The sequence below is a fragment of the Pseudoalteromonas sp. SWN29 genome (assembly GCF_015864465.1).
Lineage (GTDB): Bacteria > Pseudomonadota > Gammaproteobacteria > Enterobacterales > Alteromonadaceae > Pseudoalteromonas.
Genome location: NZ_JADYXE010000018.1, coordinates 1 through 56,147 on the forward strand (window position 1 = coordinate 1; position 56,147 = coordinate 56,147).

Annotated in this window: 57 protein-coding genes (1 of these 57 running past the window's edge); 35 read left to right on the forward strand and 22 right to left on the reverse strand. The window is 39.6% G+C overall.

Annotation, left to right across the window (positions count from 1 at the left end):
• Positions 1-443: 443 nt before the first annotated feature.
• Positions 444-1,476, reverse strand: a protein-coding gene (locus I6F53_RS08630; protein ID WP_197239174.1) for an IS630 family transposase whose coding sequence is annotated in 2 segments (ribosomal slippage) — positions 444-1,016 and positions 1,018-1,476 — 1,032 coding nt in all. Because the reading frame shifts where the segments join, the coding sequence is not laid out codon by codon here.
• A 345-nt stretch (positions 1,477-1,821) separates the two neighbouring features.
• On the opposite strand from I6F53_RS08630, the gene I6F53_RS08635 reads away from it, so the two are divergent.
• The gene (locus I6F53_RS08635; RefSeq protein ID WP_197239176.1) at positions 1,822-2,415 is read left to right on the forward strand and encodes a hypothetical protein; all 594 of its coding nucleotides are present in this window, start codon (positions 1,822-1,824) and stop codon (positions 2,413-2,415) included.
• Positions 2,416-2,417: 2 nt separating this feature from the next.
• Here I6F53_RS08635 and I6F53_RS08640 read toward each other — a convergent pair whose 3' ends face one another.
• Positions 2,418-2,792, reverse strand: a complete 375-nt coding sequence (locus tag I6F53_RS08640) for a hypothetical protein (RefSeq protein WP_197239177.1) — start codon at positions 2,790-2,792, stop codon at positions 2,418-2,420.
• A gap of 99 nt (positions 2,793-2,891) precedes the next feature.
• Between I6F53_RS08640 and I6F53_RS08645 the strand changes: the two genes are divergently transcribed.
• Positions 2,892-3,332 (forward strand): tellurite resistance TerB family protein, encoded by a 441-nt coding sequence (locus I6F53_RS08645; RefSeq protein ID WP_165741123.1) that lies wholly within the window; start codon positions 2,892-2,894, stop codon positions 3,330-3,332.
• Positions 3,333-3,358: 26 nt separating this feature from the next.
• Here I6F53_RS08645 and I6F53_RS08650 read toward each other — a convergent pair whose 3' ends face one another.
• Positions 3,359-3,925: an NADPH-dependent FMN reductase gene (locus I6F53_RS08650; RefSeq protein ID WP_197239178.1), complete on the reverse strand. Its 567-nt coding sequence runs from the start codon at positions 3,923-3,925 to the stop codon at positions 3,359-3,361.
• Positions 3,926-4,044: 119 nt separating this feature from the next.
• Between I6F53_RS08650 and I6F53_RS08655 the strand changes: the two genes are divergently transcribed.
• A complete protein-coding gene (locus I6F53_RS08655; protein WP_197239180.1) occupies positions 4,045-4,944 on the forward strand; it encodes a LysR family transcriptional regulator in 900 nt (299 codons plus the stop codon).
• Between the two features lie 33 nt (positions 4,945-4,977).
• Here the strand turns inward: I6F53_RS08655 and norR are convergent, their stop codons facing one another.
• The gene (gene norR / locus I6F53_RS08660) at positions 4,978-6,534 is read right to left on the reverse strand and encodes a nitric oxide reductase transcriptional regulator NorR (RefSeq protein ID WP_197239181.1); all 1,557 of its coding nucleotides are present in this window, start codon (positions 6,532-6,534) and stop codon (positions 4,978-4,980) included.
• 160 nt (positions 6,535-6,694) lie between these two features.
• Here norR and I6F53_RS08665 point away from each other — a divergent pair, with 160 nt between their 5' ends.
• Genes I6F53_RS08665 through hmpA form a run of 3 tightly spaced genes read left to right on the forward strand, consistent with a single transcriptional unit; the run spans position 6,695 to position 9,399 of the window.
• Positions 6,695-6,964, forward strand: a complete 270-nt coding sequence (locus I6F53_RS08665) for a hypothetical protein (RefSeq protein WP_197239182.1) — start codon at positions 6,695-6,697, stop codon at positions 6,962-6,964.
• Complete coding sequence (locus tag I6F53_RS08670; protein WP_166420573.1) at positions 6,964-8,196, forward strand: NnrS family protein; 1,233 nt, start codon at positions 6,964-6,966, stop codon at positions 8,194-8,196. Before I6F53_RS08665 ends, I6F53_RS08670 begins: the two co-directional genes overlap by 1 nt.
• A gap of 21 nt (positions 8,197-8,217) precedes the next feature.
• Positions 8,218-9,399 (forward strand): NO-inducible flavohemoprotein, encoded by a 1,182-nt coding sequence (gene hmpA / locus I6F53_RS08675; protein WP_197239183.1) that lies wholly within the window; start codon positions 8,218-8,220, stop codon positions 9,397-9,399.
• 69 nt (positions 9,400-9,468) lie between these two features.
• Here the strand turns inward: hmpA and I6F53_RS08680 are convergent, their stop codons facing one another.
• From I6F53_RS08680 to I6F53_RS08690, 3 genes are all read right to left on the reverse strand, one after another.
• On the reverse strand, positions 9,469-9,855 hold the full coding sequence (locus I6F53_RS08680; protein WP_166420575.1) for a hypothetical protein: 387 nt from the start codon (positions 9,853-9,855) through the stop codon (positions 9,469-9,471).
• The gene (locus I6F53_RS08685) at positions 9,855-11,462 is read right to left on the reverse strand and encodes a S41 family peptidase (RefSeq protein ID WP_197239184.1); all 1,608 of its coding nucleotides are present in this window, start codon (positions 11,460-11,462) and stop codon (positions 9,855-9,857) included. Before I6F53_RS08685 ends, I6F53_RS08680 begins: the two co-directional genes overlap by 1 nt.
• 92 nt (positions 11,463-11,554) lie before the next feature.
• Positions 11,555-12,208 (reverse strand): endonuclease, encoded by a 654-nt coding sequence (locus tag I6F53_RS08690; RefSeq protein ID WP_149594727.1) that lies wholly within the window; start codon positions 12,206-12,208, stop codon positions 11,555-11,557.
• 230 nt (positions 12,209-12,438) lie between these two features.
• On the opposite strand from I6F53_RS08690, the gene I6F53_RS08695 reads away from it, so the two are divergent.
• Positions 12,439-13,407: a DnaJ C-terminal domain-containing protein gene (locus I6F53_RS08695; RefSeq protein WP_197239185.1), complete on the forward strand. Its 969-nt coding sequence runs from the start codon at positions 12,439-12,441 to the stop codon at positions 13,405-13,407.
• Positions 13,407-13,727: a chaperone modulator CbpM gene (locus I6F53_RS08700; protein ID WP_197239186.1), complete on the forward strand. Its 321-nt coding sequence runs from the start codon at positions 13,407-13,409 to the stop codon at positions 13,725-13,727. Before I6F53_RS08695 ends, I6F53_RS08700 begins: the two co-directional genes overlap by 1 nt.
• A gap of 75 nt (positions 13,728-13,802) precedes the next feature.
• On the opposite strand, the gene I6F53_RS08705 is transcribed toward I6F53_RS08700, so the two are convergent.
• The gene (locus I6F53_RS08705; RefSeq protein WP_197239187.1) at positions 13,803-14,528 is read right to left on the reverse strand and encodes a hypothetical protein; all 726 of its coding nucleotides are present in this window, start codon (positions 14,526-14,528) and stop codon (positions 13,803-13,805) included.
• Between the two features lie 313 nt (positions 14,529-14,841).
• On the opposite strand from I6F53_RS08705, the gene I6F53_RS08710 reads away from it, so the two are divergent.
• Complete coding sequence (locus I6F53_RS08710; protein ID WP_197180941.1) at positions 14,842-15,222, forward strand: hypothetical protein; 381 nt, start codon at positions 14,842-14,844, stop codon at positions 15,220-15,222.
• Here the strand turns inward: I6F53_RS08710 and I6F53_RS08715 are convergent, their stop codons facing one another.
• The gene (locus I6F53_RS08715) at positions 15,223-15,663 is read right to left on the reverse strand and encodes a PaaI family thioesterase (RefSeq protein ID WP_024599638.1); all 441 of its coding nucleotides are present in this window, start codon (positions 15,661-15,663) and stop codon (positions 15,223-15,225) included. It abuts the gene before it with no gap.
• 167 nt (positions 15,664-15,830) lie between these two features.
• On the opposite strand from I6F53_RS08715, the gene lexA reads away from it, so the two are divergent.
• From lexA to I6F53_RS08740, 5 genes are all read left to right on the forward strand, one after another.
• A complete protein-coding gene (gene lexA / locus I6F53_RS08720) occupies positions 15,831-16,448 on the forward strand; it encodes a transcriptional repressor LexA (RefSeq protein ID WP_007584941.1) in 618 nt (205 codons plus the stop codon).
• A gap of 471 nt (positions 16,449-16,919) precedes the next feature.
• Positions 16,920-18,062 (forward strand): cytochrome c oxidase subunit II, encoded by a 1,143-nt coding sequence (coxB, locus tag I6F53_RS08725; RefSeq protein ID WP_197239188.1) that lies wholly within the window; start codon positions 16,920-16,922, stop codon positions 18,060-18,062.
• Positions 18,062-19,654, forward strand: a complete 1,593-nt coding sequence (ctaD, locus tag I6F53_RS08730; RefSeq protein WP_197239189.1) for a cytochrome c oxidase subunit I — start codon at positions 18,062-18,064, stop codon at positions 19,652-19,654. Before coxB ends, ctaD begins: the two co-directional genes overlap by 1 nt.
• Positions 19,654-20,184 (forward strand): cytochrome c oxidase assembly protein, encoded by a 531-nt coding sequence (locus tag I6F53_RS08735; RefSeq protein WP_197180909.1) that lies wholly within the window; start codon positions 19,654-19,656, stop codon positions 20,182-20,184. The genes ctaD and I6F53_RS08735 overlap by 1 nt, the downstream gene beginning before the upstream one ends.
• A gap of 35 nt (positions 20,185-20,219) precedes the next feature.
• Entirely contained in the window at positions 20,220-21,095 is an 876-nt protein-coding gene (locus I6F53_RS08740) for a cytochrome c oxidase subunit 3 (RefSeq protein WP_197239190.1), read from the forward strand.
• On the opposite strand, the gene I6F53_RS08745 is transcribed toward I6F53_RS08740, so the two are convergent.
• Positions 21,073-21,366 (reverse strand): DUF2909 family protein, encoded by a 294-nt coding sequence (locus tag I6F53_RS08745; protein WP_331460769.1) that lies wholly within the window; start codon positions 21,364-21,366, stop codon positions 21,073-21,075. The two genes, I6F53_RS08740 and I6F53_RS08745, sit on opposite strands and share 23 nt — an antisense overlap.
• On the opposite strand from I6F53_RS08745, the gene I6F53_RS08750 reads away from it, so the two are divergent.
• Genes I6F53_RS08750 through I6F53_RS08770 form a run of 5 tightly spaced genes read left to right on the forward strand, consistent with a single transcriptional unit; the run spans position 21,320 to position 25,120 of the window.
• The gene (locus I6F53_RS08750; RefSeq protein ID WP_166420587.1) at positions 21,320-22,060 is read left to right on the forward strand and encodes an SURF1 family protein; all 741 of its coding nucleotides are present in this window, start codon (positions 21,320-21,322) and stop codon (positions 22,058-22,060) included. The two genes, I6F53_RS08745 and I6F53_RS08750, sit on opposite strands and share 47 nt — an antisense overlap.
• Positions 22,050-22,544, forward strand: a complete 495-nt coding sequence (locus I6F53_RS08755) for a transmembrane cytochrome oxidase associated protein (RefSeq protein WP_166420588.1) — start codon at positions 22,050-22,052, stop codon at positions 22,542-22,544. Before I6F53_RS08750 ends, I6F53_RS08755 begins: the two co-directional genes overlap by 11 nt.
• A 30-nt stretch (positions 22,545-22,574) precedes the next feature.
• Entirely contained in the window at positions 22,575-23,564 is a 990-nt protein-coding gene (locus tag I6F53_RS08760; RefSeq protein WP_197239193.1) for a COX15/CtaA family protein, read from the forward strand.
• A gap of 12 nt (positions 23,565-23,576) precedes the next feature.
• A complete protein-coding gene (gene cyoE, locus I6F53_RS08765) occupies positions 23,577-24,506 on the forward strand; it encodes a heme o synthase (RefSeq protein WP_197239194.1) in 930 nt (309 codons plus the stop codon).
• Entirely contained in the window at positions 24,503-25,120 is a 618-nt protein-coding gene (locus I6F53_RS08770) for an SCO family protein (RefSeq protein ID WP_197239195.1), read from the forward strand. Before cyoE ends, I6F53_RS08770 begins: the two co-directional genes overlap by 4 nt.
• 99 nt (positions 25,121-25,219) lie before the next feature.
• On the opposite strand, the gene I6F53_RS08775 is transcribed toward I6F53_RS08770, so the two are convergent.
• Positions 25,220-26,257, reverse strand: a complete 1,038-nt coding sequence (locus tag I6F53_RS08775) for a polysaccharide deacetylase family protein (RefSeq protein WP_197239196.1) — start codon at positions 26,255-26,257, stop codon at positions 25,220-25,222.
• Between I6F53_RS08775 and I6F53_RS08780 the strand changes: the two genes are divergently transcribed.
• Positions 26,237-27,571 carry an MATE family efflux transporter gene (locus I6F53_RS08780; protein WP_442960584.1) on the forward strand — a complete coding sequence of 445 codons (1,335 nt, stop codon included), beginning with the start codon at positions 26,237-26,239 and terminating at the stop codon, positions 27,569-27,571. The two genes, I6F53_RS08775 and I6F53_RS08780, sit on opposite strands and share 21 nt — an antisense overlap.
• Positions 27,572-27,747: 176 nt before the next feature.
• Here the strand turns inward: I6F53_RS08780 and I6F53_RS08785 are convergent, their stop codons facing one another.
• Both I6F53_RS08785 and nfuA read right to left on the reverse strand, forming a co-directional pair.
• Positions 27,748-28,017 carry a hypothetical protein gene (locus tag I6F53_RS08785; RefSeq protein WP_166420594.1) on the reverse strand — a complete coding sequence of 90 codons (270 nt, stop codon included), beginning with the start codon at positions 28,015-28,017 and terminating at the stop codon, positions 27,748-27,750.
• A 9-nt stretch (positions 28,018-28,026) separates the two neighbouring features.
• Positions 28,027-28,602: a Fe-S biogenesis protein NfuA gene (nfuA, locus tag I6F53_RS08790; protein ID WP_002959571.1), complete on the reverse strand. Its 576-nt coding sequence runs from the start codon at positions 28,600-28,602 to the stop codon at positions 28,027-28,029.
• A gap of 146 nt (positions 28,603-28,748) precedes the next feature.
• On the opposite strand from nfuA, the gene I6F53_RS08795 reads away from it, so the two are divergent.
• Positions 28,749-31,307 (forward strand): M14 family zinc carboxypeptidase, encoded by a 2,559-nt coding sequence (locus tag I6F53_RS08795; RefSeq protein WP_197180889.1) that lies wholly within the window; start codon positions 28,749-28,751, stop codon positions 31,305-31,307.
• 223 nt (positions 31,308-31,530) lie between these two features.
• On the opposite strand, the gene I6F53_RS08800 is transcribed toward I6F53_RS08795, so the two are convergent.
• Positions 31,531-32,208: a ComF family protein gene (locus I6F53_RS08800; protein WP_197239197.1), complete on the reverse strand. Its 678-nt coding sequence runs from the start codon at positions 32,206-32,208 to the stop codon at positions 31,531-31,533.
• A gap of 74 nt (positions 32,209-32,282) precedes the next feature.
• Here I6F53_RS08800 and bioH point away from each other — a divergent pair, with 74 nt between their 5' ends.
• The 3 genes from bioH to I6F53_RS08815 all read left to right on the forward strand — a co-directional run bounded on the left by bioH (position 32,283) and on the right by I6F53_RS08815 (position 34,273).
• The gene (gene bioH / locus I6F53_RS08805) at positions 32,283-33,020 is read left to right on the forward strand and encodes a pimeloyl-ACP methyl ester esterase BioH (protein ID WP_197239198.1); all 738 of its coding nucleotides are present in this window, start codon (positions 32,283-32,285) and stop codon (positions 33,018-33,020) included.
• 90 nt (positions 33,021-33,110) lie between these two features.
• Positions 33,111-33,419 (forward strand): hypothetical protein, encoded by a 309-nt coding sequence (locus I6F53_RS08810; protein WP_149594701.1) that lies wholly within the window; start codon positions 33,111-33,113, stop codon positions 33,417-33,419.
• A gap of 5 nt (positions 33,420-33,424) precedes the next feature.
• Complete coding sequence (locus tag I6F53_RS08815; RefSeq protein ID WP_197239199.1) at positions 33,425-34,273, forward strand: putative metalloprotease CJM1_0395 family protein; 849 nt, start codon at positions 33,425-33,427, stop codon at positions 34,271-34,273.
• A gap of 61 nt (positions 34,274-34,334) precedes the next feature.
• Here I6F53_RS08815 and I6F53_RS08820 read toward each other — a convergent pair whose 3' ends face one another.
• From I6F53_RS08820 to greB, 4 genes are all read right to left on the reverse strand, one after another.
• On the reverse strand, positions 34,335-36,662 hold the full coding sequence (locus I6F53_RS08820; protein ID WP_197239200.1) for a Tex family protein: 2,328 nt from the start codon (positions 36,660-36,662) through the stop codon (positions 34,335-34,337).
• 168 nt (positions 36,663-36,830) lie between these two features.
• Positions 36,831-37,412: a CBS domain-containing protein gene (locus I6F53_RS08825; protein WP_197176671.1), complete on the reverse strand. Its 582-nt coding sequence runs from the start codon at positions 37,410-37,412 to the stop codon at positions 36,831-36,833.
• Positions 37,413-37,462: 50 nt separating this feature from the next.
• A complete protein-coding gene (locus I6F53_RS08830) occupies positions 37,463-37,774 on the reverse strand; it encodes a hypothetical protein (RefSeq protein ID WP_197239201.1) in 312 nt (103 codons plus the stop codon).
• 132 nt (positions 37,775-37,906) lie between these two features.
• Positions 37,907-38,380: a transcription elongation factor GreB gene (greB, locus tag I6F53_RS08835; protein WP_166420603.1), complete on the reverse strand. Its 474-nt coding sequence runs from the start codon at positions 38,378-38,380 to the stop codon at positions 37,907-37,909.
• A gap of 194 nt (positions 38,381-38,574) precedes the next feature.
• Between greB and ompR the strand changes: the two genes are divergently transcribed.
• Positions 38,575-39,294 (forward strand): osmolarity response regulator transcription factor OmpR, encoded by a 720-nt coding sequence (gene ompR / locus I6F53_RS08840; protein ID WP_002959552.1) that lies wholly within the window; start codon positions 38,575-38,577, stop codon positions 39,292-39,294.
• Between the two features lie 5 nt (positions 39,295-39,299).
• Positions 39,300-40,613, forward strand: a complete 1,314-nt coding sequence (gene envZ, locus I6F53_RS08845) for a two-component system sensor histidine kinase EnvZ (protein WP_197239207.1) — start codon at positions 39,300-39,302, stop codon at positions 40,611-40,613.
• 22 nt (positions 40,614-40,635) lie between these two features.
• Here envZ and I6F53_RS08850 read toward each other — a convergent pair whose 3' ends face one another.
• A complete protein-coding gene (locus I6F53_RS08850) occupies positions 40,636-42,678 on the reverse strand; it encodes a glycoside hydrolase family 97 protein (RefSeq protein WP_197239210.1) in 2,043 nt (680 codons plus the stop codon).
• Between the two features lie 159 nt (positions 42,679-42,837).
• On the opposite strand from I6F53_RS08850, the gene I6F53_RS08855 reads away from it, so the two are divergent.
• Together I6F53_RS08855 and I6F53_RS08860 are read left to right on the forward strand one after the other, a co-directional pair.
• Positions 42,838-43,461 (forward strand): methylamine utilization protein, encoded by a 624-nt coding sequence (locus I6F53_RS08855; RefSeq protein WP_197239212.1) that lies wholly within the window; start codon positions 42,838-42,840, stop codon positions 43,459-43,461.
• Positions 43,451-44,683 (forward strand): hypothetical protein, encoded by a 1,233-nt coding sequence (locus I6F53_RS08860; RefSeq protein ID WP_197239214.1) that lies wholly within the window; start codon positions 43,451-43,453, stop codon positions 44,681-44,683. Before I6F53_RS08855 ends, I6F53_RS08860 begins: the two co-directional genes overlap by 11 nt.
• A gap of 221 nt (positions 44,684-44,904) precedes the next feature.
• On the opposite strand, the gene speE is transcribed toward I6F53_RS08860, so the two are convergent.
• Positions 44,905-45,768: a polyamine aminopropyltransferase gene (gene speE, locus I6F53_RS08865; RefSeq protein ID WP_197142456.1), complete on the reverse strand. Its 864-nt coding sequence runs from the start codon at positions 45,766-45,768 to the stop codon at positions 44,905-44,907.
• Between the two features lie 198 nt (positions 45,769-45,966).
• Here speE and speA point away from each other — a divergent pair, with 198 nt between their 5' ends.
• The 4 genes from speA (at position 45,967) to I6F53_RS08885 (ending at position 51,171) form a co-directional block, all read left to right on the forward strand.
• A complete protein-coding gene (gene speA, locus I6F53_RS08870) occupies positions 45,967-47,847 on the forward strand; it encodes a biosynthetic arginine decarboxylase (RefSeq protein ID WP_197161207.1) in 1,881 nt (626 codons plus the stop codon).
• 242 nt (positions 47,848-48,089) lie between these two features.
• The gene (locus I6F53_RS08875) at positions 48,090-48,968 is read left to right on the forward strand and encodes an acyltransferase (RefSeq protein ID WP_197239254.1); all 879 of its coding nucleotides are present in this window, start codon (positions 48,090-48,092) and stop codon (positions 48,966-48,968) included.
• Between the two features lie 26 nt (positions 48,969-48,994).
• On the forward strand, positions 48,995-49,915 hold the full coding sequence (locus tag I6F53_RS08880) for an acetyltransferase (RefSeq protein ID WP_197239216.1): 921 nt from the start codon (positions 48,995-48,997) through the stop codon (positions 49,913-49,915).
• Positions 49,912-51,171 (forward strand): mechanosensitive ion channel family protein, encoded by a 1,260-nt coding sequence (locus I6F53_RS08885; protein WP_024594278.1) that lies wholly within the window; start codon positions 49,912-49,914, stop codon positions 51,169-51,171. Before I6F53_RS08880 ends, I6F53_RS08885 begins: the two co-directional genes overlap by 4 nt.
• On the opposite strand, the gene chrA is transcribed toward I6F53_RS08885, so the two are convergent.
• Positions 51,128-52,282, reverse strand: a complete 1,155-nt coding sequence (chrA, locus tag I6F53_RS08890; protein WP_010554934.1) for a chromate efflux transporter — start codon at positions 52,280-52,282, stop codon at positions 51,128-51,130. The genes I6F53_RS08885 and chrA overlap by 44 nt on opposite strands.
• 190 nt (positions 52,283-52,472) lie before the next feature.
• Between chrA and I6F53_RS08895 the strand changes: the two genes are divergently transcribed.
• Positions 52,473-53,105: an OmpA family protein gene (locus I6F53_RS08895; protein ID WP_197239218.1), complete on the forward strand. Its 633-nt coding sequence runs from the start codon at positions 52,473-52,475 to the stop codon at positions 53,103-53,105.
• Here the strand turns inward: I6F53_RS08895 and I6F53_RS08900 are convergent.
• Positions 53,102-54,880 (reverse strand): ABC transporter transmembrane domain-containing protein, encoded by a 1,779-nt coding sequence (locus I6F53_RS08900; protein WP_197239219.1) that lies wholly within the window; start codon positions 54,878-54,880, stop codon positions 53,102-53,104. The genes I6F53_RS08895 and I6F53_RS08900 overlap by 4 nt on opposite strands.
• 88 nt (positions 54,881-54,968) lie before the next feature.
• On the opposite strand from I6F53_RS08900, the gene I6F53_RS08905 reads away from it, so the two are divergent.
• The gene (locus tag I6F53_RS08905; RefSeq protein WP_197239221.1) at positions 54,969-55,367 is read left to right on the forward strand and encodes a DUF3224 domain-containing protein; all 399 of its coding nucleotides are present in this window, start codon (positions 54,969-54,971) and stop codon (positions 55,365-55,367) included.
• A gap of 181 nt (positions 55,368-55,548) precedes the next feature.
• Positions 55,549-56,147 carry the 5' portion of a LysE family translocator gene (locus I6F53_RS08910; RefSeq protein WP_197239224.1) on the forward strand. The gene runs 19 nt beyond the window's last position, so 599 of the gene's 618 nt are visible here — the first part of the coding sequence; its start codon is at positions 55,549-55,551; its stop codon lies off the right edge, out of view.

Consider the following 56,147-nt stretch of genomic DNA (forward strand, 5'->3'; position numbering starts at 1 on the left):
ATTCCATGCCGAACTCAGTAGTGAAACGAAACAGCGCCGATGATAGTGTAGCATTTGCTATGTGAAAGTAGGACATTACCAGGCTTCAAATTGTAGAAAGCCCGAATTTAACGATTCGGGCTTTTTTACGTCTGCAGAAAAGTAAAAATAGCACAATTAATCTACACTCATCTACTCCCATCATGTAGGTCGGGCGAGCGTAGCGACTCCCGATGCTTAAAATCACACCAAAATCACAATAAAATTTCTCAATATCTCAGTCGGCCAATTCAGTAGTATTTGCTAAGTGACTCTCTACCGCTGTGGGCACTACGACATCCTACTGCGTAGCGCACCTACTTCACATTGTAGAGAGCCCGAATCTAAAGATTCGGGCTTTTTTATATCTGCAGGAGAGTAATGTGTGAGTTATTATGATCTATTTATACCAATCTGCATAAAGATTAAGTCAATTTGATCCAGTCTCTAGAGCATATGCTTTTAACCGTATCTGGAACAGAAATGAATTTGTTCCACGCTTGCGAAACCTGTTCAACTATTTCTTCATAGCAACTAAACACACGATTAGATAGACAGTGTTGCCGTATCCAACTCCATACTTGCTCTATTGGATTTAACTCCGGGGAGTAAGGCGGAAGTTTTATTAGCGTGACATTATTGAATGGTTGTACAGTATCAATAGTATGCCAACCAGCGCCATCAACGATCACGACCGCATGACGTCCTGCCTCCGTGGCTTTTGATATTAATTCCATGTGTTGCGTCATGACGCCTTTATTGACGATAGGGCTGATCAGCGCTTCTGTTTTACCATTACTTGGGCACACTGCGCCAAATAAGTATCCATACTCAAACTGCTGTTGTTTTGTTGCACGAGGCCTCGAGCCTGTTTCAGCCCATAAGCGTGTTGTTTGATTTTGTTGTCCAAACCGTGCTTCATCTTGAAACCAAACATCAATGCGATCTAAAGGGAGATGCCCTGGGGTGTGAAGGATCGTTTCCACTTGGAACTTTTTTAAAAGCCTCTTGGCTTTCATTTGACTGCTTTGGGTGCTTAGAACGGCTTGTGACCCAACTAAACCCACGCTTCTTGAGCAGTTTGTAAATATGATCGGTGTGATATCTAATGTTGAACTGGTCATAAATATACTGAGCAATATCTTTCCCCATTAGTCTGCCTCCTTCTGAAGAACTTGCTGACTGTTTTACATAATCTGACAGTGTATTTAGTTGTTGTGAGGTTAATTTAGCTGGACGACCTTTAATCGGTTTGTTGTTCAAGCCAGTAACGCCATTGTTAAGGTAGCTTGAAACCCATTTATTGACACTGGCGCGCGCTGTATTTAGGCGCTTAGCAATATTCGTTCTGTTTTCACCCTCAAAGAATAATGAAACAGCAAGCAGGCGTATGCGTTTTCTTGCATTAGGCTCTTTACGTGATATAGCTAAAAGTTGCTTGGATTTTTCTAAGTTCAATTTAGTAAAAGTAGATAAGTATCAGTATGCTAATTAGATCACATAATTTGGCAGATTGGTATTAGTTATCAATTAAGCATTCTATGCAATTACATCCTTAATTGAGTAGAGATACCTCTAATAAAGTACTTAATACCAATTCCAATAAATAGCTGATCTATTTTACTTGCCAAAACAACCCATTTCTTTGTTGTCAATTTAGTAAAGGGAACAACCATTTACATCAATTTACGCCTAGAACTGAATTGTTTTTTCGGCGTAAAATTCAGATCACATACTTAATGGAATTGGTATAAGAAAGCTGTACTATTACAGGTGTTTTAAAATAACTATAACGAGAAACATATGAAATTATTAACTGCAGTAACTCTAATACTTGCTTCATCGACAGCTTTTGCACGCCCTGCACCGTTAGTGTCTATTCCTACTCATGATGCCTTTTTTAATAGTATTGCAGCGCATTGCGGAAAAGCGTTTGAAGGTAAAGTAATGGTAGATAATACGAAGGGGCCAAGTTCATTTGCAGATAAAAAACTGGTTATGCATGTACGTAAATGTACCGACACTGAGTTACAAGTGCCGTTTCATGTAGGGGATGATGCATCACGTACGTGGATCATAACTAAAACAGGGAGTGGCTTGAGCTTAAAGCATGATCATCGCCATGAGGATGGTACTGATGATGCATCCACTATGTATGGTGGCCACACATTGGATGCAGGCTTTGCACAAATGCAGTCGTTTCCTGCCGATCAATACTCTAAAGAGTTATTTGTTGCACAAGGGATCGCTCAATCTGTAGGTAATACATGGCAAATGTATATTTACCCAGAAGTATTTACTTATCGATTAATTCGCCAAGGACGTGAGTTTAAGGTGGATTTTGATTTAACTAAACCAATTACTCCACCGGTAGCGCCATGGGGTTATGAAAAATAAGTTTACTTTTCTTTTTTCTCAGGTGCTTCACATTGCAGTAAAACATTTAAGGCTGGTTGGTAGGCTCGTGGTTTAGTTGGAAAACGTTCGTATTCTTGTACGCCTTCTAGGACCTTTAACATAAAGGTTCTGCCACGACATAACTTATCTGCATGGCGCAGTAAAAACATACTTTGATTAGCGAAGTGTTTGTAATCGTCTGACTGTATTTCTATTTTATAGTTGTCTTCGCCAATTTTAGTTTGGTAGTAATGTACTTTATTATCAAAGTCGTATGATTTTTCTTTTTCGACAGTTTCGGCAAATATAGTGCCGACGCTCGAAAGGGCCACCAATACGCTGCCAATAACTAAGCGTGGTGTATTTAATCCTTTCATAAAAATGTATCCTTTAATTTGCGAACTTAATACCCATTAACTACTCATACAAGTTCGATTTCTTTATCTTTAGTCTAACACCCAAAAAGGGATAATGTGATGTTCAAACAAATAAAGCAGCTTTTTGCTGTATTCGATGATCAGGAACCTAGTATAAAGCAGCATGATTTAAAAACAGCAGTTGCGGCATTGCTTATAGAGGTTATGCGTGCTGATACTAAGCTTGACCATAATGAACAACAAACCCTGACTGTAACCTTAAAAAAATACTTTAATTTAACAGATTCAGAAGTTGAAGAGCTAACCACTAACGCAGCAAGTAGTTTAGAAGGCGCTATTGACTACTTTCAGTTTTCAAAACAAATTAATGAGCATTGTAGTGCAGTTCAGCGCATTGAAATAATAGAGCTACTATGGCGCTTGGCCTATGCTGATGGCGAAATAGATCCGCAAGAAGACTATGTAATACGTAAAGTAGCTGGGCTTTTATATGTAACGCATACAGACTTTATCGCCGCAAAAATAGCGGCGACAAAGTAATTAGTTATTTGGTAAGGCGTACTAAATTATTTTAATTTACTTGCAACGCTTACTAACTGATGAGCAAGTGCTGATACTTTTTCAGCTGTAACAGGTTCATTAATTTGGCCATTTTCATCAAGTAATGTGTGTACAGCGGGTATTGCAAGTTGATCTGCAAGTACTAACGACCCAATACCACTTAGTATATCGCGCACGTGATTTAAACCGCGTAACCCGCCAAGCCCGCCTGGGGATGCTGAAAATAAAGCGACTACTTTATTGCGAAAAGCTGGAACCGCACCTTGCTCTGTACGTGAGGTCCAATCAATAGCATTTTTAAGTGCAGCGGTAATGGAACCGTTGTACTCAGGACTTGCTAGTAAAATACCATCAGCTGCACGTAGTTTATCTTTTAAAAGTTGTACATCGCTTGGTGTACCTTGCGCTTCAATATCTTCGTTAAATAGTGGGATGTTTAATTCGTTTAGTTTTATTACTTCTACTTCAGCACCTGTTTGTAGAGCAAAACGTGCTGCCTCATTAATAATTTTTTGATTAAAGCTTTCTTGTCGAAGACTTCCTGCTAGGGCGATAATTTTTGGTGCTGACATGCTAGTGACCTTTTAGTGTTTAAACTTACAACGCTAATGTAGCAAAATTTTGCTTGTAGAAAACCCCAATAAACGCAACACTTGTGTGCGTAAATGCACATAAGTATAAGGTAAGCAGAATGGCGATTAAATTTGAAGATTGGCAAGACGTTAAAGTGGCGTTTGAAGTGGCGCGTTTAGGTACGTTAACGGCGGCCGCAGAAGAGCTTAATGTGCACCACAGCACAGTGCTTAGACGAATTAATAATCTTGAAAAAAACTTAAATGCACGGCTTTTTCATCGCCATGCCCGTGGTTACAAGGTTACTGAAATTGGTACCAAGTTATTTGCAACGGCGCAAACTATTCATAGCTCCTTAGAGCAGTTACATAACGATATAGCAGCAGCCGATAGCACCCTTAGAGGGAGTTTATTACTAACGACGGTAAGTGGTTTTATGGATGTACTTGGTGATGTATGTGAGCAATTTCAGGCGCTACACCCACAAGTGCAGCTTGAGGTTATTTTAGAACAAAAAAGGTTAAGGCTCGATCACGGACAAGCACATATTGCAGTGCGTGCAGGCCCAAGACCTGATGAGGGCGATTATATTGCTCAGCATTTAGCGCAGCTTTCGTCTGGCTTGTATGCTAATAAACGTTACATTAATAAGTACGGCATGCCTAAATTATTAAGTGATTTACAACAACATAATTTTGTATCGGGTGTGGCGGGTTTTAATGCCCGCGTGCCTTATTTTGCATGGGCTGATGAACATATTCCTGCATCGCAAATTAAGCTGCGAGTATCTGAAACCGCAGAAGCGACTCGTGCAATAATTAAAGGGCTAGGCATTGGCGGATTACAGCATGACGTAGCGGCGCAATATTCTGATTTAGTACCTATATTACACAGTGAGTTAAGCTGGCCTACCGATATATGGCTAGTGACACACCACCTAGTACATCGCACCGCTAAAGTACAAGCTTTTGCAGGATTGTTAAAAACACATTTTAGTAAGTTAGCCGTTAATCAATAATTTTGGCTGCGTTTTAGCCTGTACTTTAGATAGTTATAGTGTTTTTTTAATTTCAATCCCTAAGCGTTTAGCCAAGCGTACTAGGTTAGCTCTATCTAATTCAAGTACTCTTGCTGCTGCTGCCCAATTATAATTATGCTGTTTTAATTGCTCGGTAATTACGTTGTATTGCAGCGATTCTACAGCTTGCTTTAAAGGTTGGTTGATTAAGGTGTTGGTTGTACTTTGGCTTGCTACTAAAGAGTTTTGCGGCGCACTAGGTGTTAAATCACAGTGCTCGCTTGTAATGGTTATTATTGGATTTTGCCATTGGCTTTGTTTTGCTTTTAGGGCGCTGCGGCTAATGACATGTTCAAGCTCGCGAACGTTACCTGGCCAGTTGTACTGATTAAGCAATACTTGCGCTTCAGGGCTTAATTTTAATTGTTTTATCCCTAATTTACGGGCTGTTTGCTCAATAAAATAACCAGCTAAGAGTGTTATGTCGTGCTCGCGTTTACTAAGTGGTGGCACAGTAATAGGGTAGACACTGAGGCGATGGTATAAATCGGCTCTAAAGCGGCCTTTGGCTACTTCTTCTTTTAAATCTCTATTGGTTGCGGCAACGACGCGCACATCTACGTATTTTGACGTATCTTCACCTACCGTTTGTATTTCGCCACTTTGCAGCACTCGTAATAGTTTGCTTTGCATGGCAAGAGGCAGTTCGCCTATTTCATCTAAAAATAACGTGCCACCATCAGCTAACTGAAATTTACCTTGGCGTGCATTTTGTGCGCCAGTAAAAGCGCCTTTTGCATGACCAAAAAACTCACTTTCGGCAAGGTTCTCAGGAAGTGAAGCACAATTTAAGTGAATAAGCGGTTGATCTTTTCGAGCTGAATTTAAGTGAATATTACGCGCTACCAGCTCTTTCCCTACTCCTGTTTCTCCTAAAATAAGTACGCTAAAGTTAGATGCTGCAACAAGTTTAATTTCGTTTTTGAGCGTTTGCATTAGCGGACTTTGACCAATAATTTCGCCACCGTCCCGTGTTAATGCTTCGCGATTTAGCTCTTGCATTAATGCACTTGATTGCTGTGCATGCTGTTTGTAATGGGCAAGCTCTAAGGCCGTTTTAAAGTGCGCACTACACAGGGTTTGTAATGTGTTGAGTGTATCAGCGCTAATATTATTAAATGCATTAGCATTTAGGCTATCAAATGTGAGTACGCCCAGTAGCACGTTTTTATCATAAAGAGGTAACCCTAAACACGCATGCACCGGAATATCGCCGGTTTTGGCCAATAGCAGTCCATCATAGGGATCGGGGAGCGGGCAGTCGTGTGCAAATTGTAGCGCGAGTGTGCTTTTGCAAATAGCTTCTAGGCGGGGGTGCTCTACTATTTTAAATCGCCTGCCAAGACTGTCGGGCATTAACCCTTTAATTGCCAGTGGTTTTAATTGTTCACCCTGAAGTACTAATAACGCACTTGCATCACTTGGAATAACCCGTTCAACCGTTGCCAATAATTGCTCAAAGCTATGCTCGTGTAATGTACTTTGTGCGAGCTCTAAAGCGACTTGCGTGAGGTTGAATTGCTGATTCATGTCAAAATGACCCATACGTGTTTTTATGAATTGATTTATAGTAGGTCATAAAGACTCATGTTGTAAAGTGATTTCTCTTAAGTCATTGAACTAAATCGATTAAATTTGTTGGCACAGTATGTGTAATAGCTAAGTAACGTAGTTAGTTACAGAGATCGCCATGAACACACTAATGCTGAATAATTTAAATAGTCAAATACAGTTTAGTTCACTATACGAAACAGTATTAATTGCTGCCAATACTGCATTGGCTCTGAGTTTAGTGTGTATTACGGCAAGTATTTTAATTAGTTACACGTTTGCTGAATACTTTTCTATGGCGGTGCAAGTATCAGCTTATATTGGCACTATTGTTATTGCTGCTATTTTAAAAGTAAGTTACGTACTGCGCTGTATTGCACAACATGGCTTAGGGCAGGAGGTACGATAATGCGCCCTATAAACTTAACTGAACCAATGGCAGCACGCGTTGCTATTCATCAAGTATCTCAATGGCCGTTATGGATGCTAGCTTTTAGACCTTTCTTTTTAGGCGGTGGCTTATTGGCATTTTTGTCAGTGGGGTATTGGCTACTTATTTTAACAGGCTATGCCAGTTGGCATTTATCAATGCCGGCTACGTTATGGCATGCACACGAAATGCTGTTTGGCTTTGCAGGAGTTGTAGCTGTTGGCTTTTTGCTTACCGCAGCACAAACTTGGACTGGCGTACCGAGCATAAGTGGCAAAGCCCTTATGTGGCTTACGTTTATATGGCTTGCAGCGCGCTTAGCCTTTTTTGTGATATTGCCCGATATTGCTCATTTTAATTTATATGGCGTACTTACGTTACAAGTTATTTGGTGGCTAGGCGCTATAGCAGTGCTGGCGAATATGTTATTAAAAGCGAGTAGTAAAAGTAACTATCCATTTTTAGCTATTTTAGCTGTGCTATGTACGCTCAATGCACTGTATTTAATACTCGTTATAAAGCAAAACATGCAGCTTGCACTTGCTGTAGTTGATACTGCAGTGCTGGTAATTACTTTACTAGTTGGCATTGTTGCGGGCCGTGTTTTACCATTTTTTACCGCTAAAGGTCTTGGTTTAAACAAGCAAGTACGTACTCCTAAAATAGATAAAGCGGTGATGTATTTATCTATTGTGGCTATCACTGTATTTTTTATTAATAAGTTATTTTTGAACATTATTAATCCTGCGTTAGTTATTGCAATTGTTGCTGCACTTCACTTAATTAGGGCTGGTTTTTGGTGGGACAGCAAGGTATTGAGAGTACCTTTGTTATGGTCTTTGCATTTTTCGTACCTTACGTTAGGTGTGGGTTTAATGATGGTTGCATTTAGCTTTTATAGTAGTGCAATACAGTTTAAAGATGCGCTGCACCTTATCACTATTGGCACAATAGGTATGATGATTTTAGCAATGATGACGCGTGTATCGCATGGTCATACAGGGCGTACACTTACCATTCCTCATTACATGGCCGTTGCTTTTGCGTTTTTGCTTGTGGCCGCTATTACCCGTTCATTACTCCCATTTATTATTGGGCCTCACCTTGCTTGGCAAATAAGTGCTTTGCTGTGGTTAGTGGCTTTTTTATTATTTTTAATTCACTGCACACCTATATTAACGCGGCGTCGTGTTGATGGGCGTCGTGGTTAGTTCATCCATAGGAAAAAACATATGTTATCTGACAAAACCATTGAGATTGTTAAAAGTACCGTTCCGTTATTAGCAGAGGCGGGTACGGTTGTTACCGATCATTTTTATAAGCGTTTATTTAGCCATAATCCTGAGCTTAAAAATATTTTTAATATGGCGAATCAAGATACAGGTCGTCAGCAATTTGCACTTTTTAATGCATTAGCTGCGTATGCACAAAATATTGATAATTTAGCCGTATTAAAAGAAGCGCTAACACGTATTAATCATAAGCATACCAGCTTGAATATTTTACCTGAGCATTACCCTATTGTAGGTGCGCATTTAATTGGTACTTTAAAAGAGCTTATTCCTGAGCAATTTACTCCCGATGTTGAGTACGCATGGCGCGAAGCTTACGGCGTACTTGCCGATATTTGTATTACCGAAGAAGCTGCTTTGTATGAGCACAGTAAAAATAAACACGGTGGCTGGGTGGGCACTCGCCAGTTTGAAATAACCAACAAGCAAGTTGAATCAGAATTAGTAACAAGCTTTACACTTACGCCGGTTGATGGAGAAGCTGTTATTACACATAAGCCAGGGCAGTATTTAGGTATTAAAGTTAAGCCAGAGGGCGCTGAATATGAAGAAATTCGCCAGTATTCTATTTCGCAAAAAAGTAACGGTAAAAACTACCGTATTAGTGTTAAAAAAGAGCTACAACCAAAGCCTGGCATGGTGTCTAATCATTTACACTCATTAGAGCAAGGCACTATTGTTGAGTTATACCCACCGGCAGGGGATTTCTTTTTACGTAATAATACAAACCCAGCGGTACTCATTTCAGCTGGTGTTGGGCAAACACCCATGCTGGCTATGCTTGAAACGCTATTAAGTGATAATTCTAATCAAGAGGTTATGTATTTACATGCCTGCGAAAATACTCAGCAGCATTCGTTTTCAAAATATTTAAATGAGTTAAGTACAGTTTATAACCGTTTACAAACAATGACGTGGTTTAACCAAGCGACAGAAGGCGCTGACTTTACTGGATTAATGAACCTAAATGCAGTACAAGCACAGCTACCATTGAGTAATGGCGACTTTTACTTATGTGGTCCTGCTGGTTTTATGGCATTTATAAAAAACCAGTTACTTGAGCTAGGTGTTAAAAACGAGCAGATTCATTATGAAGTGTTTGGTCCGCATCAAGACTTGTAATAACGCTTTAAAATAGAAGAAAGCGTGCAGCGATATGCTGCGCGCCTTTTTTATAAACTTTAAAGTGCCTTATAATTCTTTACAGGTAACACCTTCAAGTACTGTAGTAAGCTCTTTTTTAGGATAGTAAAGTTCGCATTGGTTATTACGTAGTTGCAAAATAAACTTCTCAGATTTTATATTATGCGCGCCCATAATTACTCTGCCATCAGACCCTTTACTCATTGCATGATCAATTAGCAGTTCGCTACGTTTAGTAAATACCGAATCGGCAAGCGTTACTAGTGCGCCTCCCTTAGCTTGTTGAATTGCCTGTTGTAGTGTTGCAACAACGCTAGGGTTAACACTCGTTAATATAGCGGGTTTAGCTGGCTCACTATTTATACTGGTATCTTTTACACCTTGGCATCCGCCTAAAGCGAATAAGGTAGCTAATGGGAGTAATAATTTAGCCATTACCTTTCCTTACTCAATGTTGGCCACGTTAAGTCCATATTGCGCTGTGTAAATTGCGAAGGTACGTTTAAAGGAGCGAGTGATTCACGAGAGCTTGAAAAGTTTGCTGGCTCTGTTTTTGCTACAGTAGCCGTTCTAATTGGACAACTGCCATTTTCGACATGAAATAATGCAGTGGCTAAAACAGCTTCGTTACTATCGCCTAGTTGATGATCAAAGTCGTCCTCAATCTCACAGCCTTGCACATCGGCATCAAACTGTGGCGTAGAGGTTGGTGTAAAACCTGCAGCGTATTCACCAAATCCTTTACTATTTACACCACTAAATTGAATAGTGTAATAGGTTGTTGCGCAGTTATGAGTTGGGGTAAAGCCATACGGCTTACCGCAGGTTGTGTCGCCAATTAAAATAACTTCTGCGTCTATACCTTTTAAACCATTGATAAAAGCTTCTGATGCCGAACAGGTACCTGATGTGCTTAATACATAAACCTTCGATAGGTTCAAATCGGGTAGGCTTTCTCCAGTACTAAAAAAAGTAGAGTAATCTATTTCTTCATCAATAAATGGGAAAGGCGAATCAACGGGCTGTTTATCGTTTTGTTGAGTTTGATAATAAAAGCGGTTGTTAACGTTGGCATTACCGGCAACCATATAAGCTAATTGTGCCGACAGTGCTAATAAACCACCACCGTTATACCTAAAGTCTATTACAAGCTCATCAATACCATCGGTTTTAAACTTATTTACCGCAGCAATAAGGCCTTCTTGGGCAATACTTATATGGCTATTAAATTGCATGTAACCCACGCTTGAGCCATTTGCGGTTGTAATTGTTTTAACGTTTTGAACAGGTGTTTGCTCAATATTGCCAGCGGTTACATTAAATGTTTTTTCGGCGCCATCGTTACTGCGTACAACAATAGTATGTGAGTCGCCGTTAGTAGGACTAAATAAACCTTCGTTAAGTGTGTCTACACCCGACTCTGTATTGGTATTAATGCTAACGCCGTCAACTGAAAGTACGGTATCGCCGCGCTGAAAGCCTTTATTGCTAGCTGGAGAATCATCTTCAAGATAAGCAACGCGTAAAATACGATCGGCTGTATCGCCAATAAACGCCCAATTTATACCGTAACCAGAAGTAACGCCCGATTGTGCTTCTTGAAAGTAATCCTCAGAAGGCTCTGAAAAATGAAAGTTATCTTTTTTTGCACCTGAGTCGGTAAGCTGCTCTGTTTTTAATTGAGCGAAGTAGTCGGCGACTGTTGTAAAGCTTTCAGGGTCGTTATCGGCAATCTCATCATACCAAAGGTAGGTTTCATCGCTCCAAGAGCGAAGCCAAATTTTTTCGTAAAGGGCTGAACCTACTTTATCTGGGTAAGGGTCGTTGTTGTTAAAGGGATCGTTACCTGTGCGGGGTGTTTCGCAAAAGTTTTTTAAATCGTTAGAGGGTTCAAATACGCCTGCAGTCCATGTTGAAGTGTTACTTATGGGTGTTGTAACTACAGGAGCAGCGTCGATACCGCTACCGCCGCCACAACCTGTTAGAGCAAAGCCCGAAAGTGCTGCAAAAATGGCAAGCGAGGTTTTATTATTTTTAAACATAATTAAGGACTTTCTGTAAATAAGTTGTTTCAAATATTACAACACTCGCTCATTTATTCAACATTTATAACTTTGATTTATGTAAATGAGTGTTAAAGCTTGCTCGCACTACTTGTATCGGCAAATGCTTGCTTCTTCCATGCATTAAATAATTTTTGTTGTTTGTCTGATATTTTTAAACCGTATGTTTTTTGCATATAAGCGTAGGTGTCAGCTATACGTTTTCGTGCGTAAACAGGCGGTTCTACTACACGTTGCTTAAAGTTTACTTTTACTTCGCAGCGGCCATATTGTGTTGCGTTTTCGCTAAGCATGCCAAAGCGATAATTAGAGCGATCGGCATTAATTTCGCCGATAGCTGGCGCCAAGTTATTTATATCAGCTTCCATTTTTCTAAATTTAGCACTTACTTTTCGGCAGTTTTTACGCCCACCATCTTGCCAGCATTGTAGCTGGTGACCAAATTCCCACGCCGGAACAATGTGTTCCCATTCAATACGTAGAGCTCGCACATTTACTTTGCCTGAGCGGGTAAGGGTGTTTCGAGGAATGTAACCACAGTTAGTCGGATCGGGGGTTAGTTTTTTACCTTCTTTTTTAATATCACAGCCGCAGTAAATGCTTTTAGCGTTATCAGGTAGGGTTTTAATTAGATGTCTTTTAGCGGTTGAAAAGCGGGTAAATTGTTCGGCTGATACCGAAACACACACACAACAAGCCAATAAGGCCAGAATAAATCGAGTCATATCCATCACATATGTGAACTACAGGAATGCTTAGTTTAAAGCCTTGAAGATAAAAGATAAAGTTAACTTAAGGCCTGTACTTATATTACTAAAAAGTGTCTAATTAATTTTTTCTTCAAAGTTATTTTACTATTCATTTATTTCTTACTATTTATTGTATTTTAGCTACACAAGATTATAAGTTAAGGAGTATGCTTAAAGCTTACTCAATATGGGGATTTGGATTGCAAATGAAATTTGTTGATTATTATTCAGTTCTTGGGATATCGCCTGATGCAGACGATAAAGCGGTTAAGGTAGCTTATAAAAAGTTAGCCAGAAAATACCACCCAGATGTAAGCAAAGAGCCTCAAGCAGAAGATAAATTTAAAGAAATAGCAGAAGCTTACGAAGTCATCCATAACAAAGAAGAGCGTAAAAAATACGACGAGTTACGTCGCCATCAACAAAATCGCGCTCGTCAGCAGCAAACAAATTATCGCGGTAGCGCTGGTTCTACACAAGGTAATTACCAGCAAAGTGATCCTCAAACTGATGAGGAATTTTCTGACTTTATTAATTCAATGTTTGGCGGAGGCGGTGGGTTTGATCGTTCAGGGCAGAGCAGAAGTAACGCTGCTCGCGCGCAAAAAGGACAAGATGTGGAAATAGAGTTCCCAATTTTTCTTGAAGAAACTTTAGTTGATACCGTTAAGCCTGTTGAGTTTATGTTACCGCAGCGAGATAGCAGTGGTCGTGTCTCTGAAATTAAAAAATCACTTAAAGTGAAAATTCCAGCAGGTTCAGTAAATGGCGAGCGAATTCGACTAAAAGGGCAAGGTGGATTAGGGTCTGCGAATGGACAAAATGGCGATTTGTACTTACAAATTAGTTTAGTGCCTCACCCACTATTTGATGTTGAAGGTCATAATTTAAATATAGTCGTCCCTCTTGCAGCATGGGAAGCGGCTCTTGGCACAAAAATAAATTTGCCGACATTAACAGGAAAAATTCAACTAACGATTCCGCCTAATAGCCAGTCTGGTCAACGTTTGCGTATTAAAGGTAAGGGATTAATTAGTAAAAAAGCCAAAGGTGACTTATTTGCTGTACTTAAAATTGTTAATCCAACATCTATTAATGAAACCAGTAAAAAGCTTTGGGAAGAATTAGCCGAAAAAGCTCACTTTGATCCCCGCAGCGACTGGAGTAAACCATAATGCAAATTATTGTGACACAAAAAGAAGATTTACTTACCAGTACCGAGCTATGTTTGAGTAGTGATATTAACGAAGCAATTTTATATGAATTAGTTGAACATAGTATTGCTGTTCCTATTGAAGGAAAGCATGTTGCAGAATGGAAATTTACGGTATCTGCAGTGACCTTAGTCAAAAAAGCGGCCCGTATTCAGCATGACTTTTCGTTAGATTGGTCGGCAATAGCGTTAATTTTACAATTGCTGAATGAGCGTGATGAGTTGATTTTAGAAAACGAAATGTTAAAACGACATTTGAGTCGATTTAACCACTTGGAATAAAATCATTCTAATATCAGTGTTTAGCGATTGCACACTCTTTAATGAGAGTGCGCTAGCTCCTAAAAATTAATATGACTATTTTGATTTGTTCTTACTTTTAATTGAGATTAATCGCTTTAGTCGTATATTTTTTATAAGTAGTAATATCCCGCTTAGACAAAAAAGTACACTGGTTGCTGCAAAACTAATAAGCAGTGGATTATTAAAATCCTCTCGCTCATCGTAATCCATAATATGTAACATCCAAAAAAAGTCGAATATTCGCCATAGTGTGCTGCGAATAGTCACTACTTTGCCGTTACTTTCAGCTAAGTAAAGTGTTGTACTTAACATGTCGTCAAATTGTACCTGCCAAACATTGGTTTTATATCCTACTTCTCTGGTGCCCTTTTTTAGTAAGGTTGTACTTATTACTTGAGCGTCAATAAGCAAGTGGGCTTTAGCATTAGCAGTAATTTGTACTTTTGTAGGTGGCTCAAAAGGCCTTCCTGTAAGGGCATTAAAGCTTTGCTGCTCGGTATTACTAATAACGGTAATAAGAGGTGTAGTTAAAAAACCTTCAAATAATATTTGTGTTGGGTTAGCGACTTGCGACGTAATATTATCAAGTGATGTTGGGTAGTCGGCTTGTGTAAATGATTTACTAAGTACTTTTGTTGCTAGATGTTTGCCGTGTACTTTATCAAGTGGAATTGCGCTCATAACTAAGCCACCTAGCAACCATGCTAAAATTTGTAGTGCTAATAAATAACCTAACCATTTATGTAACTTGCGCGCATGTTTAAATATTTTTTTATTCATGTTTTAGTCTTATTATTTTTAGAAGTTAGTTTATTACATTAATGGGATTAGTTACTGCGACATTTTGTCGCAGTTTAAACTATAGCTTACTGTAATCATTTAAAAATAAAAAAGATTACACTTAAATTCCTAACATGACTTATTTGTCTAATTGAGCTGGATGTTTGATATCCAGCTAGCTTTAAATGCTAAAAAATACTTAAAAGCTGCGAAATATCCATATAAAGTGGTTAATAGGGCATAGTTGATTTGGTATAACGGTAAAACTGCGTTAAAGTTTGCAATGAAATTATTAGAGGATAAATACGAAACGATGTCGGAAATTCAATTTTTAAATGTAGATCTTGAGCTTGAATCAAAGCAAGATATTAGTTTGCTAGTGGCAGATTTGAAGAAAGTCGCGACGATTTTACATTATGACAAAGACGAATACCGTCAATTAGCGCGTATTGAAGCTACAGGTGAAGTTAGCACGCCTGATAAAGCAATAAACCATATATGTGAACTTATTGAATCGTGTTCGCGTAACGCGCTAAAGCAATGGTTAGGTTGTTCACGTAGAACGTTTGATATTGGCTTTGAATCAGGCACATCTCCTAAGTGCTTTAACCAAGCCTTAGATGCAGATACATTATTACGTATATCTGCGATTGGTGCGGGTATGGAAATTACAATTTACCCAATCGAAAAGTAACTATCTTCGCTCTACGACTGCTGCGGTCATTTTTGATACGCAGCACAGCTCATTGCGGCTATTTGTAATTTTTATTTCCCATACTGAACTACGTTTGCCAATATGAAATGCTCTTGCCGTGGCAGTTAAAGTACCATTGCGAGATGCTTTTAAATGGCTTGCGCTAATTTCCTGCCCTACACAGTAAAATTTTGTGAAATCGACAACAAAGTTAGCAGCATAACTCGCTACTGTTTCGGCAAGTACAACATTAGCACCACCGTGAACCATTCCCATTGGGTTATGATGCTCAGGTATGGCAGGCATAGTTGCAACTAAGTAATCATCACCAATTTCTGTGATTTCTATCCCCATAGTTTTCATCAGCGTACCTTGACCATTAATACCTTCATCTAGCTGTTTGCAAAACTCTAAAGTAATAGGTTGATACCAAATACTCATAACGACTCCTTTGCCTTTTTAATCATTTTTAAACTTAGCTTTAGTTATATCCCTAAAATGTACACAAGTGAAATTACTTTGGCTATTTTAAGACATAATTTAAATTTGCGATTTTTATTTAACTGTATATACTCACAGTTAAATGTACTGTATGGAAAACCAGTTGTATGCGACCATTAACGAACCGCCAAGCTCAAATACTCGAACTAATTAAAGTTTTTATTAAAGACACTGGTATGCCTCCTACACGTGCTGAAATAGCGCAAACACTAGGTTTTAAAAGTGCCAATGCTGCAGAAGAACATTTAAAAGCACTTGCTAAAAAAGGCGCAATTAAAATGAAACCAGGTGCAAGCCGTGGTATTCAATTAATTGAAGAAGAAGAGCCTGAACAATTAGGTTTACCACTTATAGGGCGTGTTGCTGCTGGTTCACCTATTTTGGCGCAAGAGCACGTTGAAAGTCACTGTAAAATCGATCCATTAATGTTTAAACCCGCCGCCGATTTTTTACTACGCGTTAATGGTATGAGCATGAAGGATATTGGTATTATGGATGGCGATTTACTTGCTGTACATCGTACTCAAACCGCTGAAAACGGACAAGTTGTTGTTGCGCGCCTAGACGAAGACGTAACTGTAAAACGTCTTGAGAAAGCGGGTCGTAAAGTGTTACTTCATGCTGAAAACGACGATTTTGAATCTATTGAAGTAGACCTTGAGAATGAGTCTTTTAACATTGAAGGCCTAGCTGTTGGCGTAATAAGAAATGCCGATTGGATGTAGTTTTTAGATTGCTTTAAACAATCAATTTATTAATGCGCACTTTTTAGTGCGCATTTTTGTTTTAAAATTCGTACTAAAAATATAGCTTAAACAGCGAACTAATTATTTAAGCTGTAAACTTTTTTGAACTCATACTCCCCCCCTCCCTAAAGCGTTAAACCCCTTTGTTTTGCTCGTTTTTTGAACTTTTAGTTGTCTAGTTGATTGCTGGTTTTTTATTAATTACTTAATATCACCTGGTTGTTTTTTATACTAAAGCTTGCTTGTTGCTCATTTTTTAGCTAATTATTAGTGTGCTGAACTAACAATAACTCACAGCTTTTCAGTTTTGAGAACACACAATATACAAACTCTTTGTTGGGGCAGCGATACCAGTCAAAAAAACAAGATTGGTTAAATAATAAAAATAACGAATTGGCGTTTAAGCCGTATGCCTCTTCGCACTCGCAATAGCATCAAAGGAGCCGTCACATGGGTAAACTGACCTCTACCTTGTGGCTTGTATTGATTGTTTTTCCGCAGCATGTTTTGGCTAACAGCCAGTACAATATGCGCAAAGGCGTAACCGATATAAGCAATAATGTATATCAGCTGCACATGACCATATTTATAATATGTTGTGTGATTGGGGTGATAGTGTTCGCAATTATGTTTTGGGCACTGATTCATCACCGTAAATCTAAAGGGGCTGTACCTGCCCAATTTCACGAAAGCACTAAAGTAGAAATACTTTGGACAGCTATTCCATTCGTTATTTTAATTGCTATGGCAGTACCAGCCACTAAAACCCTAATTGCAATGGAAGATGCCAGCAAAGCTGATCTCACTATTAAAATTACAGGTTCGCAATGGAAATGGCACTATGAATATATGGGCGAAGACGTCGCATTTTATTCTATTTTATCCACCCCTCAAGACGAAATAGCGAATCTTGCAGATAAAAATCCTAATTATTTACTTGAAGTAGATAAACCGCTTGTACTGCCAATAAACCAAAAAGTACGTTTTTTAATGACCTCTGATGATGTTATTCACTCTTGGTGGGTACCTGATTTTGCTGTGAAAAAAGACGCTAACCCGGGATTTATAAACGAAACATGGACCAATATTAACGAGGAAGGTATTTACCGAGGTCAATGTGCCGAGCTTTGCGGTAAAGATCATGGTTTTATGCCCGTAGTGGTTGAAGCTAAATCTGAAGCTGACTTTAAAGTATGGCTAGCCGATGCAAAGCAAGCAAAACAAAAAGCAGCACTGGCCGACGCTGCTCTGCTTGATAAAACACTTCCTAAAGAAGAGTTAATGACTTTAGGTGAGCAAGTGTATATGGCCAGCTGCGCGGCGTGTCATCAGCCTACTGGCATGGGATTGCCGGGTGTTTTTCCTGCGCTTAAAGGAAGCCCAATAGTGCTTGGCGATATAAAAGATCACATTGATGTAGTTATTCATGGACGACCAGGTACGGCAATGCAAGCGTTTGCCAAGCAGTTATCTATAAAGCAATTAGCAGCTGTTATTACTTATAAACGTAATGCGTGGGGTAACGATACGGGTGATGTTATTCAGCCGAGTCAAATACAGGCGGCAATTGATGCCAAAGTGGAGGCGAACTAATGAGTAGCATAGTAGAACAACCTAACGCCAATGAAGCTGACCATGCTCATCATCCAGCTAAAGGTTTTAAACGCTGGCTTTATACAACTAACCATAAAGATATTGGTAGCTTATATTTAATTTTTTCGCTGACCATGTTTTTAATTGGCGGCGGAATGGCCATGGTGATCAGGGCTGAATTATTTCAACCTGGTTTACAGCTGGTCGATCCTCACTTTTTTAATCAAATGACCACAGTACACGGTTTAATTATGGTGTTTGGTGCGGTTATGCCGGCCTTTACAGGCCTTGCTAATTGGATGATCCCTTTAATGATTGGCGCGCCAGATATGGCATTACCAAGAATGAATAACTGGAGCTTTTGGATTTTACCGTTTGCATTTTTAATCTTACTTGCATCGTTATTTATGCCTGGTGGGGGACCTGCATTTGGTTGGACTTTTTACGCACCGCTCTCTACAACCTATAGTAACGATAACACTGCAATGTTTGTATTTGCCGTACATATTATGGGAATTAGCTCAATTATGGGTGCAATTAATGTGATTGTAACCATAGTGAATTTACGTGCACCCGGTATGTCGTGGATGAAGTTACCGCTATTTGTGTGGACATGGTTAATTACCGCTTTTTTATTAATAGCAGTAATGCCAGTGCTTGCGGGAGCGGTAACTATGGTGCTTACCGATAAGTACTTTGCTACCAGCTTTTTTGATGCTGCAGGCGGTGGCGATCCGGTGATGTTTCAGCATATTTTTTGGTTTTTTGGTCACCCTGAAGTGTACATAATGATTCTTCCTGCCTTTGGCATTATATCGACCATAGTGCCCACTTTTTCTCGTAAAAAACTATTTGGTTATGCCTCAATGGTGTACGCCACATCCTCAATTGCGCTACTTAGCTTTATTGTATGGGCGCACCATATGTTTACCACTGGAATGCCGGTTGCTGGCGAGTTGTTTTTTATGTACGCGACCATGCTTATATCGGTGCCCACAGGGGTAAAAGTATTTAACTGGGTTGCCACAATGTGGAAAGGATCAATTACCTTTGAAGTGCCGATGCTTTTTAGTATTGCGTTTATTGTGTTGTTTACCATAGGTGGTTTTTCAGGGTTGATGCTAGCAATTACACCTGCTGATTTTCAGTACCACGATACTTACTTTGTGGTGGCACATTTTCATTATGTTTTAGTTACAGGGGCTGTATTTTCGATAATGGCGGGTGCTTATTATTGGCTGCCCAAGTGGACGGGCAACATGTTTAATATCACGCTAGCTAAATGGCATTTTTGGCTATCGCTGGTGAGCGTAAACGTTCTGTTTTTTCCTATGCATTTTGTAGGACTTGCTGGTATGCCACGTCGAATTCCCGATTATGCACTGCAATTTGCCGACTTTAACGCAATTATAAGTATAGGCGGTTTTGCCTTTGGTTTATCGCAACTACTGTTTGTTGCTGTAGTAATTAAATGTGCACGTGGTGGCGATAAAGTGCCTGCAAAAGTATGGGATGGCGCAGAAGGGCTTGAGTGGGAAGTTGACTCTCCTGCGCCTTATCATACCTTCTCTATACCGCCGGTAATCAAGTAATGACACACGCACCGTTACTTAAACGCTTGGTTCTTATTTGTATAGGTATGTTTGCCTTTGCGTTTGCCTTAGTGCCCTTGTACGACGTGTTTTGCGACGTAACAGGGCTTAATGGTAAACCGTCACTTGAGCAAGCAGAGCGAAGTACGCAAATAGTGCAAGACCGCGAAATAGGCGTGAGTTTTACAACTCATGCGCAAGCTGGTGCGCCGTTTGTAGTTAAATCAAAAGAGTACAGCGTTACTGTTAAACCCGGTGCCATGCGTGAGGTGATGTTTAGTGCTAAAAATAGTAGTGACCTCGACAAAGTAATGCAAGCGGTGCCGTCTGTATCTCCAGGTAAAGCGGCTAAGTATTTACATAAAATTGCCTGTTTTTGTTTTGATCAGCAACCTCTAAAAGCAGGAGAAGAGCTTGAATTTAAATTACTGTTTTATGTTGATACCGCATTACCAAGCGATATTGAAGAGTTGACGCTGTCGTACACCGTATTTGATATTAGTGAGCAGCTAGTTGCGAGTAATAACTAGCCTGCATGTCTAGTGTAAAACTAGGAGTAAATAACATGAATCAAAAATATGAAAATTATTACGTACCAGAGCAAAGTCCTTGGCCTATTGTAGGGGCTATAGCATTATTTTTTATTGCTGTAGGCGCTGCATTAACTGTTATGAACGTAGGAAAAGAAGGCGGCAGTGGCGTTTATTTACTGTACGTTGGCATAGCTGTACTTTTGTATATGCTTTATAGCTGGTTTAAAAATGTTATCAGCGAGTCTGATCAAGGGTTGTACTCAGCACAAATGGATCGATCGTTTAGGCAAGGGATGAGCTGGTTTATTTTTTCTGAAGTGATGTTTTTTATGGCCTTTTTTGGCGCATTATTTTATGCGCGAGTCCTATCGGTCCCTTGGTTAGGTGGCGCGGGTAATAATGCAATGACCAACGAAGTACTTTGGCCTACGTTTGAAGCTGTTTGGCCTCTCGTATCTACCCCTAGCGGTGATACAACCCAAGCAATGGGTTGGCAAGGTCTGCCGCTTATAAATACCTTAATACTGCTTACCTCCTCAGTTACCTTACATTTTGCTCATGTAGTAATGGAAAATAATAAGCGCACGCCACTTAAAGTGTTTTTGGGCGCCACTATTTTATTAGGTGTTTGCTTTTTAGGGCTGCAAGTTGAGGAATACATACATGCATATAATGACCTCAACCTAACGCTTGATGCAGGTGTTTACGGTAATACGTTCTTTTTATTGACTGGTTTTCATGGCATGCATGTAACGCTAGGGACCGTACTTTTATTTGTAATATTTTTACGGATATTAAAAGGGCACTTTACTAAAGATAAGCATTTTGCTTTTCAAGCAGCTGCTTGGTATTGGCATTTTGTTGATGTTGTTTGGTTGTGTTTATTTATATTTGTATATGTGCTGTAGCGTTTATTAGCGAGCTATTCGCTGTAATAAAACCAAGTTTAAGCGCTGCAATAACAAAAATTAAAACAACGACCGAAAACAATACGCGACGACCTAAAAAGTGAGACATAGGTCGTCCCCCAGTTTTCCCTGACACCATAATAAACAATGCTCTAAATAAGTTAAAAAGTATAAATAGTAATAACAGTACGATAATAATTTTAATAATCACTGGGTTGAACCTTATGCAGTTAGTTTTATGGCACAAACAAAAGCTTAGCTCAATAATCACACTTTGTATGGTTGTGGTTGTTGTACTTGTGTGTGTGCGATTAGGATTTTGGCAGCTGGAGCGGGGTGAGCAAAAGCAGCAGCAACTAAACGCTATTGCTAAGCAACAGACTCGTGGTGTGATGAGCTGGTCTCAATTACTTAACCTTCCTGATAGCTGGAACAAAACAGGTGTATTGGTTGAGTTAAAAGGGCGGTTTGTACAAAACCAATATTGGCTTTTAGATAATCAAGTTTATAACGGACAAGTAGGTTACGACTTACTTGCTTTACTAAAGCCTGACAGCGAAGAAAAAGTGATTTTAGTTAATTTAGGATGGGTAAAAGCGCCTATATCTAGAGATACACTGCCAAAGGTTACTCTGCCTAAAGATATTTTTATTCTTAAAGCGCAAATAAAAGAAAATAACTTAAGTAGCTTTACGCTTGAAGATAAAACGACAAATAACGACTTACCTACAAGAATCCAATCTATCGATTTGAATATGCTGAGCATTCAAAGCCAGCAATCGTTAATTAATTTTATGGCTTACAGACAAGGTACTGGTGATGAGATTGCAACACCTCATTATGAGGCTGTTGTTATGAGCCCTCAAAAGCATAGTGCCTACGCTGTGCAATGGTTTTTAATTGCTGTTGCATGTGCTGTTGTGGCTATTTTTGCGAGTAAAAAAAGGACACCTAATGAAAAATAATCCTCTTTTTTTGTTTGTGGCTTGCTGCGCTATCCCATTAGTTTTGGCATATGGCGCATTAAAGTTCGATTGGTTACCTACTGCAATTACTAATAATGGCGAGTTTTTAAGCCAAGAAATAAAATTTGAAAATTGGCCGCAAAATAATCCAAAACAATGGACTATCGCACTTAATTATTCAAACGAATGTAACACCCCATGCAGCGAACAGCTCAATGCGCTTAATAACTTATATGTGGCACTCGGTAAAAACCAAGGAAAAGTGGATATGGCTGTAATGGGAAGCCCCAACAATAAAAATCTACCATGGAAAATTATTACCGAGCAACAGAGTTTAAATCCTGCAAGTTTGTATTTAATTGATCATATGGGGTTAGTGGTACTTGAATATCCCTTTAAAGTCGAGCCACAAGAAAATCGTTTAGTGCAAAAAGGGTTATTAAAAGATCTAAAAAAACTACTCAATTATTCTCGTTCTAGCTAATTGATCAGCTTATTTAAGTTGGAGTGTTTAATGTATAAAAATTATAAAAACTTAGTATTAATAACAGGATTACTCGCTTTAATTGTTGTGGCTTTAGGTGCTTACACCCGCTTAAGTGACGCAGGTTTAGGATGCCCCGATTGGCCAGGCTGTTATGGCTTTTTAACGGTTCCTAAGCATGAGGCCGACATAGCCTTAGCAACTCAAAGTTATCCCGATATGATGTTCGAAACCGCAAAAGCGTGGAAAGAAATGATCCATCGCTATTTTGCAGGTGCTTTAGGGTTACTTATTTTAGGTTTATTTGTGTTGGCTTTTTTAAAACGCCAATATCCAACTACACCAGTTAAATTGCCTTTAGCTTTGCTCTTACTTGTGGTGTTTCAGGCAGCGCTTGGTATGTGGACTGTCACTATGAACCTGCAGCCGCTTATTGTAATGGGCCACTTATTAGGTGGTTTTAGTATTTTATCGCTAATTACGCTTTTATATTTGCGACTAACTGCCAAGCCAATAATGGGTGGAGATAGCGGCGCAAAGCGTTATTTTGGTTTGAGTTTAATTGCGCTTAGTGTGTTGGTTATCCAAATTGCACTTGGTGGTTGGCTTGCTGCAAATTACGCAGCTCCGCATTGTAGTGGTTTACCATTGTGTGATTACGCACAACCGTTTTCATTAAGTAGCGTATTTCAATTACCGCTTGAGCACAGTAATTATGAGTATGGTGTGTTATCGCAGCAAGCACGCATGTCTATTCATTTATTACATCGTATTTGGGCACTGGTTACTTGCATTGTTCTGGCATTAATTATGTGGAAAATATACAGCAAAGCTTACTCTCAAAAAATTAAAAACTGCGTTGTGAGCGTATTACTAGTCTTACTTTGCCAAATTAGCTTGGGAGTTATTTTAGTACATTGGCACATTCCGTTGGGAGTTGCACTGGCACATAACTTGATGGCTGCCATACTGTTATTAAGCATGGTTAGGTTGTGTTATTACTTAAAATCACGCACATAAAGGGGAAATATTATGGCACTTATAATCGATAAAAAAACAATGCTACCTGTTAATACTCAACCGCTAACTTCGCGCGCGTATAATTTACTACAAGACTACTTAGCAATTAGTAAATTTAAAGTAGTCGCTATGCTGGTACTAACTGCTTGGGTTGGGTTAGCACTTGCTCCCGATGTAGGGCGTGGCATGACTGTACAGTTTATTAGCTTGTTAGGTATAGGCCTACTTTCTGCAGCAGCAGCGGTTATTAATCATGTGGTTGATAGCGAGATAGACTCAAAAATGGCACGAACTCGTCATCGCCCTGTAGCTAAAGGGCGTTTAAGTAAAACACATGCGCTTAGTTTTGCAGCTGTTATTGGGGTTGCTGGTTTTATTATGCTGATGGTGTGGGCTAATACCTTAACCGCTATATTAACGTTATTTGCATTGGTAGGTTATGCATTCGTTTATACATCATTTTTAAAGCGTGCAACGCCGCAAAATATTGTTATTGGTGGATTGGCTGGCGCAATGCCTCCATTATTAGGTTGGGTGTCAGAAACAAACCAAATGGCTGCGGCTCCCTGGCTACTCGTAATGATTATATTTACATGGACGCCTCCTCATTTTTGGGCGCTGGCTATAGCGCGAAAAAGTGATTATGAACGCGCTAAAATCCCTATGTTACCAGTAACCCATGGTATCGATTTTTGTAAAACCTGCGTTGTTGCTTACTCTGTTTTACTCGCTGTTGTTTGTGTATTACCTTATTTAATCGGTATGTCTGGATTAATCTATTTGATAGGTGCATGTGTATTAAATGCCGTGTTTATATATAAGGCGGTCAATTTAAAAATTGCTGGAAATGATGAGACTGCAATGAACTTATTTCGTTTTTCGATTATTCATTTAATGGTACTCTTTGTAATCTTATTTATAGATAAATGGCTCCCTTTATGAAGCAGTTATGGCTTGGATTAATTGTTGTTTTAGTTTTGTTTTTATCAGCATGCTCAAATGAAAATAGCCCGCCAGATGTAGATGCATTGGTTTACGAAAATGCAAAACCACTGTCTGATTTTACGCTAAATGATCAGCGCGGCGAATTAGTGACTAAGCAACAATTTTTAGGACAGTGGAATTTAGTATTTTTAGGCTATACAAGCTGCCCTGATATTTGCCCGTTAACGTTGGCTAAGCTTAATGCCGTTTATAAAAACTTACAGGCAGATTATCCGTTGCAAGTTTGGTTTTTATCGGTTGATCCAAAACGCGATACGCCAGCTAAGCGAAAGCAATATATAGATTATTTTAACCCTGACTTTTTAGCTGTATCGGGAGAGCATAAACACCTTTTTCCTGTTGTTAGGGAGCTTGGTTTAATTTATGCGATTAGTGACTCTGAAGAATCAGAGTATGCGGTTGATCATAGTGCATCCGTTGCATTAGTTGATAAAAATGGAGCCGTAAGAGCTATTTTTAAACCTGAATTTAAACAAGGTAGTGTGCCATTAATTAATGCGACTACTTTAACTGAAGAGTTTAAAAAAATAGCCGATTACTACAAAAACTAGTTTTTTACTTTTTACCAATTTTAAAGGAGCTTTAGGCTCCTTTTTTTATGGTCTTTAGAGTAGTTAATAGAATAACCTAGTGGCTTTTACGTTAGGTCGTTAAGCTTTAGGCGATTGGATCACCCAAGGCTGCGAAAACCAAAAATAATCACCAGGGCTTGAAATAGAAGGGGCTGTACAATTAAAACGAGAACGCCCTTTATTAAGCACTTTTGGCGAGGTTATTTCGACTGTATTTTTATTTATCCATTTTAATTTTGCTTGGCCTACGCTTGATACGTAACAAGCAAATTGGCTTTTATGGAAATCACTCATATTAAATTCAATTGTGAGCGTTGGTGGATTTTGCTGTGTAACGCTATCTTGATAAGTTAAATTGGTGATATTAAACGCGCGTGAGTTAAGCTTAGTAATAAGAGTCTCTAGTTTGCTGTAAAAGCCTGATGCAGGAAAACGCGGTAAGCGACTAAAATTAGAATCTTTATTTACAGCCCCTGAGTGCTGACCAATTCCCACAAAACCAAGCTCTGTTACAAGTGCTTGCAACTCATTATTAAACTCACCATACGGGTATGCTAAGTATTTATAGTCTTGGCCTATTTCTTCTTTTATGCGTTTTTGAGAGCTAAGAATATCTTGCTTAATACGTGATTGCCATTGTGCATCGGTTTCGTTTTCAAGCTTAAGGTGTAAGTAATCATGTTGTCCGCTATGATTGGCTATTAATGCCCCTTTTTTAGATAATTCTTTGAGCTTATCCCACCCCATTACGTAACTCATGCCTTCGTCTATTAATTTAGGATTTACAAAAATAGTGTATGGGTAGCCAAACTTTTCTAAAATAGGTGCAGCTTGTTCATAGTTATTGTTATAACCATCATCAAAGGTGATGGCGACTGTTTTATCAGGTAAGGTTTCACCTTGCTGAAGGGCGCTTATTAACTCATTAAGAGGAATAACGTTAAAGTTGTGCTCTTTTAAATAGCTTAAATGTTTAGTAAATGTATTTGCGCTAACGCTAGTTACAGCGGGTAGGGTTTCACTAACATGATGATACTGTAAAATAACGGCTGCTTGAGCGCGCATAGATATACTAAAGAGGAAAAATAATACTAAATGAAACAATTTTTTATACATAATAAGGCACACCATAAAAGCTTGCTGTTGTTAGCGGGTCCGATGATACTATCAAATATCACAGTGCCGTTGTTAGGAATTGTTGATACTGCTGTAATTGGGCACTTAGGAAGCGCTCATTACTTGGCGGGTATTGCCCTTGGCTCTGCAGTTATCTCTATTTTATTTTGGCTTGCTGGTTTTTTAAGAATGAGCACCACGGGACTCGTGGCACAAGCATACGGAAAAAACGATTTAACCCAACTTGCCGCTTTACTTAAACGAAGCCTATTGCTGGCAAGCGCAGTGGCTGTGCTATTAATTGTACTATCCCCATTAATAAAACACGCTATTGCTTACCTATCCGCTGCTAACAGCGACGTACTTACCCAAGCGTATCAGTATTTTAGCATTCGTATTTTTAGTGCTCCAGCAGCATTGTGTAATTTAGTGTTATTGGGTTGGATGCTTGGTGTGCATTATGGTCGAGGTCCATTTTATTTATTACTAGTCACTAATATCGTTAATATAGTGCTCGATATTTATTTTGTTGTTTATTTAGATTGGGCCGTTGCAGGCGCTGCGTGGGCTTCACTGATTGCTGATTATACGGCGTTAGTATTTGCACTTTTTTTAGTGGTTAAACTAGCTAAAAAACAAGGCATTGAGCTAAATGCACCGAATTGGTTGAGTATTAGCAAAATGACTGAATTATTGAGTTTGAATAGAGATATATTTATTCGCTCTTTAATACTGCAATTATGCTTTAGCTTTATGACATTTTACGCAGCGCGAATTGGCGAAACTACGCTCGCCGCTAATGCTGTTTTACTTAACTTTTTAATGTTGGTGAGCTTTGCTCTTGATGGCGTTGCTTATGCGTCTGAGGCAAAAGTAGGGCAAGCTAAAGGCCAAGGAAGCGTTAAAAATATAGAGCTTTGGGTTAAAATAAGCGTATTTTGGGGTATGCTTTTTGGCGTGTTATATAGCGCTTTTTTTGCATTGTTTGGCAGCGGTATAATCAAGCTTTTAACTAATGTGCCAGAGGTTATTCAAGAGGCAACACACTATTTACCGTGGCTAATAGCATTGCCAATTTTAGCCATGAGCTGCTTTTTGTTTGACGGTATTTTTGTTGGACTCACACGAGCAAAGGACATGCGCAACAGTATGATACTTTCAGCTGGAGTGGGGTTTTTTGGTGTGTTTTGGGTGTTTATAGACTGGCAAAATAACGGGTTATGGTTGGCTATGAGCTGTTTTATGTTAATGCGCGGTGTTACGTTAATAATTAAATATCACCACTTAAAAGTAAATAATCAGCTACTGGATTAAACTAATACTAATCTGCTTATATATGGGGTCTATTTAACGATAAGAAAATTGCGCTAGAACTAGGCAAAAATTTTTGTATCTAGTTGTTCTAAATAAAAAATTTTTAACAACGTTATAGAGTGATTTAATTCGATAAATTGCCCAAATATATATGGAGGTTGGTATAAATAAATGATTTATTTCCAGAGGTCGGGGTCGTGATGTTTAGGGCCCATATCTTTTAAAACTTGTGAAAAACGATTAGCAAAAATACCGCAGTAGCCCCATCCGGCAAAAAATAATGCGGGGACTAAAATTATAACGCCAATTATTTGTAAACTGTAGTGGGTGTAATACCCAATAGATATGAATATCACGGCTAGCACAAACAGTGCTAAGCCGCGAAAAAAGCGCTTTAAGCTCAGCTTAGGGTTGCTCCCTAAGCGATAAATAAGCTGCTTTAACATTTATAAGGCCTAATAGTAAGAGTGATCGCCCGCTTCGTGCTCTGTAATATCAGCAACACCGGTGATTTCTTCAAACTTAGCTATCATTTCTTTTTCAATGCCTTCTTTTAGCGTTACATCGATCATAGAACAACCGTTACAACCACCACCAAATTGAAGTATCGCTATACCTGCAGCTGTAATTTCAACAAGGCTTACTTGACCACCGTGGTTAGCAAGCTGTGGATTTACTTCGGTTTCTAGCATGTGCTGTACACGCTCGTTTAACGATGCATCATCACCTATTTTACGTGCTTTAGCATTAGGTGCTTTTAGCGTTAACTGAGTACCCATTTTGTCGGTAACAAAATCGATTTCAGCTTCTTCTAAAAATGGAGCACTTTCTGCATCTACAACGGCATCAAAACCGTTAAAGTTTAGGCGAATGTCGCTCGCTTCTACAGCGTCTTCTGGACAATAAGACACACCACATTCCGCTTGTGATGAACCAGGGTTTACAACAAACACACGAATATTGGTTTGTTGTGATTGATCTGCTAATAGTTTAGCAAAATGCGCTTGCGCTGTTTCGGAAATAGAAATCATAAAACCATCTATACTTGACTAAATTACTCGGATACTGCGTATCATACTCCGCTCGTCGTGTTGCGGCTAGTGTTGAGCGTAAAAAGTTGGCATCTATTTTAAGCAATGGTAGCGTGCAAACAACGAACATTTTTTGAGTGATTTATATGCGTTTGGTATTAACATTAATGGTGGTATTGCTGAGTTTTTCAAGTGTAGCAAAGCCGCTTTCATATTATTTTGAACAAGATGTAACATTTGACCCCACTATTCCAACACCTGAGCAAGTGCTTGGCTACGAAGTAGGAGAGTGGCATGTAAGGCACGATCAGCTCGTGCGCTACATGGAAATATTGGCTGATAAAAGCGATCGTATAAATTTTGAAGTAATTGGTCGCACGCATGAACAGCGCCCGCTTGTAATGCTAACGATTACTGCACCACAAAAGCTTAAAAATATAGAGCAAATTCGAGAGTCTCATTTAGCTCGATTAAGTAACAATAATGGCACTAAAACTGACTCTGCAAAACAGCCTGCAGTTGTATGGATGGGGTACAGTGTGCATGGTAATGAATCATCAGGTAGTAACTCATCGTTGCTGGTGGCGTATTACTTAGCCGCGGCACAAGGTGCTGAAATAGACGAGTTATTAAATAACACGGTTATTTTACTCGACCCTTCACTTAATCCAGATGGGCTTGCTCGTTTTGCTAATTGGGCGAACAGTAATCGGGGCATGAACTTATCAAGCGATCCTAAAACGCGTGAACATGTTGAAAATTGGCCAAGTAGCCGTACTAACCATTACTGGTTTGATTTAAATCGCGACTGGTTATTGCTGCAGCACCCAGAATCGCGTGCGCGTATTGCCAAATTTCATCAGTGGAAACCTAATGTTTTAACCGATTTTCATGAAATGGGACCTAACAGCAGTTACTTTTTTCAACCTGGTATTGCGAGTCGTAAGCACCCAATAACACCAGATGAAAATGTAACATTAACTAAAGCGATTGCTAACTATCATGCAAAAACATTAGATGAAAACAACGCCCTTTATTTTACCGAAGAAAGCTTTGACGACTTTTATTACGGTAAAGGTTCAACTTACCCAGATGTAAATGGTGGAGTCGGAATTTTATTTGAACAAGCAAGCTCTCGCGGGCATGTGCAAGAAACCATAAACGGTACACTGACTTTTCCTTTTACTATTAAAAACCAGTTATTAACGAGCTTATCAACCTTTAAAGCAGCTGTTGATAATCGAACTGCGTTACTAGACTACCAAGCTAAGTTTTATAATCAGGCGGCTGATTTAGCCAGTGATGAAAACTTTGAAGGTTATGTTGTTGAGGGCGAAAAAGATAACTCGCGTATTAAATACTTTTTAGAGTTATTAAAGCAACATCAAATAGATGCATTCCCACTGACTAAATCACTTAAAGCGAATGGTAAAAGCTTTACAACTAATAGCTATTTTGTGCCCTTAGCACAACCGCAATATCGTTTGGTAAAAGCTATTTTTAGCGAACAAAAAAACTTTGCTGACAATACTTTTTATGACGTATCTGGCTGGACTTTAGCACATGCATTTAATCTACCTTTTGCCAAAGTAAAAAGCAGCTGGGGTTTAGAGGTAGCTAGTACACCATGGCAAAAAGCAGTTAAACCTTCTTTTGCTAAACTTGAGCAAGGTTATGCTTTTGGTTTTTCGTGGGATGACTACCTAGCACCTAAAATGTTAAACAGCCTTTTAAAGCAAGGTGTTAAAGCGCGGGTAGCGTTAAGCCCATTAACAGCTAAAACAAACTCCGGCGAAGTGAACTTTAATGCCGGCAGTATTATTGTCCCAGCAGGCTTACAAACAACTAACGATTGGGTAGATATACTAAATAAAGCACAAAATGAATTTGGAATTGCGATTAAGCCAATAACTACCGGCCTTACAAGTAAAGGTGCTGATTTAGGGTCTCGCACAATGGCCGTTGTTAGCGAGCCAAAAGTGTTATTAATAGGGGGTAAAGGCGTAAGCCAGTATGAAGCAGGAGAAGTATGGTATTACCTCGACCGCTTTGTAGGCGTTGCACCAACAATTGTTGAAATGGAGCGTTTAGGCTCTATTGAGCTCAGTAATTACAGTCATATAGTACTTGCTCATGGTAACTACAATAGCCTATCGGACGCTGATAAAGTGGCTATTAAAAGCTGGGTAAGAACAGGCGGCGTTATTTGGGGTCACAAAGGTGGCGCTAAATTTTTAGCTGATCAGCAATTACTTAAAGCAAGTTATCTATCACGCCAAGATGTAGCAAGTGCATTTAAAACCAAAGGGCTAAATTACGCCGATAAGGATCATTTAGCGGGGCGTCAGCGCATTGCCGGGGCTATTTTTAATACTAATGTAGATTTGACTCATCCGCTTACATTTTCACTTAAGCGCAATACATTACCGGTATTTAAAAACAGTACTTGGTTGCTAGAAACTTCAGATGCGCCGTTTGTAAATATACTTACCTACACTAAAAATCCATTATTGGCAGGCTTTACCGATGCCGTGAATGTTGAGCAAGTAGCGGGTGGAGCAGGGTTAATAGCTCATTCGTACGGGCGAGGCACTGTAATTGGTATGACTGACGATCCGGTGTTTAGAGGTTACTGGTATGGGACAAGTAGATTACTCAGTAATGCGCTCTTTTTTGGCCATACGTTTCGAGTAAATGGCGATTAATACCAATTCGCTTAATTAAGAGATCTAATTTGAGGATGGAAAAACGTGTTGATAGCTAGGCAAAAAATTCGCTATTTAGTTGTTCTCGGCAATTGCTCCTGCATTGCTCTACCTTCTGCATCCATGCAGTCGTAAATGAGAATTTTTTAACACAGGTAGCGACACGTTTAGCCCCGCAAAATGATTAAGTATTATTGCGGATTGGTATAATACTTTTTAATAATTATATAGGCGTTAAGCAAGTTGTAAAAGCCCACACTTGTTTAGCGCCTGCTTGTTTTAGTGCACTAGTAGCTGCGTTCAATGTTGCCCCTGTCGTCATAACATCATCAATAATAGCGACGTTTTTTCCGCTCATATCCTCTGTACAAATAAAGGCATTTTTTAAATTTTTGACTCGTTTGGCTTTTGAAAGTGCAGATTGCGCTTGGGTTTTTTTATTGCGAATAAGACTACTATTTAAAGGTGCGAATTGAGACAAAAGAGGCTGCCATACTTGGCTTACCTGATTAAACCCGCGAGTAATGAATCGGCTTTTATGAAGAGGTAAAATAATAAAGGTATCTGGCAAAGTAGGGCTTTGCTCAAAAAACTGCGTTAATTGTTTTTTTATAACTTGCTGCAATGCCTTTTTATAATGAATTTGGTTGTTAAATTTTAGCCTTTTAAGCCAATGATCAAAGGGCGGTTGATAAAAAGCGCAGGCAAATAACTTATCAAACTCGCAATTAGGAAACATCTCAACAATATCGGGTCGATGCAGTAAATTATTATGCTTACTAAAGTCAAATAACGGTAAATCTTCAAGGCAATAATCACATAACCCTAAATTGGCCGTAATCGGGCTTTGGCATTGCACGCAATAAGAGGGAAATAACCAATTTAAAACGGCTTGTTTCATTGATTCACTCCGTGCATTACAACCACCTATTTAAACGTTATGATAAGCCTAAGTTTGGTAAAGGTTAGGCAAATATGCAAAGTGAGCTAGTGTTATTACATGGTTGGGGAATGAATCAGGGTGTATGGCAATTAGTACAGCCAGAACTTGAGTCTTTATATTCAGGAAATGTACGTAGCCTTGACCTACCGGGATTTGGTAATAGCCTTATTTGCCCAAGCCCTTATACTTTGCATGATGCAGCAGTAATTTTAAGTGAGCAGCTAAAGCCTCAGTCTATTTTAATGGGATGGTCGTTAGGTGGTTTATTTGCACTTTATATTGCAAAGCATTGGCCCGAAAAAGTATCAAAAGTTATTTTAATTGCATCGACTCCTTTTTTTGCGGAGGCAGATAATTGGCCCGGAATAAAAGCGAATGTATTGGCGCAGTTTAAAGAGCAATTAGTTAATCACAGAGAAAAAACCATAGATCGCTTTTTAGCTATTCAAGCGATGGGTAGCGAGTCGGCACGTGATGATATAAAGCTGCTTAAACAATTACTAAATCAGTACAGCGCACCACAAAGCGACGCCCTGAGTGCTGGTTTAGATATTTTAAAAAACGACGATTTACGTGATTTATTTGCTCATTGCCCTGTGCCGATCAAAGGAGTATTTGGCCGACTTGATGCCTTAGTGCCTTATAAAGCAATTAGTGAAATGTCAGTACTAAATACTGAATTTGAATACGAAGTGCTAGATAAAGCGTCGCACGCGCCGTTTATTTCTCATAAAAGTGAGTTTTTATCTGTCGTTAAATCAATGCTTTAAAATAGAGCTAATAATAGCGCGGTTTAAAGCTTTATTTTGAGCATAACCTGAGCGATAATTAAACAATGTTTATTTGGTGGAGATTTTAATATGCCAATCGGATCTGTATTTAATAGTGGTGTAGAAGGGTTTAATCGTGCTAGCCAAGGTATTGAAAAAGCCAGTGCTGAGATTAACCGTGCCAGTATAGAACAACAAGATGACGCGCAATTAGCGCAGCAACGTCAGCTTAGCGCAGCACGCCCAGAAGAAGCCATTACTGCACCTGTAGCACAACCAGCTCGTGTTGATGAAGCACTTGTTAATTTAAAAGTTGAAGAATTTAACGCTAAGGCAAACACGCAATCAATTCAAACGGCTGATGATGTACTTGGCACGTTAATCGATATTAAAGTTTAGTAATAATGAATATTGTCACGCCATTTCCGTCTATCAATATAAACACAGCAAATGTTTATACGGAAACCGCACGGCGTGACAACCAGCTACGAGAAGTTATTCCTGCTCCTGCTTCAAGCAGTGCGAGCAATACTGAAACCAAAGCACAAAGCGATGCTGAAAAAGCTAAACTTCCAGGCAATAATAGTGATGTATCGACTTATGATGCCAGCGGTAAACTAGCTGACGATAAAGCAGTTGAGCAGCGCGAAGGCAATTCAGAAAATTCAGAGAGTGCCGATCAAGAAGCGTCTCAACAAGATACTGAGCAAGAAGAGCAACTACTCGAACAAGAACAACAGCAAATTAAAGAACTTAAAACCCGCGATACGGAAGTACGTGTGCACGAACAAGCTCATGCTGCTGTTGGCGGGCAACATGCAGGATCGCCGAGCTATGGTTATGAACGTGGTCCAGATGGCACCAACTATGCTGTAAGTGGTGAGGTACAAATTGATGTATCTGAAGTCCCCAATGATCCGCAAGCCACTATCGATAAAATGCAAACCGTACGTGCTGCCGCATTAGCGCCTGCAGAGCCTTCGGGAGCTGATCGCTCTATTGCTGCAGATGCTACGCAAAAGCTAGCAGCGGCTCAAGCCGAACTTGCGATGCCAGAAGAAGAGCAAAGCGAAGAAGGTGAGCAAGGTAATAAGCTTTCAGCCAGCGAAACCAGCACTGCAGAATCACAAAGCGATACCAATACAGAGCAATCTCGCGATGCCGATGTGGAAGCTCGATCTGGGCGCATTGCTAATTTTTATCAAATGACGAGTTCACCACAAAGCGAAAGTGGCTTTTCGGCGTATGGCTAATAACTCCTTAAAATTAACACAAAAAAACCGCTTACGCGGTTTTTTTAGTTTTGATTAAAGTTTATTTTTTCGTTTTAGCGTTAGCGAACGCATCGGCAAATGCATTACCCATTAACGCGTTACCGTTGTCACGTTTAGGCTTTGCAGCGCGAGATTGTGAGTTATTAGTACGTGTTTGTGCTTTTTGCGCCGCAGGGGCTGCTGACTTATTACTTGTATCAATATCGTCATCTAAACGCATAGTAAAGCTTATGCGTTTACGTGCAGCGTCTACTTCAACTACTTTCACTTTTACAATATCGCCTGCTTTTACTACTTCGCGTGGGTCTGATATAAATTTATTAGTGATTGCTGAAATATGCACTAAGCCATCTTGGTGAACACCTACATCAACAAATGCACCAAAGTTAGCAACGTTTGAAACCACGCCTTCTAAAATCATACCTGGTTTTAAGTCGCTAATTTTTTCAACACCCGCTTTAAACTCAGCAGTTTTAAATTCAGGACGCGGATCGCGACCTGGTTTATCAAGCTCAGTGATAATGTCGGTAACGGTTGGCAAACCAAATTTATCATCAATGTAATCGTTAGCAGCAAGTTTAGTTAAAAAGTCGCTGTTACCAATTAAGCTGCTTACATCGACGCTGTTACGCTCACAAATACGTTTAACAATAGGGTAAGCCTCAGGGTGAACTGATGAGTTATCTAGTGGATCGCTACCATTGTTGATACGTAAAAAACCAGCCGCTTGTTCAAATGCTTTTGGTCCTAAACGCTCAACCTTTTTAAGCTCACTACGTTTAGTAAATGTGCCGTTAGCATCGCGATAATTAACGATATTTTGCGCTAATGTTTTGTTTAAACCCGATACGCGTGTAAGTAGCGGTACCGAGGCCATGTTTAAATCTACGCCAACTGAGTTTACACAGTCTTCAACGACTGAAATAAGGCTTTGGCCTAACTGGCTTTGCGATACATCGTGTTGATATTGGCCTACACCAATTGATTTTGGCTCAATTTTAACTAGTTCAGCAAGTGGATCTTGAAGGCGGCGTGCAATAGATACAGCACCACGAATAGAAACATCTAAATCAGGAAATTCATTTGCGGCAAATTCAGACGCTGAGTAAACTGATGCGCCCGCTTCGCTCACCATTATTTTATTAAGTTTTAGCTCGGTATTGGCTTTCATAAGTTCAGCAACTAACTTATCAGATTCGCGAGATGCTGTACCGTTACCAATCGCAATAAGCTCTACTTTATGCTGACGACAAAGTTGCTCTAATGTACGCAACGATTTATCCCAATGGTTTTGTGGTGCATGAGGGAAAATAGTTTGTGTAGCTAGCAATTTACCTGTGCTATCAACAACGGCAATTTTACAGCCTGTACGTAAACCAGGATCGAGGCCAAGTGTAGTACGAGGGCCAGCAGGTGCTGCCATTAATAAATCTTTTAAGTTTTTAGCAAATACATCAATGGCGCCAGTTTCTGCTTTTTCGCGCATTGCTGCAAAAAATTCATTCTCTAGGTGCAGGCCTAATTTAATTTTCCACGCCCATTGCACAACATTTAATAACCAAGGGCTTGCCGCTTTATATTTAATATCTAAACGATAATGATCGGCAATCATTTGAGCGCACAGTTGCGCTGAGTTTTCAGCGCTTGGCTCAGGGTTAACATTTAACTGAAGTACGCCTTCATTTCGGGCTCTAAGCATTGCAAGTGCACGGTGAGAAGGGACTTTTTTAAGAAGCTCTTGATGCTCAAAGTAATCGCGATATTTTGCACCTGTTTGTTCTTGGCCTTTAATCACTGTACTTTCAATAGCACCATTTTGGCTAATATGACTTCTAAATTTAGCGAGTAATTTAGCGTCTTCTGCAAAGCGCTCCATTAAAATAAATTTAGCGCCTTCAAGTACCGCTTTAGTATCTGCAAAGCCTTTTTCGGCATCTACAAATTGCGCTGCTTGTTGCTCTGGGTCAAGGTTAGCATCTTTAAATAGTGCATCGGCCAGTGGCTCTAAACCTGCTTCAATTGCTATTTGGCCTTTAGTGCGGCGTTTAGCTTTATAGGGTAGGTATAAATCTTCGAGTTCAGTTTTACTTTGTGCATTGGCAATGTCGGCACTTAGTTCAGCAGTTAACTTTTTCTGAGATTCGATAGTCGATAAAATAAAACTACGGCGTTCTTCAAGCTCTCGTAAGTAAGATAAGCGCTGTTCTAAAAGGCGTAATTGAGTGTCGTCTAGGCCACCTGTAATTTCTTTTCGGTAGCGGGCAATAAAAGGAACAGTTGCGCCTTCATCAAGTAACTTTGTTGCAGCAACAACCTGTTGCTGCTGTGCGTTTAGTTCTATGGCTAAACGTGCAGAGATATCGCTCATGCAAAAACCTTTTTATACAATAAAATAAGACCAGAAGCGTGTTTCTGGCGTAGTTAATTGCTTGAATAATATCACAGGAGGTAGTAATGAAAAGCTCTTAAAGCAAGCTATTTTACTTGCTTTAAGATGGTTGGGCAGGGAGTAAATTAATTCAGCTAAAAGAGCGCCCTAGTGAGGGTGCTCTATGTTTTCTAATACTTCACTGAAAGAGTGAGCAATAGGCGAAATATTTACAGGGATATGCAATGTTTTAGCTATTTGACGTGCTGAAATTAAACCGCAAATTTCGTTGCTTGCCGTTGTTACTAATAAGAACATTGTACCCTGATGCTCCATTGTTTGTAGCGCATCGCCAATGCATGCATAGCTCAAGCTTTGCATGCTCACACCCATGATTTTGCTAATAGGTGTCATGATATCGCGCAAGCTTACTTCGCCTCTTGGTGTATTTAAGCGCTCGGCAATAATAGTTATTTTAGAGCTTTGCAAATCAGCACTAGAAACAAGACCAATCAATTTTTGGTGCTCGTCAGTTACTAAAACAAAGTCTGATTGTTTTGCGCTTACTTGTTTAAGTGCTTCAGTTATTGTTGTTTCGTGCTGAGCACGAATAGGTGTTGTTTGCGTAAAGTTGTTTACCATTTTTAATGCAGGAGATGCTAAATCAATTAATGGTTGATCATCTGCAAATGTGCTTGCAATAACGCCGTGAGATACATTTTGAGTACGTAATTCTTTAAAGTTAGACATAATAGTCACCTTATTAGTTATAAAATTTAATTAAATTGTAAAATAATGAATTAAATTAAATAGCTAGGTGGTCCACGTTGGTACGCAGTGCTAAAAGGTCTGTTTAAATTAGTGCTCTTGTAAAAAGAGTGTACGGCATTAGGGAGTGGTTGAAGCGCCCCAAGGGTAATCGTATTAGCGTGAGAGTCGACGTCAAAGTCGAGATTCGCTTGGTCAGGAGTATCGCAAGCAATAAAGTGGTTAGATATTTTAGCGTTATCAAGTTTTACCTGCGTGGTATGGGCGTGCAGCGTCAAGCTCACACTCATTAAAAGTGCAAACAATACGGCATTACTTAATATGCGCTGTACTACGTTTGACATAACCACGACCTTAAAAATTTCAAGTTAAAAATAACCTGCTTAACTATCTTATATCCTACTCAAATAGATTACACAATGAAAAGTTAATGTGATCTGAATCAATGTTTTTATTTGTAGGTACTGATATAGGAATTATTTTTGATATTCAATAGTATTTATATACCACTGCTTTTTACCTTGAGGGGTAAGTACTTCAAAATCGTCATCTACTTGTTTTTTAATCAACGCGCGCGCCATCGGCGAATCTATTGATATATAGTCTTTGCGCTCATAAATTTCATCTGGGCCTACAATTTTAAATCTTTTTATATCACCTTCATCGTTTTCTATTTCTACCCATGCGCCAAAAAATACTTTCCCATCTTGCACGGGAGAGTAGTCGATGATTTTTAAATCAGGAATACGCTTTCGCAAGTAACGTACCCGGCGGTCGATTTGGCGTAATAAGCGCTTATTATACTGATAGTCAGCGTTTTCAGAGCGGTCTCCGAGACTGGCTGCCCAGCTCACTATTTTGGTGACTTCAGGGCGCTTAACATTCCACAAATGGTCGTGTTCTTGTTGTAATTGCAAGTAACCTTCGCGGGTAATTAAATTTGTTTTCATGGTGAATTCTTTATTAACTCTAATGGTCTGCACGTTATTAAATTTGCCAAAACTTGTCGAGCGTAAATGTAATAAAGTATGCGTAAGTAAGCTTTGAAATGTTCAGTAACAATCTAAGCAGGTAATTAATTTTTGATTATTAGGTTTTTCATTTATATTAACTAGTAATTGGATATAAAAATAAGAAAGAGATAATGGGACACGAAACCACAAAAGTATTAGTTGTAGATGACGATATGCGCTTACGCAGTTTGCTTGAACGTTACTTAGTAGAGCAAGGTTTTATTGTTAGAACCGCAGGTAATTCGGAGCAAATGGATAGACTCCTAGAGCGTGAAAACTTTCACTTAATGGTTCTTGATTTAATGCTCCCAGGCGAGGATGGCTTATCTATTTGCCGCCGTTTACGTCAAAAAGAAAACGAAATCCCTATTGTAATGCTTACCGCTAAAGGCGACGAAGTAGACCGTATTATTGGTCTTGAGCTTGGCGCTGATGACTACATTCCGAAACCTTTTAATCCTCGAGAATTGCTTGCGCGTATTAAAGCAATTTTACGTCGCCGCGCAAAAGAAGTACCTGGTGCTCCCGCTGCTGAAGAAAACTTAATCGCTTTTGGTAAATTTACGCTTAATTTGGCAACGCGAGAAATGAGTGAAGGAGATAAAACAATTTCACTTACCAGTGGTGAGTTTGCAGTACTTAAAGCGCTGGTTTCGCATCCGCGTGAGCCACTTAGCCGGGATAAGCTAATGAACCTAGCGCGTGGTCGTGATTACAGTGCGCTTGAACGAAGTATTGACGTGCAAGTGTCACGACTTCGCCGCATGATTGAAGTAGATGCAGCCAATCCTCGTTATATTCAAACCGTTTGGGGTTTGGGTTATGTGTTTGTTCCCGACGGTGAAAAGTAATTTATATGGGTTTTTTTCCGCGTAGTGCGTTTGGGCAAACTGTATTTTTAGTGGCAGCTTTACTGCTGATCAATCAAATAGTGTCGTATGTTACGGTTAGTTTTTACGTTGTAAAGCCAACTATTGAGCAAGTTAATTTAATGCTCGCTAAACAAATTAAAACGGTATTTATTGATTGGGAAGACGGCGTTGAAATAAACGACGAAGTATCTGCAAAGTTTTTTGAAATCACTGGCATTGAAGTAATGACGCAGCGCGAAGCAATGCGTCAAGGGCTTGGGCAAAGCCGCGAGTATTCTATGCTATCGCGTAGCATGACTGAGCAGTTAGGCGGTTTTTCTCGTGTACGTATTAGCCAAACAGATCCGTTAATCTATTGGGTTGAAGCACCGCAAGCGCCTGGTTACTGGGTAAAGGTACCGCTTAAAGGTTTTAAAGAGAATAACTTAGAGTTTTTGACTTTTTACTTATCAAGTATTGGATTTTTAAGTGTGCTGGGTGGATGGTTGTTTGCAAGGCACCTCAATAGGCCTTTAAAAGCTTTGCAACAAGCTGCAGTAAAAGTAGGCAAAGGCGACTTTTCTACCAAGTTAGAAGAAGAAGGCTCTACAGAAGTAATAGAAGTAACGCGCGCGTTTAACCAAATGTCGCGCGGAATTGCCGCACTTGAAAACGACCGCCGTTTACTAATGGCTGGTGTGTCTCATGATTTACGTACGCCGCTTACGCGTATCCGTTTAGCCACCGAAATGATGGTTGATGAAGACGACTATCTTCGTGAAGGTATTATTTACGATATAGAAGATATGAACGGGATTATCGATCAGTTTATTGAGTATTTACGCCACCACAAAACAGATGAGCTAAGCTGCGAAGATATAAATGCTTTAGTTGCCGAAGTTGTCAATTCTGAGCTTCAGCATCAACGTACTATTACGTTTAAAAGTAATCCAAATATAGGCAATATACCGTTAAGCTCTGTGGCTATTAAGCGTGTAATTACCAATATGATTGGTAATGCGCTACGTTATTCTGAGGGCGATATTGAAGTACTTAGCTATTTTAATTCAAATAAAAAATACGTGGTTATTGCTGTAAACGACAGCGGCCCCGGCATCCCTGAAAACGAATTAGAGTCTGTGTTTGAGCCATTTAAACAAGGCGATGCAGCTCGCGGCAGTGAAGGTAGCGGCTTAGGCCTTGCTATTATTAAACGCATTGTTGATATGCACGACGGTAAAGTAAAACTAGAAAACCGCCCAGAAGGCGGTTTAAGTGCACAAGTATATTTGCCAATAAAGGTATTAACCCCTGCATAGTAAATGCAGGGGTCCCATTATATTAAAGTGCTTTAAAACGAATAGCTGTACCGCCACTAGTGGCCAGCTTAAGCGTTAGTTTATCGTTTGTAGTTACAATACGTTTTTCGATAGCTATATCGTACGGATTGTTTTTCCACTCTGCGTTTTTACCATCTTTATAAATTTGTGCTTCAAACTTTTTGCCTTGCTCTAAAAAGTCGAGTTTTACCTCAATAGTTCTGGCTTTTTCGTCTGTAACAGCACCTAGGTACCAATCGTTTCCTGAGTATTTAGTACTTTTACGTTCTTTACGGGCAAATACAATAAAGTCGCCTACTTCACCATCAATAGCAATACTTTGCTGCCAATCAGTTGGTACGTCTTGAATAAATTGAAATGCGTCGGGCTTCGCTAAGTAATTTTTAGGCAAATCAGCAGCCATTTGAATAGGGCTGTATAAAACAACATAAAGAGCGAGTTGTTTAGCGAGTGTGGTTTGTGGGCGGTTTGTATCGCCTCCTAAACCATTAAAGCTCATATCAAAAATACCTGGCGTAAAGTCCATTGGTCCTGCAAGCATGCGGGTAAAAGCAAGCATTGGTACATGCTCTGGTGGGTTAGGTGGTGAACCCCATGCATTATACTCTTGTCCGCGTGCGCCTTCGCGCGCAATCCAGTTTGGATAAGTACGGCGCAGGCCTGTATCTTTAATTGGCTCGTGAGTATTAATGCTAATTTTATGCTTAGCCGCAAGTTTTACGTTATAAAGGTATTCGTTAACCATAAACTGGCCGTCATGCCATTCGTGGCGAGCAATACTGTTTTTGTCTATACGTTTTATATTTCCGCCATCGGCTACATAACCTGTTTTTACTTGGCTTACGTTTGATTTTTCGTAAAGGGCAAAAGCATCTTCCATTTGGTTACGGTAGTTACTTACATTGCCCGATGTTTCGTGATGGCCAATGAGCTGTACACCTTTTTCTTTGCCGTATCGAGTCAGTGCGGCAATGTCAAAGTCGTCGTACGGTTTGGTAAAGTTAAATACATCGCCATTAAAATACCAATCGCCATCCCAGCCAATATTCCAGCCTTCAACGAGTACGCCATCAAAACCATACTGGGCTGCAAAATCCATATAGTATTTTGTGGTTTGCGTAGTAGCGCCGTGTTTTTTACCGCTGCCCCATGTTTGTGTATTTATGTGCATACCCCACCAAATACCGACGTATTTACCAGGTTTAACCCACGACACATCACCCAACTTATTGGGCTCGTTTAGATTTAGTATTATGTCTGAATTAACTAACCCAACGGCGCTGTCGGCTATTTGAATGGTGCGCCATGGTGTTTCAAAAGCACCTTGTTTTTTAACAGCAATACCATCTGACCACGGTGTTAAATCGGCGGTAAACGTACCAGGACGGCGTTGATTAAGCACCATACCTGCGTAATCAACAAGTGCGGCTTCATGAATACTAATATGAGTACCGTCACTTGTTTTAAACGTAAATGGTGTGTGAGCTAGTGGAGCTTCGTTAAGTGGGGTAGTGTTGTAAACATATTCGTAGCGGTTCCAGCCACGAGCAGGTATCCACCATGCTGTTGCATCATGGCTATTGTTTATAGCAAATTCAGTCAACTCTTTGGTTATTTCTGTGTGCTCAAAACCTGCTTGTTGTGGCACTTCGTATCTAAAACCTACGCCACTATCAAATGCTTTAAATCGAATGGTATAGGTGCCTTTATTTGGCTCATTTTTTGTAAAGGTAACGGCTAATTCGTTATATTCGTCAACAACGTTTTGGCGTTCGCCCCAGGGTTGTTGCCATTGTGTATTAACGCTATTTTGCTCAATGCTTTTTATTTTAAAGCCATTGCTAAAGGCTGCTTGTGTTTTAAATTCAAACCCCAGTAAAGATTTGTTTATAACCGCTTTGTTTTTAAATTTTATTGCGTAGTTTGGCGTGTTGTTTTCGTCAGAGATGCTTACTGTTATTTGTGTGTCTGGCGATTTTAGCTCTACGGTTTGTCCGTAGCTATTACTAGCAAAGGCTAAAAGCACAAGTGCTGGTATTCTCATGGTGTGTCCTTGGATGAGTCGGTGGTGACGTTTAAGGATAATGACTGTTGGTGATTAATACGACTGCTTACATACGTATTCAATGTTTTAAAAAATAGAAAGAATTTGGTGGCTTAATCGGTCTATAATGTAAACAAATTGATAATAGCGGTCAGGAAAATGATAAAAAGATTACTTTGTGTATTTTTACTAAGTGTTAGTACTGGAGTTTTTGCAGCAAATATTACAATTAAAAATGCTAATAATGACCCATTACCTAATGCTGTTGTATGGCTAACTGCAGGAGGCCCCTCTAGCGTTATTCCTCCAGAAGCACCTTATGCGATGACCCAGCAAAATCGAGAATTTAAGCCGCGTATTTTAGTTGTCCCACAAAATGCAAAGGTAGAGTTTCCGAATGCGGACTCAATCATGCATCATGTTTATTCATTTTCTAAAGCTAAAACATTTGAATTAAAGCTATATAAGGAGCATCCAAAAGCGCCCATTACTTTTGATCAAACGGGTGTTGTTGAGCTTGGCTGTAATATTCATGATTGGATGTTAGGTTATATTGTAGTGGTAGATAGCACTATTTTTGCAATCACTGATGAAAGCGGGAATGTTGATTTAAATGCCAATTCAGGCGAATACACGTTAAGTGTTTGGCATTCTGGGTTTAGTGATATTAGTAAGGTTGAATCTCAAACTATTACTGTGGCTACTAACCCTATCACTTATAAAGTAAAGCAGGAAATTGCGGAGCAAATTGATTTTGCTACGGATGAATTTGATGACTATTAATCGCTTAATAAGGCTGGCATTTGTAGCCGGTGCTTTATGTTTTAGTAATGCATTGTATGCACAAGTAAAAGGCTTGATACAAATTAGAGCCGTGCAGGGGGACGATATACGTAGCTTCCAAGAGGGCGGTCTTGGGCTATATCGGCACGATACTAAAAGCGACGAACTTATTTTATCCCAAGGTATTTTAGATTTTAATGTTGATTTAGCATCTAGTTGGTCGGCTCATGGGGTGTTAAATGCGAATCAAGATCCTGACGTTGGCCTTGGCTTTACGCAAGCTTATATAAAGTATCAGCCGCTATCTAACAGCAACTATAAATGGCACATGCGCGTGGGGGGTTTTTACCCACTTATGTCGCTTGAAAATCCTGATATAGGGTGGACTTCTCCTTATAACTATACAAACTCAGCTATTAATAGCTGGATAGGCGAGGAAGTACGCACTGTTGGCGCAGAGGTAACTATTAAGCGCCCAGCAAAACGTTTTAACAGCGCTCATAGCTTTAGTTTTGTAGGTGCTACATTTAAAGGCAATGATCCTGCCGGTACTTTACTTGCGTGGCGTGGTTTTGCATTACACGATAGACAAACTACATTTAACGAAAGTATTAAATTTGCGCCTATAGCGGCATTAAATGCATACGAATTACGTTGGCAGGCTAATCAGGTTTTACCGTTTGAAGAAGTAGACGGTCGTTTTGGCTATTACGCTGGCGTACATTGGGATTACTTAAAAAAATCACAATTTCGAATTTATTATTACAACAATAATGGCGACCCAACCACACTTAATATTAGTACAGGGCAGTATGCTTGGGATACTCGCTTTACAAGCGCCGCTTGGCTTTATAAGTTTAATAGTAAAACACGTTTAATAGCACAGGTACTTAATGGTAAAACTGAAATGGGCAGTAACGCATTAATTGATAATGCTTTTTATAGCCATTATTTAATGCTGAGCCATAAAGAAGGCAAACATCGAGTTTCAGTACGTTATGATTATTTTAAAGTGACAGATAACGACACCACTGCGTTTGATCCTAATGCCAGCAATGGGGAAGGTTTAACCGCAACATGGCGCTACCAGCTCACTAATAAACTACAAATCGGGGTTGAAGGTTCTGCACTTAAAAGTGTTGCAAAAAATAGAGAGCCGATTGGATTTAATGAACGAATCTCGCAGCAGCAAGTAATGCTAAATGCGCAGTGGCGTTTTTAAAAGTATAAAAAAGGGAGCATTTACATGCTCCCTTTTTAGTTTAATAAAATTGGTATAGATTATACCAACCTGCATAAATATTTGATCAATTTAACGAATTAAATTGCACTATAACGTCGTTAAAAATTTTTTATTTAGAACAACTAGATACAAAAATTTTTGCCTAGTTCTAGCGTAATTTTCTTAACGTTAAATAGACCCCATATATAAGCTGATTGGTATTATTTTTTATCGAATGCGCGTTTCATGTAGTTAGGTGTAGCGAGTGCACCATGATGAATACCGCTATTGTAGTATTCACTTTGCTCAGCTATTTGTGCTGCGCCGTCTTCTCTGAAACCGTTAAATGCCTCTGATTTACGTGCAAGTGTCACCGACCATAAACCGCTTGGGTAAATTGGTTGTGGGAATGGCAGTGTTTGTAAATCGTTAAAGCCTACGCTTAGCATTGCTTCGCGCATTTCAACTAGTAAAGGCATATGCATAAGTGGCGATTCACTTTGTTGCACTAAAATACCGCCTGGGCGCAGTGCATCTAAACAGCTTGTGTAAAACGCATGATTAAATAAACCTTCACCTGGGCCTACTGGGTCTGTGCCATCAACAATAACCACGTCGATAGATTCGCCAGCGGCTTCGCGCATGTATTTAATACCGTCGTCAAACATAACGGTTGCACGTAGATCGTCGTTAGACTCGCAAAGCTCTGGGAAGTATTTTAACGACATTTGCGTTACTACTTCGTCTATATCTATTTGCGTTACAGTTTCTACGCCTGGGTGTTTTAATACCTCGCGTAAAGTACCGCAGTCGCCGCCGCCAATAATAACGACGTTTTTAGGGTTTGGATGCGCTAAAAGTGCAGGGTGGCTGATCATCTCATGATAAAAGAAGTTTTCGCGGGTTGTTACCATGGTACACCCGTCGATGATCATTAAATTACCAAAGTCTGTGGTTTCAAACATTTCTACCTTTTGAAAAGGAGACTGCTTTTCATCTAACTTTTTATTAATACGTAATGAAAATGCGCTGCCATCACGGTCGCTAATTTCAGTAAACCACTTACTTTGATCTAAATTTGCCATAGTTACTATTACACTTTTTAGGTTGAGTATGAAAAAGGGGCAATTCTGCCAGTGCTTGGCGTTTTGCTCAATGACATTTTAACTGATTTAACGAATAAAGTTAGTTAGGAGTGAGTGAAAGTTCAATTTTTGTTAGCCTAGTGGATAGTGACGTATTAAAATGCGCCTTTATACCTAATTGACTAAAGAAGAGTTGCCATGACCTGGGGTTTAGAAACAGCACGCGCCACTTATAACGTTGCTCATTGGAGTGATGGTTATTTTGATATTAACGCACAAGGCGAACTGGTGGCTTACCCAGATGGCGACCAAACAAAACCGGCCATTTCTTTAACGCAATTAACAGAGCAGTTTAAACAGCAAGGTTTAACGTTGCCGGTTTTAGTGCGCTTTACCGATATTTTAAAAAATCGTGTAGACACACTTACTAACGCATTTACTCAAGCGCGGGCAAATCGTGAATATAACGGTAAATACACCTGTGTTTACCCTATTAAAGTAAATCAGCAACGCTCAGTAGTAAGTAAGCTATTAGCGCATCCAAGCGGACTTGTTGGCCTAGAAGCAGGTTCAAAACCAGAGCTTATGGCTATTTTGGGTGTAGCAAAAGAGCCAATTACTATTGTGTGTAACGGCTATAAAGACAGTGAGTTTTTACGTTTGGCATGTATTGGTCAAGCAATGGGGCACAGTGTAAAAATTGTGGTAGAGAAGCTTTCAGAATTAACCACGTTATTAGATGAAATAGACAACCTAGGCATTGAGCCAGCTATTGGTATTCGTATTCGTCTAAATTCAGTCGGTAAAGGCAAGTGGCAAAATACCGGTGGCGAAAAAGGCAAGTTTGGTTTAACAGCAGGCCAAGTACTAAGTGCTGTTGAAGTGCTTAAAAAGCATAATAAGCTGCACTTAATGCAAATGGTGCACTTTCATATTGGTTCTCAAATTGCCAACATTCGTGATATTCACCGTGCTTTGCGTGAATGCGCACGCCACTTTGCTGAGCTTACACAATTAAACGTACCGCTAAATACAGTAGATGTGGGCGGCGGTTTAGGCGTTGATTACGAGGGCTCTGGCTCGCGTAGCGCGTGTTCAATGAACTACACAGTAGAAGAGTACGCGCGTAATGTAGTGAATGCATTTGCAGAGGTGTGCGACCAACATAATCTTACGCATCCGGCCATTATCACCGAATCGGGTCGTGCTTTAACGGCTCACCATGCGGTATTAATTACCGATGTAATTGACGTAGAAAAAGCGCCTAATCATTTAAATCCAGAGCCACCGCTTGAAAATAGCGCATTAGTGCTTGATGAAATGTGGCAGTGTTTACAGCGTTTAAACCCGCGTATGGCACTTGAAATTTATCATGATGCGATGCACTTATTTAGCGAAGCGCACGATCAGTACGTGCATGGCTTAGTAAGCATGCTAGAGTGGGCAAAAATAGAGCAGCTTTACTTTACTATTTTACATCGTGTACGTGCATCACTTAGTAATAATGCGCGCGCGCACCGTGAAGTCCTCGACGATTTAAACGAAAAGCTTGCCGATAAACTGTTTGTTAACTTTTCATTGTTTCAGTCATTGCCTGATGTATGGGGTATTCAGCAGTTGTTTCCGGTTATGCCAATCGAAAACTTAACTCAACCATTGACTCAGCGTGCGATTATTCAAGATATTACCTGTGACTCTGATGGGCAAATTCGTGAATACGTTGAAGGCGCGGGTATCGAGACTAGCTTACCCATCCCTGAATATAAACATGGCGAACAATATCATATTGCTATGTTTATGGTAGGCGCGTATCAAGAAATTTTAGGTGATTTACATAACCTATTTGGCGATACCGATTCGGTGCATGTAGAGCTTAACGACGATGGCTACGTGTTAACCAATGCCATAAAAGGTGATAGCGTTAAGGATGTATTAAAGTTTGTTGACTATGATAGCGCCATTTTAGCTGACAACTTTGCGTACCAAGTTAATAAACTTGATGTATCAGCGCAGTGTAAAGAAGGTTATTTGGCTGAGCTTAATGCAGGCCTTGAAGGCTATACCTATTTTGAAGATTAATAATTTAGGTTAATACCAATTCCATTAAGTATGTGATCTAAATTTTACGCCGAAAAAATAATTCAGTTCTAGGCGTAAATTGATGTAAATGGTTGTTCCCTTTACAAAATTTACAACAAAGAAATGAGTTGTTTTAGCAAGTAAAATAGATCAGCTATTTATTGGAATTGGTATAATTACATCACTAAGTATAAAAAGTGCAGTAACAAGGTTGCTGCGCCATGTTTAAAGGAATGGAAGTAATGTCAGTTATTCGCAGTGTATTTAGTATTGTTTTTTACACAATAAACACACTTTTTTGGTTTGTGCCTATTTTTGTTTGTGGGCTTATAAAGCTTATTCCTATTAAGCCGCTACAAAAGCTTATGAGTTGGGCTGCTAAGCAATTTGCAACAATTTGGGTTACCTTTAATAGCCTAAATCAAAAGCTATTTACACCCACTAAACTTAATGTAACTGGCCTTGAAGACCTTAAACTAAAAGATTGGTACCTAGTAATTGCAAATCACCAAAGCTGGGTCGATATTTTAGTATTACAGCGCGTGTTTAATCGTAAAATTCCATTTTTAAACTTCTTTTTGAAAAAAGAGCTTATTTATGTGCCTATTTTAGGTTTATGTTGGTGGGCGCTTGATTTTCCGTTTATGACTCGCACGAGTAAAAGCCAATTAAAAAAGAATCCAAAGCTGCGTGGCAAAGATTTAGAAACCACACGTAAAGCCTGCGAAAAATTTAAAGAGATGCCAGTAAGTGTGGTTAACTTTGTAGAAGGCACTCGTTTTACTACGCAAAAGCATGAGCGCCAAAATAGCCCGTTCCCACATTTATTAAAACCAAAAGCGGGCGGTATTGCTTTTGTAATGCAAGCAATGGGCGAGCAAATTACTAAAGTGGTTAACGTTACCATTCAGTACCCAGATGGTATTCCTACTTTTATGGATTTTGCTGGTGGTAAGGTAAAAAATATCAACGTACACGTGGAAGTAAGGCCGGTAAGCGAAGAGCTTATTGGTGACTACACCGGTGATTCTGAATTTAGAGTTCGCTTTCAAAGCGAGTTAAACCGCTTATGGGAAAATAAAGAGCAAACACTGCAATCGCTCGAAAAAACCCATAAGTAAAAGGTAAAAAATATGAGCTTACAGTTATGCTAAAAAAGTGGTTACCAAATTGGCTTAACGGCTTAATTGTAGGCTGTGTATTGTTTTCTAACATGATACTTTTTGGCTCGCTAGTATTTGTACTGGGCCTTATTAAGTTATTACTGCCTTTGCCTGTGGTTAACTCTATATTACACAGCGCTTATAGAGGTTGGTGTAACGGCAACCGTTTAGGGCTTTGGTTAGGTTGCCCTAACATTGTGGTTGATATAAGTGGCGACTTAAACTCAAAAAGTTGGTATTTACTTATTTGTAACCACGCGAGTTGGTTAGATATAACTGTACTTAGCTCATTACATGCATTGCCTGCCCCTAAGTTCTTTTTAAAAGACGGGTTAAAGTACATGCCTTTTATTGGCACTGGTGCGTGGGCTATGGGTATGCCGTTTATGAAACGGGTAAGCAAAGCGCAGCTTGCTAAAAATCCAAAGTTGAAAGGGTTGGATGTAGAGCGCACGAAGCGTAGCTGTCGTAATTTTCGTCATCATCCTACTACCATCATTAATTTTGTTGAAGGTACACGCTATACGCCAGCCAAACATAATCTGCAACAAAGTCCTTTTAAGCATTTATTAAAGCCCAGAGCGGGTGGCATTGCTTTTGCGCTTGAAGTATTAGCCGATCAATTTGATGCCATGCTTAATACAAGTTTAGTATACAGCGGTAAGACAGATCACGTTTGTCGTAACTTGCTAAAAGGTGAGCTAGATTCTATTTATGTTTCAATAGACGTAACTCCCATTAATGACAATATGCAGGGCAGCTATCAAAGCGATGACGTATTTAAAGTTAATTTTCAACATTATGTGAATGAGCTATGGGTTGCTAAAGATCAGCAGCTTGCCGACATTTATGCTCAACAAGATTTACCTGAACCACAAATCAGTAAGGAAATTGAAACACTATGACCAACACCCATCTTCAGGAATTAATTGCTCCTTGGTTTGAAAAAGTACCCGACGCGGATTTTCTTAGCTCAATTACCGCAGTCTCAATAGGGATATTTTCTTTATTAATTGTTTACTTATTTACTCGTAGATTAATGTTACCTGGCATTCAAAAAATAGTGACGAGGCTTTCTCCTGAGCGAATTGGTGCGCTTTCTCCTATGCTTAATAAGCTAAATAAACGTATTGCCGGAATGCTGTGCTGCGTATTGTTTTTAGCTACGTTTGATAGCGTATACCCAGTTAATGAAATTGCAGGAGAAATACTAAAAACAATAGGACAAGCTTTGCTTATTATTTATGCGGGTTTTATTTTTAGTAGTATTGTGAGCATTGCGGGTACTATTTATAACCAGTTAGAGTTTGCACGCGAAGTCCCTATTCAGGGCTTAATTCAGGTTGTTAAGCTAATAACCTTTATTGTGTGTGCAATTTTAATTGTGAGCATTTTTCTTGAGAAGTCACCTACTTATATTCTCTCTGGCTTTGGTGCTATTGCTGCCGTTACGTTATTAGTATTTAAAGACACTATTTTAGGCTTTGTAGCCAGTATTCAAATAGCAGCAAATCGCCTAGTAACCTATGGTGATTGGATTCAAGTAGAAAATTACGGCGCCGATGGAGAAGTAATTGATTTGGGTTTAAACACTGTAAAGGTACGTAACTGGGATAACACCATAACAACTATTCCAACTTATATGCTGGTAGCGGGTTCATTTAAAAACTGGCGCGGCATGCAAGAGTCGGGCGGTAGACGTATTAAACGTTCACTCAATATTGATATGCACAGTATTTGTTTAGTGGGTGATGAGTTTAGAAAACAAATTGATGCGGCTATTCCGCTGCACGACTATATTCGAGTGACGACATTACCTGCTCAGGTTTCTAATTTAGGGCTATTTCGTCGCTATGCTGAAGGCTATTTAAAACAGCACAGTAAAATTAATACGTCGCTTACGTTAATGGTACGAGAGCTACAACCACTAAACCATGGTTTACCTATTGAGTTTTATTGCTTTAGTGAAGACAAACGCTGGATTTCGTACGAGCATTTACAAGCCGAAATAATGGACCATTTACTTGCGGTATTACCCGTGTTTGGGCTTAGAGCGTATCAAAGTGTAAGTGGGCAATTAAGCCCACCTAACGAGCAACAAACAGATAAGCCAACATTTAGAGTGATGGCAAATAGTGCTGTAAAAGACCCACAGCAATAAATAAAGCTAAGAGCCACCAAATAGGTGGCTTTTTAAATCGCAGCCATGCAAATGTAATTATTACTAACGCAACTTGCCAAAGGTTATGCACCGCTGATGTCCAAATTGGCGAATACAGTGCAGCCGCTAAAAAACCTACTACCGCGGCATTAAGCGCCGCTATTGAGCTTGCAAAACGTGGCTTACTTGCCAAGTTAATCCAGCTCTTTTGGAATGCGAGTATAAGTAAAAAACCAGGCATAAATATAAGCAGTGTAGCTATAAGAGCACCCACTAAAGGTTGTTCTGTAGTAAGTTGTGCGCCTAAGTAAGTAGCAATAGTAAACATAGGCCCAGGCACTGCTTGTGCACTCGCGTAAGCACTTAAAAACTGATCATCACTCAATGCTGGTACGCCAGCTTGAAGTACCGGCAGTACTACGTGTCCGCCGCCGAACACCATTGCACCTGCCTGGTAAAAAGGGGCAAACAAAGCGAACTCATGCCCTAGTGGAATAAAGCTAACACCAAGTAAGAGCGCAAATAATCCCAGTGCAATCCAATTAATATTACTTTTTGTACTGCTAACATTTTCTGTGGCTGTACCCAGTTTTAATAAAGGCCATATAGCACCTATTGTTGCAGCGGTTATTAAAATAGCGATTTGAGTTCCCATCATTGGAAATAACACCAAAGCAAGTGTACTCATTACAGCAAGTAACTTAAGCGCAGCACTTGTACAAAAGCTTTTAGCCATACTAAGTGTTGCATCAGCAACTATAACAACGGCAAATAACTTTAAGCCTGCAATAATAGCAAAGTAAACAGCGTCAAACTGATGAGCACTAACCGCAAGTAGCACCATTATTAAAAACGAAGGCAGCGTAAAACCTACAAAAGCAGCTATACCACCCAGTACTCCAGCACGCTCAACACCAATAGCGAAACTAACTTGGCTAGAGCCTGGCCCAGGCAGTGCTTGGCTTAAACTAATAAGTTGTGCGTAACGCGTGTTAGTTAACCAATTTAACGAGTCTACAAAGTGGCGTTTAAAGTAACCTAAATGCGCAGCGGGGCCACCAAAGCTCATACACCCTAGTAAAAAAAACTGTCTAAAAATAGCAATTAACATTGCGCCATTATCCTTTGTAAAATTCGTTAAATTGTCACTGTGTAGTATGACATTTTTATTAAAATGACACATTAGTTTGGTGTCTGTTTAACAATCAAGCAAGATGCGTTGGTTTTAACACCCTCTTCATAGTTTGTTCATACATGTATTTGCATACTCTTGCTAAATTCTTAATGAATAGGGTATCACCATGACTTTAATTAAATCACTTTTAAGCGTAACCGTACTAGCCGTATTACTTTCTGGTTGTGAAATGAATAATGCAGGTAAAGGCGCAGCAATTGGCGCTGCCGCAGGTGGCGTATTAGGTAAAGCTACGAGTAACCATAAAGATAAACGCTTTTTTATTGGTGCAGCTATAGGGGCACTTGCGGGAGCTGCTGTTGGCGACTACATGGATAAACAAGAAGCGGCTTTTCGTGATGAGTTAGCGGGTTCAGGTGTTGAAGTAGTGCGTGAAGGTGATAACTTACGTTTAGTAATGCCATCAAATATTACATTTGCGACTGCTCAGTCTTATATTTCATCAGGCTTTAACGATACGTTAGATGCAATTGCTAAAGTAATGAACAAGTACGAAAAAACCTACTTAAGTGTAGAAGGTCATACCGACAGTACGGGTAAAGATAGCTTCAACATGAATCTATCGCGTGAACGCGCACAAAGTGTGAAAGACTACTTAGTGAACCAACAAATTATGGCTACACGTATTAGCACTATGGGCTATGGCGAAACACGCCCAATTGCAACTAATGATAGTGCAAATGGCCGTGCTCAAAACCGCCGTGTAGAAATTCAGATAGTGCCAAATACCGAAGGTTAATCTTTATTAAACTGTAATTCACACAGTTTTTGATACAGCGGGTTACTTACTAACAACTCTTGGTGAGTACCCGTTGCTATAATCTCCCCATTTTCCATCACTACAATTACATCGGCATGTTTAACCGTTGCCAGCCTATGGGCAATAATTAACGTTGTTCTGTTTTGCATTAAATGCTCAAGTGCAGCTTGTACATGGTGTTCGCTTTGCGCATCCAGCGCGCTGGTGGCTTCATCCAGAAGAAGTATTTCAGGGTCTTTTAATATGGCACGTGCAAGCACAATACGCTGCTTTTGCCCACCCGATAACCTCACACCCTGCTCACCTAAAAAGCTGTTATAACCTTGCGGTAACTGTTTGATAAATTCATCGGCATGCGCATACTTTGCTGCGGCATATACTTGCTCATTGGTTGCACTTGGGTTGCCGTAGCGGATGTTATGCATTACGTCGGAGCTAAATAAAATAGGGTTTTGCGCTACCATGCCCATTTTATTACGCAGAGTATTAAGCGATAAATCTTTAATGTTTACATCTTTAAATTTAATGGCTCCGCTAGCTGGATCGTAGAAGCGTTGTAGTAATTCAAATAACGTTGTTTTACCTGCGCCAGAAGGGCCAACAATTGCCACGGTTTGGCCTTGATTTATATTTAGGCTTATTTTATTAAGCGCACTCACGTCTGGACGAGAAGGATAGTTAAAGCTTATATTTTCAAGTGTAATAGCAGGGCTGTTAATGTTTTGCAGTAAGCTATCGTCTTGTGGATCTAGCGGGTTTTCTATCTCACTTTTAACAGCAAGTAACTCAAGTAACCTTGCCGCAGCACCAGCTGCACGTTGTAGTTCGCCATATACTTCAGCAACGGTTGCCACCGACATTGCCACCATAATAGCGTAAAATACAAATGCACCTAACTCGCCGCCGCTCATGGTGCCTGCAAGTACGTCGTTACCACCTACCCATAACATAGCGCTAATAGCACTAAAGGTTAAAAAAATCACCACGGCTATTAAAAATGAACGTTGCTTAATACGTTTTTTAGCAACGTTAAAGGCTTTTTCGGTCTCAAGCGCAAAGGCATGTTGTTCTTGTTCTTCATGGCTATAACTTTGCACTACTTTAATATTTTGTATGATTTCTCCGGCATAGGTACTTATGTCGGCAATGGCATCTTGGCTAGAGCTTGCTAGTTTGCGTACCTTGCGACCAAATATCATCATAGGAACAAGTACCAGCGGTACACAGGCTACAACCACTAAAGTAAGTTTTAAATTAGTAAATAGCAGCATAGCTAAGCCACCAATCAACATAAGTACACTGCGCAGCGCCATAGAAAATGATGAGCCGATAATTGATTGCAGTAATGTGGTGTCGGTGGTTAAACGCGACATAAGTTCGCCACTGCGGTTTTCTTCAAAGTAGCTAGGGTGTAGCGTTACAATGCGATTAAACACTGCTTTTCTAATATCGTTACTTACCCGCTCGCCAATCCACGACATTAAATAAAAACGGCTAAAAGTACCTATCGCTAATAAGCTGATTAAACCAATGAGTACCAGCACAGCTTGTTGCAATTGATCTTTGGAGCCTGCAATAAACCCATGATCAATAACAAACTTAACCCCCTGACCTAGTGATAAGTTAACACCCGCAGTGATCAATAGCGCGGCTAGCGCAGCTACTACCATCCATTTGTAAGGTTTTATAAAAGCAAAAACAGGTAATAAGCTGCTAAAAGCAGCTTTTTCGGATGCAGAGGTGTTTTTTGACATAGTGGATTCTTTTTAAAGGTTAAGGTATAGATATGGCATCATCGGATTAAAAATCAATAGTATTAAATATCATCAATAAGGAATAGCTATGACAACAAAAATAATAAGCGGTGAATTTACAGTGGCTTTAGCGCCTATTGAAGGTTATACCAAAGGTCAGCAAGGCATTAACTTAGGACGCATGTCGATTGATAAAACTTTTACTGGTGCGCTTAATGCTACCAGCCAAGGCGAGATGCTTAGTGCAATGACGCCAACCCAAGGCAGTGCGGGTTACGTGGCAATAGAGCAAGTGATAGGTGAGCTTGAAGGTAAGCAGGGCAGTTTTGTACTGCAACACTTTGGCACTATGAATAAAGGACAAGACAGTCTTATTTTAAATGTTGTTCCTGATTCGGGCTCAAATGAGCTGAAAGGATTAACTGGCAGTATGAAAATACGCATTGAGCAGGGCATTCACTATTACGATTTTGAATACAGCTTATAAAGTGGATAACAAACAATGCAAAAAATAGTAGAATTTAAAAAGCGTGGTTTTTAGTAACGACATTGATGTAAATGATTTAAATGAGCGCATATACCGCTAAAATCAAGAAGGTTGGAAAGTAATAAGGCCAAATAATGGCCTATATATTATTAATAGAAAACGATGAACTATAAGGATAAGAATGACATTAGCAGCATGGTTTAGTTTAGTGCTTGTATGCATGATGGGTGCAATGTCGCCAGGCCCAAGCCTTGCAGTTGTATTAAAGCATACAATGAGTGGCGGAATGAAAAACGGTATGCTTGCTGCACTTAGCCATGGCGTAGGTGTTGGGCTTTATGCGGCAGCTTCGTTACTTGGCTTAGGAGCATTAATGGTTCAGTTTCCTACCGTATACCAAGTGCTAGTTTATTTGGGCGCTGGGTATTTAGCCTATTTAGGTTTAAAAATACTATTGGCAAAACCCAGTAATGACGAACTGCAAGTACAAAAAAGCGAGGTAAGTGAAACTAAAGCGCTGCAAGATGGATTCGCCATTGCATTTTTAAACCCTAAATTAGCCATTTTCTTTTTAGCGTTGTTCTCGCAATTTATAGACCCTCAGGCACTTACTTTAAGCATTGGCATTATTATGTGCTTAACCGTGTTTATAATTGATACAGGTTGGTATTTGCTAGTTGCAGTACTTACTGAGGTTTCAAAAAACCGCTTTGGTTTTACTAAGCAAAACCCATGGCTTGATAAAATATTGGGTGTTGTGTTTATTGCTCTTGCTATAAA

What these genes read in the sequence shown, in the direction of transcription:
- I6F53_RS08760 (WP_197239193.1), top strand. Translation starts at nt 22,575, where the DNA reads ATGTATAAAAATTATAAAAACTTAGTATTAATAACAGGATTACTCGCT.
- I6F53_RS08645 (WP_165741123.1), top strand. Translation starts at nt 2,892, where the DNA reads ATGTTCAAACAAATAAAGCAGCTTTTTGCTGTATTCGATGATCAGGAA.
- I6F53_RS08825 (WP_197176671.1), bottom strand. Translation starts at nt 37,412, where the DNA reads ATGTCTAACTTTAAAGAATTACGTACTCAAAATGTATCTCACGGCGTT.
- I6F53_RS08850 (WP_197239210.1), bottom strand. Translation starts at nt 42,678, where the DNA reads ATGAGAATACCAGCACTTGTGCTTTTAGCCTTTGCTAGTAATAGCTAC.
- I6F53_RS08780 (WP_442960584.1), top strand. Translation starts at nt 26,237, where the DNA reads ATGAAACAATTTTTTATACATAATAAGGCACACCATAAAAGCTTGCTG.
- I6F53_RS08640 (WP_197239177.1), bottom strand. Translation starts at nt 2,792, where the DNA reads ATGAAAGGATTAAATACACCACGCTTAGTTATTGGCAGCGTATTGGTG.
- bioH (WP_197239198.1), top strand. Translation starts at nt 32,283, where the DNA reads ATGCAAAGTGAGCTAGTGTTATTACATGGTTGGGGAATGAATCAGGGT.
- I6F53_RS08635 (WP_197239176.1), top strand. Translation starts at nt 1,822, where the DNA reads ATGAAATTATTAACTGCAGTAACTCTAATACTTGCTTCATCGACAGCT.
- nfuA (WP_002959571.1), bottom strand. Translation starts at nt 28,602, where the DNA reads ATGATTTCTATTTCCGAAACAGCGCAAGCGCATTTTGCTAAACTATTA.
- I6F53_RS08785 (WP_166420594.1), bottom strand. Translation starts at nt 28,017, where the DNA reads ATGTTAAAGCAGCTTATTTATCGCTTAGGGAGCAACCCTAAGCTGAGC.
- I6F53_RS08855 (WP_197239212.1), top strand. Translation starts at nt 42,838, where the DNA reads ATGATAAAAAGATTACTTTGTGTATTTTTACTAAGTGTTAGTACTGGA.
- coxB (WP_197239188.1), top strand. Translation starts at nt 16,920, where the DNA reads ATGGGTAAACTGACCTCTACCTTGTGGCTTGTATTGATTGTTTTTCCG.
- I6F53_RS08830 (WP_197239201.1), bottom strand. Translation starts at nt 37,774, where the DNA reads ATGTCAAACGTAGTACAGCGCATATTAAGTAATGCCGTATTGTTTGCA.
- I6F53_RS08680 (WP_166420575.1), bottom strand. Translation starts at nt 9,855, where the DNA reads ATGGCTAAATTATTACTCCCATTAGCTACCTTATTCGCTTTAGGCGGA.
- I6F53_RS08770 (WP_197239195.1), top strand. Translation starts at nt 24,503, where the DNA reads ATGAAGCAGTTATGGCTTGGATTAATTGTTGTTTTAGTTTTGTTTTTA.
- hmpA (WP_197239183.1), top strand. Translation starts at nt 8,218, where the DNA reads ATGTTATCTGACAAAACCATTGAGATTGTTAAAAGTACCGTTCCGTTA.
- I6F53_RS08900 (WP_197239219.1), bottom strand. Translation starts at nt 54,880, where the DNA reads ATGTCAAAAAACACCTCTGCATCCGAAAAAGCTGCTTTTAGCAGCTTA.
- I6F53_RS08810 (WP_149594701.1), top strand. Translation starts at nt 33,111, where the DNA reads ATGCCAATCGGATCTGTATTTAATAGTGGTGTAGAAGGGTTTAATCGT.
- ompR (WP_002959552.1), top strand. Translation starts at nt 38,575, where the DNA reads ATGGGACACGAAACCACAAAAGTATTAGTTGTAGATGACGATATGCGC.
- I6F53_RS08690 (WP_149594727.1), bottom strand. Translation starts at nt 12,208, where the DNA reads ATGACTCGATTTATTCTGGCCTTATTGGCTTGTTGTGTGTGTGTTTCG.
- I6F53_RS08885 (WP_024594278.1), top strand. Translation starts at nt 49,912, where the DNA reads ATGACCAACACCCATCTTCAGGAATTAATTGCTCCTTGGTTTGAAAAA.
- I6F53_RS08740 (WP_197239190.1), top strand. Translation starts at nt 20,220, where the DNA reads ATGAATCAAAAATATGAAAATTATTACGTACCAGAGCAAAGTCCTTGG.
- I6F53_RS08905 (WP_197239221.1), top strand. Translation starts at nt 54,969, where the DNA reads ATGACAACAAAAATAATAAGCGGTGAATTTACAGTGGCTTTAGCGCCT.
- I6F53_RS08705 (WP_197239187.1), bottom strand. Translation starts at nt 14,528, where the DNA reads ATGAATAAAAAAATATTTAAACATGCGCGCAAGTTACATAAATGGTTA.
- chrA (WP_010554934.1), bottom strand. Translation starts at nt 52,282, where the DNA reads ATGTTAATTGCTATTTTTAGACAGTTTTTTTTACTAGGGTGTATGAGC.
- I6F53_RS08670 (WP_166420573.1), top strand. Translation starts at nt 6,964, where the DNA reads ATGCGCCCTATAAACTTAACTGAACCAATGGCAGCACGCGTTGCTATT.
- I6F53_RS08880 (WP_197239216.1), top strand. Translation starts at nt 48,995, where the DNA reads ATGCTAAAAAAGTGGTTACCAAATTGGCTTAACGGCTTAATTGTAGGC.
- I6F53_RS08795 (WP_197180889.1), top strand. Translation starts at nt 28,749, where the DNA reads ATGCGTTTGGTATTAACATTAATGGTGGTATTGCTGAGTTTTTCAAGT.
- I6F53_RS08700 (WP_197239186.1), top strand. Translation starts at nt 13,407, where the DNA reads ATGCAAATTATTGTGACACAAAAAGAAGATTTACTTACCAGTACCGAG.
- I6F53_RS08695 (WP_197239185.1), top strand. Translation starts at nt 12,439, where the DNA reads ATGAAATTTGTTGATTATTATTCAGTTCTTGGGATATCGCCTGATGCA.
- I6F53_RS08735 (WP_197180909.1), top strand. Translation starts at nt 19,654, where the DNA reads ATGACACACGCACCGTTACTTAAACGCTTGGTTCTTATTTGTATAGGT.
- I6F53_RS08665 (WP_197239182.1), top strand. Translation starts at nt 6,695, where the DNA reads ATGAACACACTAATGCTGAATAATTTAAATAGTCAAATACAGTTTAGT.
- I6F53_RS08800 (WP_197239197.1), bottom strand. Translation starts at nt 32,208, where the DNA reads ATGAAACAAGCCGTTTTAAATTGGTTATTTCCCTCTTATTGCGTGCAA.
- I6F53_RS08895 (WP_197239218.1), top strand. Translation starts at nt 52,473, where the DNA reads ATGACTTTAATTAAATCACTTTTAAGCGTAACCGTACTAGCCGTATTA.
- I6F53_RS08655 (WP_197239180.1), top strand. Translation starts at nt 4,045, where the DNA reads ATGGCGATTAAATTTGAAGATTGGCAAGACGTTAAAGTGGCGTTTGAA.
- I6F53_RS08715 (WP_024599638.1), bottom strand. Translation starts at nt 15,663, where the DNA reads ATGAGTATTTGGTATCAACCTATTACTTTAGAGTTTTGCAAACAGCTA.
- I6F53_RS08775 (WP_197239196.1), bottom strand. Translation starts at nt 26,257, where the DNA reads ATGTATAAAAAATTGTTTCATTTAGTATTATTTTTCCTCTTTAGTATA.
- I6F53_RS08685 (WP_197239184.1), bottom strand. Translation starts at nt 11,462, where the DNA reads ATGTTTAAAAATAATAAAACCTCGCTTGCCATTTTTGCAGCACTTTCG.
- I6F53_RS08755 (WP_166420588.1), top strand. Translation starts at nt 22,050, where the DNA reads ATGAAAAATAATCCTCTTTTTTTGTTTGTGGCTTGCTGCGCTATCCCA.
- speA (WP_197161207.1), top strand. Translation starts at nt 45,967, where the DNA reads ATGACCTGGGGTTTAGAAACAGCACGCGCCACTTATAACGTTGCTCAT.
- I6F53_RS08650 (WP_197239178.1), bottom strand. Translation starts at nt 3,925, where the DNA reads ATGTCAGCACCAAAAATTATCGCCCTAGCAGGAAGTCTTCGACAAGAA.
- cyoE (WP_197239194.1), top strand. Translation starts at nt 23,577, where the DNA reads ATGGCACTTATAATCGATAAAAAAACAATGCTACCTGTTAATACTCAA.
- I6F53_RS08750 (WP_166420587.1), top strand. Translation starts at nt 21,320, where the DNA reads ATGCAGTTAGTTTTATGGCACAAACAAAAGCTTAGCTCAATAATCACA.
- I6F53_RS08875 (WP_197239254.1), top strand. Translation starts at nt 48,090, where the DNA reads ATGTCAGTTATTCGCAGTGTATTTAGTATTGTTTTTTACACAATAAAC.
- lexA (WP_007584941.1), top strand. Translation starts at nt 15,831, where the DNA reads ATGCGACCATTAACGAACCGCCAAGCTCAAATACTCGAACTAATTAAA.
- I6F53_RS08820 (WP_197239200.1), bottom strand. Translation starts at nt 36,662, where the DNA reads ATGAGCGATATCTCTGCACGTTTAGCCATAGAACTAAACGCACAGCAG.
- speE (WP_197142456.1), bottom strand. Translation starts at nt 45,768, where the DNA reads ATGGCAAATTTAGATCAAAGTAAGTGGTTTACTGAAATTAGCGACCGT.
- ctaD (WP_197239189.1), top strand. Translation starts at nt 18,062, where the DNA reads ATGAGTAGCATAGTAGAACAACCTAACGCCAATGAAGCTGACCATGCT.
- I6F53_RS08860 (WP_197239214.1), top strand. Translation starts at nt 43,451, where the DNA reads ATGACTATTAATCGCTTAATAAGGCTGGCATTTGTAGCCGGTGCTTTA.
- envZ (WP_197239207.1), top strand. Translation starts at nt 39,300, where the DNA reads ATGGGTTTTTTTCCGCGTAGTGCGTTTGGGCAAACTGTATTTTTAGTG.
- I6F53_RS08710 (WP_197180941.1), top strand. Translation starts at nt 14,842, where the DNA reads ATGTCGGAAATTCAATTTTTAAATGTAGATCTTGAGCTTGAATCAAAG.
- norR (WP_197239181.1), bottom strand. Translation starts at nt 6,534, where the DNA reads ATGAATCAGCAATTCAACCTCACGCAAGTCGCTTTAGAGCTCGCACAA.
- greB (WP_166420603.1), bottom strand. Translation starts at nt 38,380, where the DNA reads ATGAAAACAAATTTAATTACCCGCGAAGGTTACTTGCAATTACAACAA.
- I6F53_RS08815 (WP_197239199.1), top strand. Translation starts at nt 33,425, where the DNA reads ATGAATATTGTCACGCCATTTCCGTCTATCAATATAAACACAGCAAAT.